The organism is Pseudomonas sp. W2Aug9 (genome assembly GCF_023127755.1).
Lineage (GTDB): Bacteria > Pseudomonadota > Gammaproteobacteria > Pseudomonadales > Pseudomonadaceae > Aquipseudomonas > Aquipseudomonas synxantha_A.
Genome location: NZ_SPKL01000010.1, coordinates 454,836 through 512,506, shown reverse-complemented (window position 1 = coordinate 512,506; position 57,671 = coordinate 454,836). Strand labels below are relative to the sequence as shown.

The window sequence follows — 57,671 nt, the reverse complement described above, 5'->3', positions numbered from 1 at the left end:
ATGCATGTACAAGGCCATCGAAATAGTCAAGCCAGGCTGCCGCCTGGGTGACATCGGTGAAGTGATCCAGAAGCACGCCGAAAAGAACGGCTTCTCGGTGGTGCGCGAATTCTGCGGCCACGGCATCGGCACCGTGTTCCACGAAGAACCACAGATCTTGCACTACGGCCGCGCCGGCACCGGCATGGAACTCAAGGCAGGCATGACCTTTACCATCGAGCCGATGATCAACCAAGGCAAGGCCGATACCAAGGTGCTGGGCGACGGCTGGACCGCTATCACCAAGGACCGCAAGCTCTCGGCCCAGTGGGAACACACGCTGCTGGTCACCGAAACCGGCTACGAGATCTTCACGTTGCGCGCAGACGACACCATTCCTCGCGTTTCGGCGTGAGGGTTGCTTCGGTTTTCCAGCTTCAACCGTGTGACTGACTCAATAGATAGATAGGAAAGCCGACCGATGCCCCAGGTGGATCCCGAACTCTTCGACCGTGGCCAGTTCCAGGCCGAGCTGGCATTGAAGGCGAGCCCCATCGCCGCCTTCAAGAAAGCCATCCGCCAGGCGCGCGAGGTGCTCGACGCGCGTTTTCGCAGTGGTCGGGACATCAGACGACTGATCGAGGACCGCGCCTGGTTCGTCGATAACATCCTGCAGAAAGCCTGGGAACAGTTCAGCTGGAGTGCAGACGCCGATATCGCCCTGGTGGCGGTCGGCGGCTACGGTCGCGGCGAACTGCACCCCTACTCCGACATCGACCTGTTGATCCTGCTGGACAGCGCCGACCACGAAACCTTTCGTGATTCCATCGAGCGTTTTCTGACATTGCTGTGGGACATCGGCCTGGAAGTCGGCCAGAGCGTGCGCTCGGTGGATGAATGCGCCGAAGAGGCCCGTGCTGACTTGACGGTGGTCACCAACCTGATGGAAAGCCGCACCATCTGCGGCCCCGAGCGCCTGCGCCAGCGCATGCTCGAAGTCACCAGCACCGCACACATGTGGCCGAGCAAGGATTTCTTCCTGGCCAAGCGCGCCGAACAGAAGGCGCGGCACCACAAGTACAACGACACCGAATACAACCTGGAACCCAACGTCAAAGGGTCCCCGGGCGGGCTGCGGGATATCCAGACGATTTTGTGGGTGGCGCGCCGCCAATACGGCACGCTGAACCTGCGCGCCCTGGCTGGCGAAGGCTTCCTGGTGGAGAGCGAAAACACCCTGCTGGCCTCGTCCCAGGAGTTCCTGTGGAAGGTGCGCTACGCCCTGCACATGCTCGCCGGGCGCTCCGAGGACCGCCTGCTGTTCGATCACCAACGCTCCATCGCCACCCTGCTGGGCTTTGAGGGCGAAGACGCGAAGACCAGCATCGAAAGCTTCATGCAACAGTACTATCGGGTGGTCATGAGCATTGCCCAGCTCAGCGACCTGATCATCCAGCACTTCGAGGAGGTGATCCTGGCCCCCGAAGACGAAGCGCCGCCGCAGCCGATCAATGCGCGCTTCCAACTGCATGACGGTTATATCGAAGCACGTAACGACAACGTGTTCCGCCGCACCCCGTTCGCCATGCTGGAAATCTTCGTGCTGATGGCCCAGCAGCCGGACATCAAAGGCGTGCGCGCCGATACTATCCGTTTGCTGCGGGAAAACCGTCACCTGATCGACGACGAATTTCGCAACGACATCCGCAATACCAGCCTGTTTATCGAACTGTTCAAGTGCCGCATCGGCATCCACCGCAACCTGCGGCGCATGAACCGCTACGGCATTCTCGGGCGCTACCTGCCGGAGTTCGGCTTTATCGTCGGGCAAATGCAGCACGACCTGTTCCACATCTACACCGTCGATGCCCACACCCTGAACCTGATCAAGCACCTGCGTAAGTTGCAGTACACCCAGGTGTCAGAGAAATTCCCACTGGCCAGTAAACTGATGGCCAAGCTGCCCAAGCCTGAGCTGATCTACCTGGCGGGCCTGTATCACGACATCGGCAAGGGTCGCCATGGCGATCACTCGGAAATCGGTGCAGTGGACGCCGAAGCCTTCTGCCAGCGTCACCAGTTACCCCTGTGGGACAGCCGTCTGATTGTCTGGCTGGTGCAAAACCACTTGGTGATGTCGACCACTGCCCAGCGCAAGGATTTGTCCGATCCACAGGTAATCCACGATTTCGCAGGCATCGTCGGCGATGAAACCCGTCTCGACTATCTTTATGTGCTGACCGTCTCCGACATCAACGCCACCAACCCCACGTTGTGGAACTCCTGGCGCGCCAGCCTGTTGCGCCAGCTGTACACCGAGACCAAGCGCGCCCTGCGCCGCGGCCTGGAGAACCCGGTGGACCGCGAAGAGCAGATCCGTCGCACCCAAAGTGCGGCCCTGGATATTCTGGTACGCGGTGGTAACGACCCGGACGACGTCGAACAGCTCTGGTCGCAACTGGGCGATGATTATTTCCTGCGCCACACCGCCGGCGACGTGGCCTGGCACAGCGATGCGATCCTGCAGCAGCCGGCCGACGGTGGCCCGCTGGTATTGATCAAGGAAACCACCCAGCGCGAATTCGAAGGCGGCACGCAGATCTTCATCTACGCGCCGGACCAGCACGACTTTTTCGCCGTGACCGTGGCCGCCATGGACCAGCTCAACCTGAACATCCATGACGCTCGGGTCATCACCTCCAGCAGCCAGTTCACCCTCGACACCTACATCGTGCTCGACACCGACGGCGACTCTATTGGCGATAACCCGGCGCGGGTGAAAAAGATCCGCGAAGGCCTGACCGAAGCCCTGCGCAACCCGGACGATTACCCGACCATCATCCAACGCCGGGTACCACGCCAGCTCAAGCATTTTGCCTTTGCGCCCCAGGTGACCATCTCCAACGATGCCCAGCGACCGGTGACGGTGCTGGAACTCAGCGCGCCGGATCGCCCGGGCCTGCTGGCGCGTATCGGCGGGATTTTCCTGGAGTTCGACCTGTCGTTGCAGAATGCCAAGATTGCGACCCTCGGCGAACGGGTGGAAGACGTGTTCTTCATCACCGACGCTGATAACCAGCCGCTGTCCGACCCTGAGCTGTGTCGCCGCCTGCAGGATGCGATCGTGGAACAATTGAGCGTGACCCAGGAACCCGGCGTTGAGCTGACCCGACTGACTATTTGAATTCTTAACTTTGTGAACACGAGTCATGTGGGAGCTGGCTTGCCTGCGATGCAGACACCTCGGTCCGTCAGGTCGACCGCAGTGATGCCATCGCAGGCAAGCCAGCTCCCACAGGGGCCGCGCTCACCGTGATAGAGGCTTATATGAACAACGCCCTTAACCAGTTGCAGCCCTACCCTTTCGAGAAACTGCGCGCCCTGCTCGGCAGCGTGACGCCGAACCCGGACAAACGCCCGATTGCACTGTCCATCGGCGAGCCCAAGCACAAGTCCCCGACCTTTGTCGCCGAAGCGCTGAGCAACAACCTCGACCAGATGGCGGTGTACCCCACCACCCTGGGCACCCCTGCTCTGCGTGAAGCCATCGGCGCCTGGTGCGAACGCCGCTTCAATGTGCCCAAGGGCTGGTTGGACCCGGCGCGTAACATCCTGCCGGTCAACGGTACCCGTGAAGCCCTGTTCGCCTTCACCCAGACCGTGGTCAACCGTGGCGACGATGCGTTGGTGGTCAGCCCCAACCCGTTTTACCAAATCTACGAAGGCGCCGCGTTCCTGGCCGGGGCCAAGCCGCATTACCTGCCGTGCCTGGATAGCAATGGCTTCAACCCGGACTTCGACGCCGTCTCCCCCGACATCTGGAAACGTTGCCAAATCCTGTTCCTGTGCTCCCCAGGCAACCCGACCGGCGCGCTGATCCCGGTCGACACACTGAAAAAACTCATCGCCCTGGCCGACGAATACGACTTCGTGATCGCCGCCGACGAATGCTACAGCGAGCTGTACTTCGACGAACAAACCCCGCCGCCGGGCCTGCTCAGTGCCTGCGTCGAGCTGGGGCGCCAGGACTTCAAGCGTTGCGTGGTATTCCACAGCCTGTCCAAGCGTTCCAATCTGCCGGGCCTGCGTTCGGGCTTCGTGGCCGGCGACGCCGACATCCTCAAGGCCTTTTTGCTGTACCGCACCTACCATGGTTGCGCGATGCCGGTGCAAACCCAGCTAGCCAGCATCGCTGCCTGGCAGGACGAGGCCCATGTACTGGCCAACCGTGATCTGTACCGCGAGAAGTTCGAGGCGGTGCTAGCCATTCTCAAGCCGGTACTGGATGTACAAAACCCGGACGGTGGCTTTTACCTTTGGCCGAATGTAAACGGAGACGACGCCGCGTTCTGCCGTGATCTATTTGTGGAGGAACACGTGACCGTAGTGCCGGGCTCTTACCTGTCGCGGGAGGTCGACGGCTTCAACCCAGGTGCAGGGCGCGTGCGCCTGGCGCTGGTCGCTCCACTGACCGAATGCGTGGAAGCGGCCGAGCGGATGCGCAATTTCATCCAGCGTCGGCGCTGACCTGCCTGGCCTGCGCGCGCCCTGGAGCGCACAGGCCTTTTCCCAGCAATATTTGCTCATACCGCTGCTAGGAACTTTTTCGTCGTTTCGAACGAATCAACAAAGACAACCACCGGAAATATGAGTCAGCCCCCTACGATCCGGACTCAATCATGCACTATGCGCCAGAATCCCGTCCCCAAGGCTTGATCACCCGATATCGCATTACCAGTGCGACAATCTTGCGAATAAAACACATGAACATAACGCCTTTCCCCTCCAACCCAGCCCCCCTCCACCCGCAGCCTCGCACCGAAGATATCCCGGCACCCGAAGCAGGGCGAATCAAAAGAGGCTTGGCAAAAATCTATAACCTCTGGAGGCCCGGCGTGGTCACCGTGGCCCTGGACCTGCGCGATCAGAAAAGCAAGACGCTGATGGTGGACGCGATCCGCGAATGGGCACACCACACACCGGCTCTGCGCTTTCACATTGTCGACGGAAAGAAGGGAGATATCCGTATTTCTGACGACGAAGGGTTAAAGGGCAACTGGTCTTATTTCGGCACAGATGCCAAGTCTGCGGATAAAGACAAGCCAACCATGCACTTGGACAGGACCGACGATTCGAAGAAGTTTCGCAGCTCCGCCCTGCACGAATTTGGCCACGCCCTCGGCTTGGTACACGAACACCAACACCCACAAAACACTGTCGACTGGAACGCCTCAGCGGCCTACGAATACTACATCCGCGACTCTTTTTCCCGAGAGCAGGTCAACGCGCAAATACTTGGCACCCTCTCCGGCCCCGGTATCCTGGCCACGCCCTACGACCCTAAATCCGTGATGCACTATAGAATCCCGATGAGTTTGAGGAACAAAGGGCAAGGCATTCCAAAAAATACCTCACTGTCCTCAGGGGACAGAAACATTGCGCAAGAAATCTACGCCGTTGCGCCCACCTAAGGCGCCTAGAGGAAAGCCCCCCGCAGCCCAACATCAGGGCTCAGTTTGGCCTCACTCATGGTCAACTCATCCACTACTACGCGCAAACCTTATTACCAGAATGGTTCAATATAAAAGCCATGGGACCGTGCGCAACTTCGGGCAGTTTTAGGAAACTTTCAGATACACTCGACGAGGAACTTTTCGTACGGTTTTGACGAATAAAGCGGTATCTCAAACCCAACCATTATAGGATCCAAAATGATTAACGGTGTTTCCTCTACCCCGTTTTATCCTAGCCCCAATACCTCGGTCAGCGACAACGCCGCAAGCGAAACCCAGACCCAGGCGCTCACAAGAAATCGACGGAGTATCGGAGTCCCATCCACCTACTGGCCACAAAACAGCACCATCAAAATCGCCATATACGACTTAGATATGGACAGTGAATACGTAAAAACGCTCAAAAAGGCAGCCAGCGCCTGGCTGCCTCATATCAATCTCAAGTTTGAATTTGTCTCAGGTTCAGTAGGCGACGTTCGCATCATGCGAAACAGTGACGGTAACGAAGGTGCGGAAAGCGAAATAGGCACGGAGGCGCGCAACGTCCCCCTTGACAAACCAACCATGAAACTCCCGCCAGACCATACAGATGACTTTTTCAAAACAGCTGTGAAACACGAGTTTGGACACATGCTGGGCGCTCACCACGACCATCAACATCCAGATTCCGGTATTCCCTGGAACCCCGACGCGGCTTATGATTACTATAAGAGGCTTGCTAACTTCACCAAAAAAGAAGTAGACGAAGACGTACTACCACTACCACGCGACAATAAAAAATACGATTTTGGGCCCTACGACCGTGACTCGATCATGCACTACCCCATCAGTCCGTATGTTACGGATGGTCAGTGGTCCCAAGGAAATAACGACTCACTAACGCCACGCGATATTGATTGGGCAAGAAAGACCTACCCGCGCAAGGATACTGATTCAGACACACTTCACGACCATCTACCCTTTTCATCTCGGATGGAAAAAAATATCGCCCACGGGGGTGATCAACAGTCAATTCGTAAATTTTCACCCAAGGGACATATAGTACCGTAAGCCGAGACTTTCACTCCAGCAGTCAGGTAGTACAAAGATGCCGAACGCTACTACCTGACCTCTCATACTTTACCAACGTCGACACTCTCGGCATCGTATATTTAATTCATAAACAGCTTACAACGTGTTTTCTGATGGCGACAAACAGATCACACACTGCCTTTACACACATACTCGTCGAATAAACTGTTAATACACGAGAATCACTTCAACACCCCAAGACTCACCTCATTCATATCCAACTCCGCCAGCACTTCGCGCAACACATCATCGCCAATTTGGTGATCGCGACTGAGGGTATACAACTCAAGGCGCTGCGCACGGAGTGCCTTGAGGCGCATTTTACGCTCCAGTTGGTCCATATGCTGCGCCAGGGCCTGGGCTTCGGCCGAGTCGTTGAACACGTCCAACTGATGCCGATACTCCGCCATGATCCGCGCCTTGAGCTCAGTGGCCAGGGCGGCCTGGGTGGCATCCTGGGATTCGGGTTCTGCGGGTTCCTCAGCTTCCAGGGCATGAATGGCGGCCACGGCGGTTTTTTTCCAGGCTTCCCGAACTTCGTTATGACGCTTTTCATCGAGGCTTTTTTCGATGCCGCGCAGCAGCAATGGCAAGGCGATGCACGCGGCAACCAGTGACAACAGAATCACGCCGGCCGCAATGAAGATCAGCAGGTCGCGCTCGGGAAAGTCCTGGCCTGGCGCAAGCAGCAACGGCACCGACATCACACCCGCCAAGGTCACTGCACCGCGCACACCGCCGACGGTCAATAACCAGCAGGACCGTGCGGTAGGTACGAGTGTCAGCTTGCTTTTCCCACGCAAGCGACGCAACAGACCTGACAGCCGCCAGATGCTCTGCACCCAGATAAAGCGCAATACCACTAGCACCAGGAAGGTCGCCACCACATCCAGGCAGCGATACATCAAGGTGGGCCACAGCGTGGTTTCATGGCTGACCACGGCCTTGATGATGTCTGGCAGTTGCAGGCCGAGCAGCAGGAAGATCAAACCGTTGAAGGCGAACTCCAGCAACGACCACACACTGCGATTGAGCAACCGCGTACTGGTCTGGCGCGGCAGCAGGTCGAGCCAGCTCTGCATCATGCCCGCCGCCACCGCCGACAAAATGCCCGAAGCGCCCAGGCGCTCAGCCAACACGTAGGCAGCAAAGGGCAACAACAGCATGAACACCACATGGGTCGCGGGGTCATCCCAGCCCCGTGCAATCATCCACGCGCGCAGACGGCCGACCAGCCAGCTCAACGCCACCCCGACCGCCAAGCCGCCCACGGCGACCAATACAAAGGTCAGGCTGGCATCCGCCAGGGAAAACACCCCGGTCAACGCCGCCGCCAGGGCAAACTTGAAGGTCACCAGGCCTGACGCGTCATTCATCAGCGCCTCGCCTTGAAGCATGTGCATCAGCGGTTTAGGCAAGCGATTCTGAGAAATGGCCGACACCGCCACGGCATCCGTCGGGGATAAAACCGCCGCAAGGGCAAAGGCCACCGGCAAGGGGATCGAGGGCAGCAACCAATGAATGAAGTAGCCGGCGCCGACCACGGTAAACAGCACCAGGCCCACCGCCAATGTCAGAATCGGGCCACGCAGGCGCCACAATTCGCGCTTGGGCATGCGCCAGCCATCGGAAAACAACAGCGGCGGCAGAAACAGAAACAGGAACAGCTCCGGGTCCAACGCCACATGCAGCCCCAATGTGGGCCAGGCCAGCAAGGCACCGGCGGCAATCTGTAGCAAGGGCAACGGTAGCGGGATGATGCGTCCGACCAGACGCGAAAAGCTGACCAGCATCAGCAGGATAAGAACGGTGTAGGCGGTTTGCATAACGCGGGTTTCCCGGACAATCGACTTGCAACGACACATCAGGCAACAACTGGCCGTTGAAGTGCCATATTACCCCGCTATGTTACTCGCCTAAGCCGCGCACCGGCTTTTGCACAAAAGTCGCAGGATGCTGACGAGCGGCGCCGAAACCGGCTGGTCGTGGCATAATCCGTGATCTTTCATTTTTCATTGGTCCAAAGGGGGGCAATTCCTTGACCGCTTCAAGCAAAACCCTGCACCTTTTCGGCATCAAAGCCTGCGACACCATGAAAAAGGCGCGCACCTGGCTCGATGAGCACGCGCTGAGCTACGAGTTCCATGACTACAAAACGGCCGGTATCGACCGTGAACACTTGACCCAATGGTGCAACGAGCACGGTTGGCAGGTGGTTTTGAACCGTGCGGGCACCACCTTTCGCAAACTCGAAGACGAACGCAAAGCCGATCTCGATCAGTCGAAAGCCATTGAATTGATGCTCGCACAACCCTCGATGATCAAGCGCCCGGTGCTTGATCTCGGTGACAGAACCCTGATTGGCTTCAAGCCAGATAGTTATTCGGCGGCCCTCAAGTAGGCCAGCCTTCCATTTTTGTAGAGGTAACAGCATGTCCAATTCCCTGTTCAGCCTGGGCTTCGGCGTCGGCACTCAGAACCGCCAAGGCGCTTGGCTGGAAGTGTTTTACGCACAACCGTTGCTCAACCCGTCGGCCGAGATCGTTGCCGCCATTGCGCCGATCCTGGGTTACACCGAGGGCAACCAGGCGATCACGTTCACCATCAGCCAAGCGCTGCAACTGGCAGATGCACTCAAGAACGTCGACGCCACTCAAGCCGCGCTGCTGAATCGCCTGGCTGAAAGCCACACCCCACTGGTTGCCACACTGCTGGCCGAAGACGCCGCGCTGACCTCCACGCCAGAGGCCTACCTCAAGCTGCACTTGCTGTCCCATCGCCTGGTCAAGCCTCACGGCCTGAACCTGGCAGGCGTGTTCCCGCAGTTGCCGAACGTGGCCTGGACCAGCCAGGGCGCCATCGACATCGCCGAACTTGCCGAGCGCCAGCTCGAAGCGCGTCTGCGTGGCGAGCTGCTGGAAGTGTTCTCGGTGGACAAGTTCCCGAAAATGACCGACTACGTGGTACCGGCCGGCGTGCGCATCGCTGACGCTGCGCGTATCCGCCTGGGCGCCTACGTGGGCGAAGGCACTACCGTGATGCACGAAGGCTTCGTCAACTTCAACGCCGGCACCGAAGGCCCGGGCATGATCGAAGGCCGTGTATCGGCAGGCGTGTTCGTCGGCAAGGGTTCGGACCTGGGCGGCGGCTGCTCTACCATGGGCACCCTGTCGGGCGGCGGCAATATCGTGATCAAGGTGGGCGAAGGCTGCCTGATTGGCGCCAACGCCGGCACCGGTATCCCGTTGGGCGACCGCAACACCGTGGAGTCGGGCCTGTACATCACCGCCGGCACCAAGGTTGCGCTGCTTGACGAGCAGAACCAGTTGGTCAAGGTGGTCAAGGCGCGCGAGTTGGCCGGTCAACCGGACCTGCTGTTCCGCCGCAATTCCGAGACCGGTGCCGTGGAGTGCAAAACCCACAAATCGGCCATCGAACTGAACGAAGCGCTGCACGCTCACAACTAAGCAGCCACTCGATGCCACTAGCGGGCCGCACCTTCGGGTGCGGCTCGCTTATACGAGTCTTGATCACCATGCTTGTGCCCTCCCCCTGGCGCGCCGATTTCCCGGCGATCGCCACCCTGCAAAGGCAAGACCAGACCTATCTGGACAGCGCCGCCACCGCCCAAAAACCCCAGGCCCTGCTGGATGCCATCAACCATTACTACGCCAATGGCGCAGCCAATGTGCACCGCGCCCAGCATTTGCCGGGGGCCCATGCGACCCAAGCCTTTGAGGACAGTCGCAGCAAGGTCGCGCAGTGGTTGAATGCAGGCGACAGCGGGCAGGTCGTATTCACCCACGGCGCAACCTCTGCGCTGAACCTCTTGGCCTATGGCCTTGAGCACCTATTCAATGCGGGCGATGAGATAGCCATCAGCGCCCTGGAACACCACGCCAACCTGTTGCCCTGGCAGCAATTGGCCAAACGGCGTGCGCTGACGCTGGTGGTATTGCCCCTGGACGATGACGGCGTGATCGACCTGCAAGCCGCCGCATCATTGATCGGCCCGCGCACGCGCCTGCTGGCGGTGAGCCAGTTGTCCAACGTGCTGGGCACCTGGCAGCCGCTGGAAGCGCTACTGGCACTGGCGCAGGCAAACGGTGCCATGACTGTTGTGGATGGCGCCCAAGGCATCGTGCATGGTCGCCACGACGTACAGGCCCTGGGCTGCGATTTCTACGTATTTTCCAGCCACAAGCTCTACGGCCCGGACGGCGTCGGCGTGCTGTTCGGTCGCAACGCTGCCCTGCATCACCTGCGCCACTGGCAGTTTGGCGGCGAGATGGTGCAGCAGGCAGATTATCAAGGCGCCAGCTTCCGCCCTGCCCCACTGGGGTTCGAAGCCGGTACGCCGCCCATTGCCGGCGTGATCGGCCTGGGTGCCACCCTGGATTACCTGAGCTCACTGGATCAGCACGCCGTGACCGCCCATGAAGCGGCACTGCACGACTATTTGCTGCGCGGGCTGAAAGCACGCAATGGCGTGCGCGTACTGGGATCACCGCAAGCAGCGCTGGTGAGCTTTGTGGTGGACGGTGTGCATAACGCCGACCTGGCTCACCTGTTGACCGAGCAAGGCATCGCCGTGCGCGCCGGGCATCACTGTGCAATGCCACTGCTCAAGGCCATGCACTTATCCGGCGCCATTCGAGTGTCCCTGGCGCTGTACAACGACTCCGATGACCTGGAGCGCTTCTTTGAAGCGTTGGACCAGGCGCTGGATATGTTGCGATGAGCTTGCCAGTGGACGCGATGGCTGCGCTGCAGGCATTCCAGGCTGTCGGCGGTTGGGAGCAGCGCGCGCGGATGCTGATGCAATGGGGCGAGCGACTGCCCGCGTTGGCGGATGATGAAAAGGTCGACGCCAACCTGGTGCAAGGCTGTGAAAGCCTGGTGTGGTTGGTGGGGCATTTGCAGGACGGCCATTGGCAGTTTGCTGCCAGCAGCGAGGCGCGAATGATTCGCGGGTTGGTGGCGCTGTTGCTGGCGCGGGTCAATGGGTTGTCGGCTGATGAACTGCAAGCGGTGGATTTGCCGGGTTGGTTTGCACAACTGGGCCTGTCCCGGCAGCTGTCACCATCGCGCACCAACGGCTTGAATGCAGTCCTGCAACGTATGCGCGAACTAAGCCATACACACAACTGAATGTGGGAGGGGGCTTGCTCCCGATGGCGGCGTATCAGCCACCAGATCTATCAATCTGACACTCCAACTTGATAGCAACCGACGGTAACCACGATGCGAAGCGAGCCGCTCTTGATCTCGATCTTAGGCGCCCCGTTAAACCACGCTGGCCCAAATCCATGGCGGATTGCGGGCACACCGAGCCTAAGCGAGGTGCCGAGTGGTGGGGCAAGAGCCCTTTTGGTTACTTTTGGCTGGGCCGGCATTCCGGGCTCTTTTCCAAAAGTGACCCGCTGTAAAAGCGGAACCAATAGCGGCCGTTACCTAAATAACGGATATGTACTCGGTCTAATCCAACATCCTGGTCGGCCCTGAGGCCGCCATCGGGAGCAAGCCCCCTCCCACATTTTGAACGGTGTGAAACTCTGAGACTCAGAGGGGCTTGACCCGCTCCGAAGGTCTGCGCACCCCAGCCACAATCTTGTCCACCGCCTTGGTCGCCGCCACCATCCCGAAGGTAGCCGTGACCATCATCACCGCGCCAAACCCGCCCGCGCAGTCCAACTTTACGCCGTCGCCAACAAAACTCTTCTGCAAACAGATGCTGCCGTCCGGCTTCGGATAGCGCAGTTGCTCGGTGGAAAACACGCACGGCACGCTGTAATGACGGGTGACGGTGCGCGAGAAACCGTAGTCGCGGCGCAGGGTGGAGCGCACCTTCGAGGCCAGCGGGTCATTGAAGGTGCGGTTCAGGTCGCACACCTGGATCAGCGTCGGGTCAATCTGCCCGCCAGCGCCGCCGGTGGTGATGATCTGGATCTTGCGGCGCTTGCACCAGGCAATCAGCGCCGCCTTGGCGTTGACGGCGTCGATGCAGTCGATCACGCAGTCGATATTCGGGGTGATGTACTCCGCCATGGTGTCGCGGGTGACGAAATCCGCCACGGCATGCACGGTGCAATCCGGGTTGATGCCTCGCAGGCGCTCGGCCATCACTTCGACCTTGGGCTTGCCCACGGTGCTGTCCAGGGCGTGCAACTGGCGGTTGCTGTTACTCACGCAGACATCGTCCAGGTCAAACAGCGAAATCTCGCCCACCCCGCAACGGGCGATCGCTTCCGCCGCCCAGGAGCCCACGCCGCCGACGCCGACAATCGCCACATGGGCCGCTTTCAAGCGTTCCAGCCCTTCGATGCCGTACAAGCGGGCGACGCCTGCAAACCGCGGATCTTCTGTACTCATGATCATTACCCCAAAAACCGGCGCGCATTATGGACTACAGCGCGACAAGTTCGAAGCTTCCAGCTACAAGTAAAGAACTTAGGTGGACTTTCGCAGACTAACGTCCGGCTTTTCTCTGTCTGCTATACGCTCAGGGAAAGGCCGGTGTAGGATGCGCGCCGTTCGGCGTAGGCCGACACCTCTTTTCGTTCCGCACCTTTTGGAACCTGACATAACCATGGCATCGCGTAAATTTGGACTCAACCTGGTGATCGTGCTGGCCATCGCCGCGCTGTTCACCGGTTTCTGGGCGCTGATCAACCGCCCGGTCACCGCTCCCAACTGGCCTGAACAGATCTCCGGGTTTTCCTACTCGCCGTTCCAGCAAGGCCAGTACCCGCAGAAGAATCAGTTTCCGACTGAAGAGCAGATGCGTCAGGACCTTGCGATCATGAGCAAGCTGACGGACAACATCCGTACCTACTCGGTCGATGGCTCCCTGGGCGAAATCCCCAAGCTGGCCGAAGAGTTCGGACTGCGCGTGACCCTGGGGATCTGGATCAGCCCGGACCTTGAACGCAACGAGCGTGAAATCCAGCGTGCCATCGAGATCGCCAATAACTCGCGCAGTGTCGTGCGCGTGGTGGTCGGCAACGAAGCCTTGTTCCGTGACGAAATCACCCCTGAAGCGCTGATTGTGTTGCTGGACCGCGTGCGCGCTGCCGTGAAAGTGCCGGTGACCACTTCCGAACAATGGCACATCTGGGAAAAGAACCCGCAACTGGCCAAGCACGTCGACCTGATCGCCGCGCACATCCTGCCGTTCTGGGAGTACATCCCGATGGACAAGGCCGGCCAGTACGTACTCGACCGTGCCAAGGATCTGAAGAAAGCCTTCCCAAAAAAGCCGCTGCTGCTGTCGGAAGTTGGCTGGCCGAGTAACGGCCGTATGCGCGGTGGTAATGAATCGTCGCCGGCTGACCAGGCCATTTACCTGCGCACGCTGGTAAACAAGCTTAACCGCCAGGGTTACAACTACTTCGTGATCGAGGCCTTCGATCAGCCGTGGAAAGTCAGTGACGAAGGCTCGGCAGGTGCTTACTGGGGCGTGTTCAACGCCGCGCGCCAGCAGAAATTCAATTTTGAAGGCCCGGTCGTTGCTATCCCGCAATGGCGGGTGCTGGCCATCGGCTCGGTGGTGCTTGCACTGCTGTCCCTGACCCTGTTGATGATCGACGGCTCGGCGCTGCGCCAGCGGGGCCGGACCTTCCTGACCTTTATTGCGTTTCTGTGCGGGTCGGTACTGGTATGGATCGGCTACGACTACAGCCAGCAATACAGCACCTGGTTCAGCCTGATCGTCGGCGTGTTGCTGGCCCTCGGTGCTCTCGGCGTATTTATCGTGTTGCTGACCGAAGCCCACGAACTGGCGGAAGCGGTATGGACCCACAAGCGCCGGCGTGAATTCCTGCCGGTAGAAGGCGATTCGGACTACCGTCCGAAAGTGTCGATCCACGTGCCGTGCTACAACGAGCCTCCGGAGATGGTCAAACAGACCCTCGACGCCCTGGCTGCCCTCGACTATCCGGACTACGAAGTCCTGATCATCGACAACAACACCAAGGACCCGGCGGTATGGGAACCGGTGCGCGACTACTGCGAAACCCTGGGCCCGCGCTTCAAGTTTTTCCACGTCGCACCCCTGGCTGGTTTCAAGGGGGGCGCGTTGAATTATCTGATCCCGCACACCGCCAAGGATGCCGAAGTGATCGCGGTGATCGACTCGGACTACTGCGTGTCACCCAACTGGCTCAAGCACATGGTGCCGCACTTCGCCGATCCGAAAATCGCCGTGGTGCAGTCGCCCCAGGATTACCGCGACCAGAACGAAAGCACCTTCAAGAAGCTCTGCTACGCCGAATACAAAGGCTTCTTCCATATCGGCATGGTTACCCGCAACGACCGTGACGCGATCATCCAGCACGGCACCATGACCATGACCCGTCGCTCGGTGCTTGAGGAACTGGGCTGGGCCGACTGGTGCATCTGTGAAGACGCCGAACTGGGCCTGCGCGTGTTCGAGAAAGGCTTGTCGGCAGCGTACTACCACGACAGCTACGGCAAGGGCCTGATGCCGGATACCTTTATCGACTTCAAGAAACAGCGTTTCCGCTGGGCCTACGGCGCGATCCAGATTATCAAGCGTCACACCGCCAGCCTGATACGTGGCAAAGACACCGAATTGACTCGCGGCCAGCGCTACCACTTCCTCGCGGGCTGGTTGCCGTGGGTAGCGGATGGCATGAACATCTTCTTTACCGTCGGCGCGCTGTTGTGGTCGGCGGCGATGATCATCGTGCCGACACGGGTCGACCCGCCGTTGCTGATTTTCGCGATCCCGCCGTTGGCGTTGTTCGTGTTCAAGGTCGGCAAGATCATCTTCCTCTACCGTCGTGCCGTAGGGGTGAACTTGAAAGATGCGTTCTGCGCGGCCCTGGCCGGGTTGGCGCTGTCCCATACCATCGCCAAGGCGGTGTTGTATGGCTTCTTCACCACCAGCATTCCGTTCTTTCGCACGCCGAAAAACGCGGACAACCATGGCTTCTGGGTAGCGATCTCTGAAGCCCGCGAAGAAATGTTCATCATGCTGCTGCTGTGGGGCGCCGCGCTGGGGATCTACCTGGTGCAGGGCCTGCCAAGCAATGACATTCGCTTCTGGGTCGTGATGTTGCTGGTGCAGTCGCTGCCCTACGTGGCTGCGCTGATCATGGCGTTCTTGTCGTCGCTGCCGAAACCGGCGCCGAAGGCTGAGCCCGCCACGGCTGTGTAAAAACTTGCGCAATGCACTAAACGGCGGCCTCTGGCCGCCGTTTTGCTATAAGATAACGGCCCTTTTGTGAGACTTGGCCTGGCCCAATTCTATGTGGGGGCTGGCTTGCCTGCGATGCAGACGCCGCGGTCTGACAGGCACACCGCAGTGATGCTATCGCAGGCAAGCCAGCTCCCACATTGGAATTGCGTCGCTCCAGGCTCGATATTTCCACATTCGTCCTGCGCCCATCACACGCTTTCCGGAGTTTCCCCATGACGGCCCATGCCGACCTTTCGCCGACCCTTCAACTGGCCATCGACCTGATCCGTCGCCCCTCGGTCACGCCGATCGATGCCGATTGCCAGAAGCTGATGATGCAGCGCCTGGGCGACGCCGGTTTTGCGCTTGAACCGATGCGTATCGAAGACGTAGACAATTTCTGGGCCACCCACGGCAAGCACGAAGGCCCGGTGCTGTGCTTCGCCGGCCATACCGACGTGGTGCCGACCGGCCCGGTGCAGGCCTGGCAGAACGACCCATTCGACGCCTTGATCGATGAAAACGGCATGCTTTGCGGCCGTGGCGCGGCAGACATGAAAGGCAGCCTGGCGGCGATGCTGGTGGCGGCGGAACGCTTTGTCACCGACTACCCGGACCACAAGGGCTCGGTCGCCTTCCTGATCACCAGCGACGAAGAAGGCCCGGCGCATCACGGCACCAAGGCCGTAATCGAACGCCTGGCTGCACGCAAGGAACGCCTGGACTGGTGCATCGTCGGCGAACCGTCGAGCACCACCCTGGTGGGCGATGTGGTCAAGAACGGCCGTCGTGGCTCCCTCGGTGCCACCTTGACCGTACGCGGCGTACAGGGCCACGTGGCTTACCCGCACCTGGCGAAGAACCCGATCCACCTGGCTGCAGCGGCTCTGGCCGAGTTGGCTGCCGAGCATTGGGATGACGGCAACGCCTTCTTCCCGCCGACCAGCTTCCAGATTTCCAACCTCAATTCCGGCACCGGCGCCACCAACGTGATCCCCGGCGACCTGACGGCGGTGTTCAACTTCCGCTTCTCGACCGAATCCACCGTCGAGGGCCTGCAACAGCGGGTCGCGGCCATCCTGGATAAACATGGCCTGGACTGGCATGTGGATTGGGCGCTGTCGGGCCTGCCGTTCCTCACCGAGCCGGGTGCGCTGCTGGATGCAGTATCTGCCAGTATCAAGGCGATCACCGGGCGTGAGACCAAGGCGTCCACCAGCGGCGGTACTTCCGATGGGCGCTTTATCGCCACGCTGGGCACCCAGGTGGTCGAGCTGGGCCCGGTCAACGCGACCATCCACCAGGTCAACGAACGCATCCTGGCCAGCGACCTCGATGTGCTGACCGAAATCTATTACCAGACCCTGATCAAGTTGCTCGCCTGATGCTTGCCTGCCCCATTTGCAGCGCACCGCTCAACGCGGTGGACAATGGCGTGGCGTGCCCGGTCGGGCACCGTTTCGACCGTGCGCGCCAGGGCTACCTGAACCTGTTGCCGGTGCAGCACAAGAACAGCCGCGACCCGGGCGACAACCTGGCCATGGTCGAGGCACGCCGTGACTTCCTCAACGCCGGGCACTACGCCCCGGTGGCCAAGCGCCTGGCCGAGCTGGCCGCCGAGCGCGCACCGCAGCGCTGGGTCGACATCGGCTGTGGCGAGGGTTACTACACCGCGCAAATTGCCGAGGCGCTGCCCGACGCTGATGGCTATGCCCTGGATATATCCAAGGAAGCGGTCAAGCGCGCGTGCAAACGCAACCCGGCGCTGACCTGGTTGATCGCCAGCATGGCCCGAGTACCCTTGGCCGATGCCAGCTGCCAGTTCCTCGCGAGCGTGTTCAGCCCGTTGGACTGGCAAGAAGCCAAGCGCCTGCTCAGCCCCGGCGGCGGCTTGATGAAGGTCGGCCCGACCAGCGGCCACTTGATGGAACTGCGCGAGCGCCTGTACGACGAAGTGCGCGAGTACACCGATGATAAACACCTGGCCCTGGTGCCGGAGGGCATGAGCCTGGCGCACAGTGAAACCCTTGAGTTCTCCCTGAGCCTGGCCGAGCCTGCCGACCGCGCCAACCTGCTGGCCATGACGCCTCATGGCTGGCGGGCCAGTGCCGAGCGCCGCGCCGAAGTGATTGAGGCGGCCGAGCCGCTGCAGGTCACGGTGTCGATGCGCTACGATTATTTCGTGCTTCAATAGCTGACTTTACAAATATCCGCGAATGGATTTTCGAATCCCGCAACGAGGAACATCCATGCGCCAACCCGATATCGAGATTTACCTGAAAGACGCCGACGTCGATCACAAGGCCATCGCCGCCTGGCTGGGCGCCGCCCTGGGCCCTTGCTCCGACTGGGTCCAGAGAGGCCAGACCTACAAGTGCAAGGCCGGCAGCGTGCCAGTTACCTGGCTACCCAAGGCTGTAGGCAAATGGAACAGCCTGTACCTGGAAAGCGACCAGACCCCGTGGGACGACGACATCGCCTGCGCCCGCGCCGCGTTTGCCGCATTGAATGTTGAAGTGCGCTGCGCACCGGGGACGTGGGTTGAGGAAGAAGGCGAGGAAAGTGCCGATACCTGGATTCGCATCAGCGTAGACGGTGAAGAGCAGATCACCTGGAAGACCACCTGATCCTGATCTGTAAACCCAATCAAAAGTGTGGGAGGGGGCTTGCTCCCTCCCACATTGGTTCAGTGCTGAACTTACAAACCGACCACATCCTCTGCCTGCAAGCCCTTCTCCCCCGTCACCACGGCGTATTCCACCTGCTGGCCTTCGGCCAACGAGCGGTGGCCTTCACCGCGAATGGCGCGGTAGTGCACAAACACGTCCTTGCCGTCTTCACGCTGGATAAAGCCGTAGCCCTTTGCATCGTTGAACCACTTCACATTGCCGGTTTCGCGCGTTGCCATCTGTTCACTCCCACTGGTTTTTTATTGTTGAGTCGCACGTATTGAACTGCCGAGTATAAGACAGGCTCAAAAACCATCAACTCAAGTTTACATCGCTGCTTTTTTGCCGATTTTCGGTGAATACGGCACACTACCTGCCCGAGCATCTGCTCGGTTTTTTCCACTTGAAGCAGTTCGCCTATGACCCGCTCCCCGTTCCGCCGTCTGGTGTTTGGCACCTTGCGCCGACTGTTGTACCTCTGGGTTCGCTCGGAGACGATCAACCAGTCGTCCCTCACCCTTAACCTGGACCGCAGCCGGCCGGTTTTCTACGTCCTGCAATCACCCTCCCTCACCGAGTTGGCGGTGGTCGATGCCGAGTGCACCAAGGCCGGCTTGCCGCGCCCGGTGCTGCCAGTGTCGGTAGGCCCATTGATGGAGCCCGCGGCGTTCTTCTATCTCACGCCGGATCCGGATTGGCTCGGCCGCCAGGACAAGCGCGGTGCACCGCCCACCCTGACACGCCTGGTCAATACCCTCACCGAGCACGCCGAAGAGAATGCACAAATCATTCCCGTCAGCGTGTTCTGGGGTCAGTCTCCTGCAAGCGAGTCCAGCCCGTGGAAACTGCTGTTTGCCGACAGTTGGGCAGTGACCGGGCGTCTGCGCCGGTTGCTGAGCATCCTGATCCTGGGGCGCAAGACCCGCGTGCAATTCTCCGCGCCAATCAACCTGCGTGAATTGATCGAGCACAATAAAGGTCACGAACGCACCGTGCGCATGGCCCAGCGCATCCTGCGCGTGCACTTTCGTAACCTGAAGACGGCAGTGATCGGTCCCGACCTGTCTCACCGCCGTAACCTGGTGAAGGGGCTGGTGAATATGCCGCTGGTGCGCCAGGCCATTTTTGATGAAGCCGAACGAGAAAAAATCTCTGCGGAAAAAGCCAAGGCCCTGGCGCTGCGCTACGGCAACGAGATTGCCTCGGACTACACCTACACCGCGATCCGTTTTCTGGAAGTGGTGCTGAGCTGGTTCTGGAACAAGATCTACGACGGTATCAAGGTCAATAACATCGAAGGCGTGCAGAAGGTGGCCCAAGGCTACGAGGTGATCTATGTGCCTTGCCACCGCAGCCACATCGACTACCTGCTGCTGTCGTACCTGCTGTTCAAGAACGGCCTGACCCCGCCGCACATCGCGGCCGGTATCAACCTCAACATGCCAGTGATCGGCAGCCTGCTGCGCCGTGGCGGTGCGTTTTTCATGCGCCGCACCTTCAAGGGCAATCCGCTGTACACCTCGGTGTTCAATGAATACCTGCACACCCTGTTCACCAAGGGGTTCCCGGTGGAGTACTTCGTCGAAGGCGGCCGCTCGCGCACGGGGCGCATGCTGCAACCGAAAACCGGGATGCTGGCGATTACCCTGCGCAGCTTCCTGCGCTCCTCGCGTATGCCGATCGTGTTCGTGCCGGTGTATATCGGCTATGAACGCGTGCTCGAAGGCCGCACCTACCTCGGCGAATTGCGTGGCGCGAGCAAGAAGAAAGAGTCGATCTTCGATATTTTCAAAGTGGTCGGCGCCCTCAAGCAGCGCTTCGGCCAGGTCGCGGTCAACTTCGGTGAGCCGATCAAGCTGGCCGAATTTCTCGACGCCGAGCAACCGGACTGGCGCGCCCAGGAACTGGGCCCGAACTACAAGCCGGCGTGGCTCAACGAAACCACCAACCGCCTTGGCGAGCAGGTGGCGCGGCACTTGAACGAAGCCGCGGCGATCAACCCGGTGAACCTGGTGGCCCTGGCCCTGCTGTCGACCACACGCCTGGCCCTGGATGAACAAGCCATGGCGCGCCAGCTCGACCTGTACCTGGCGCTGCTGCGTCGCGTGCCCTACTCGCCCCACACGACCTTGCCGGAGGGCGATGGCCTGGCGCTGATCAAGCACGTCAAGGACATGAAGCTGCTGTCGGAACAAAGCGACGCCTTGGGCAAGATTGTCTACCTGGACGAACAGAACGCCGTCCTGATGACCTACTACCGCAACAACGTGCTGCATATCTTCGCCCTGCCGGCGTTGCTGGCGAGCTTCTTCCAGAGCAGCTCGCGGATGAGCCGCGAACAGATCCTGCGCTACACCCGTGCGCTCTACCCGTACCTGCAATCGGAGCTGTTTATTCGCTGGTCGCTGGAAGAGTTGGACACCGTGGTCGACCAGTGGCTGGACGCGTTTGTCGAACAAGGCCTGCTGCGCTTCGAAAACGCTGTGTACCTACGCCCGGCGCCGAGTTCGCGACAATTTGTGCTGTTGACGCTGTTGTCCAAGAGCATCGCCCAGACCCTGCAACGGTTCTACATGGCGATATCGCTGCTGCTCAACAGCGGCCAGAACAGCATCAGCGCCGAAGAACTGGAAGACCTGTGCACGATCATGGCCCAGCGCCTATCAATCCTGCACGGTCTCAACGCCCCGGAGTTCTTCGATAAGAGTCTTTTCCGACATTTTATTCAGACGTTGCTGGAGCAAGATGTGCTGCGTCGCGATGAAGCCGGCAAGCTGGGCTATCACGACCTGCTCGGCGAACTGGCCGAAGGCGCCGCCAAACGCGTGCTGCCGGCCGATATTCGCCTGTCGATCCGCCAGGTGGCCTTGCACCGCGTAGATGGCGCAGCCGAAGCGCTGGCGCAAGCAGAAGCGGTCACACCTGAACAAAGCCGTTAGATTGACTGAGGCACCGGGCGGATTCCGGCGCCGTTGAAAAGGAGCTGCACCATGAAAAAGATCATTCTCCTGGGCCTGACCGCCCTGCTCGGAGCCTGCCAATCAATGACCCCAACCCCGAAAGCCAGCCTCGACGGCGAAGTGTTCTATCTGCAACGTATTGCCCTGCCGCCTGCTGCCACCTTGAGCGTCAGCCTGCAAGATGTGTCCCTCATGGACGCCCCGGCCGTGACCCTCGCCGAACAGAAAGGCCCGGTCAAAGGCCAGGTGCCGTTGCCGTTTCACCTGAGCTACGACCCGGCCCAGGTCAAGCCAGGCCATACTTACTCGGTCAGCGCTCGCATCGAACTGGAGGGCACGCTACTGTTCATCACTACAGAGCGGCACGCCGTGCAACTCAATGGCCAGGATCCACAGCCGCTGCGTCTGCGGGTTGATGCGGTCGCACACTGATCAATTCACGTCATAAGGAAGCGCCCATGCTCCGCAAATCTCTTCGCCTCACCGCCCTGTGTGCCGGCTTGCTGTTCGGTGCCAACGCCATGGCCCTCGACCTTGGCAGCCTGTCCCAGGGCGACGCCAGCGGCGGCCTGAAGGATGCCTTGACCCAAGGTGCGCAGATTGCCGTCAAACAACTGGGCAAGCCCGGTGGTTTCAGCAACAACCCGGAAGTAAAAATCGGCCTGCCAGGCAAGCTCGGCAAAGTCGCCGACAAGCTGAAAATGTTCGGCATGGGTGACCAGGTCACACAGCTGGAAACCAGCATGAACGCAGCGGCTGAAACCGCCGTGACCCAGGCCCAGCCGATTCTGGTCAATGCGGTGAAAAACATGAGCGTGACCGACGCCAAGGGCATTCTCAGCGGTGGTCAGGACTCTGCCACCCAATACCTGAACAAAAGCAGCCGAGAGGAAATCCGCGCCAAGTTCCTCCCCATCGTCAAGGCCGCTACCGACAAGGTCGGCGTGGCTCAGCAGTACAACGCCCTGGCCGGCAAGGCCGCGGCCTTCGGCGCCGTGGATGCCAAGAGCGCCAACGTCGAAAACTACGTGACCGAGCAAGCGCTGGATGGTTTGTTCAAGATGATTGCGCAGCAGGAAGAGACGATTCGCAAGAATCCGGCGGCGGCTGCCACCAGTTTGGCAAAGAAGGTGTTTGGAGCGCTGTAACCCCGCACTACGACCCTACTGCGCCAAGGCCGCTGGTAACGGGCCTTGGCGCAGTTGTTTCAGGTCAAGCCTGTCACGGGTTTAACGAAACAGCGGATACAAAGGTCTGCTGGGTGATTGATACCCGTTGACCGGTTGTTGATGCAGGTATGACGGGTTGTGATACCTGGTGGGTTGGGCATAGCTAAAATGCGGGCGGTGGTAATGACCTGAACTGCCATGATGAGGTCTATACGGTTGGGTAACCGCGAAATCATTTCGCGGCGCATGATTACCCAGCAAGGCCTCGAGAAAAGCCCCTTTGAAAGCCGCAATCGCATTAAAGAACGACATGTAAAACTCCATGAACTCAATGAAAAGGCCTGGCCGCCACATGGCAGTGCCAAGTCCTCTGCCTGTCCGTCAGGCATTGCCTGAGTGGAGTTACAAGGGCAAGCGTTCCATCTGAGCGACTGCGTGTTTGCATCGGTATGTAAATACTGCCCGGTGGGAATCAGGGGATGGCCAGGCACCGGCCTGGCAGAGAAACCCGCAAAAAACACATGTACGGGAAACAGCAAACACCTCGCTACGCTACCTCCTTCCTGACTCTGAACCACGCCGCGTACAACGCCGGCAAAAACAACAGCGTCAACGCCGTCGCCACAATCAACCCGCCCATGATCGCCACAGCCATGGGCCCGAAAAACACGCTGCGCGACAGTGGGATCATCGCCAGCACCGCCGCCAGGGCCGTCAGCACAATCGGACGAAAGCGTCGCACGGTCGCTTCGATAATCGCCTGCCACGGCGCCAGTCCGGCCTTGATGTCCTGCTCGATCTGGTCCACCAGAATGACCGAGTTACGCATGATCATTCCCGACAACGCGATCGTGCCAAGCATGGCGACGAAGCCAAAGGGTTGGCGGAATACCAGCAGGAACAAGGTCACACCGATCAGGCCGAGGGGGGCAGTCAGAAAAACCATCGCCGTGCGTGAGAAACTGCGCAATTGCAGCATCAGCAAAGTCAGCACCACCACGATGAACAGCGGCACGCCGGCCTTCACCGAGTTTTGCCCGCGAGCAGAGTCTTCGACGGTGCCACCCACTTCCAACAGGTAACCGTCCGGCAGTTCGGCACGCACACCTGTGAGCGTCGGCAGGATCTGCTGCACCAAGGTCGCCGGTTGTTCCTTGCCGTAGATATCGGCACGCACGGTCACGGTCGGCAGGCGGTTGCGGTGCCAGATGATGCCTTCTTCGAAACCGTATTCGAGGGTGGCGATCTGCGACAGCGCCACGCTTTTACCATTGTCAGTGGGTACGGCAAGGCTCGGCAGCAGCGACAACTCGGTGCGTTCGTGGACGGTACCGCGCAGGAGGATCTCGATCAATTCGTTGTCCTCCCGGTATTGGCTGACGCTGGAACCGGTCAGGGAACTCTGCAGGAATTTCGACAGGTTGGCAGTACTCACGCCAAGGGCGCGCGCCCGGTCCTGGTCGATATTCAGATACACAATTTTGCTCGGCTCTTCCCAGTCCAGATGCACGTTAACCACGTGGGTGTTTTCGCGCACCTTGGCCGCCACTTTGCGGGCCAGGGCGCGGACCTCTTCGATGTGTTCGCCGGTCACGCGAAACTGCACCGGATAGCCCACGGGCGGGCCATTCTCCAGACGAGTGACCCGCGAGCGCAGCTCGGGGAACTGCTCGTTGAGCGTTTCAATCAGCCAGGTGCGCAGGCTTTCACGCTCCTCGATGGTGTTGGCCAACACCACGAACTGCGCGAAGCTGGCGGCCGGCAGTTGCTGGTCCAGCGGCAGGTAGAACCGCGGCGAGCCGGTGCCCACGTAGGCCACATAGTTTTCGATACCCGCGTGCGCCTTGAGCAATACCTCCAGACGCTTGACCTGCTCGGCGGTGTTGCTCAGGGAGGCGCCTTCGGCCAGTTTCAGGTCGACCATCAGTTCCAGGCGCCCGGAAGCAGGGAAGAACTGCTGCGGTACAAAGCGGAACAACGCGACCGAGCCGATAAACAACAGCAGGGTCAACACGATGACCGTCTTGCGCCGACGTATACACCACTCCACCAAACGTCTTACACGCTGGTAGAAAGGCGTGCCGTAGGGATCCGGGCCGTCGGTGCCGTGCTTGGCCGCGTGAATTTTCGCCAGGTCCGGCAGCAGCTTTTCCCCGAGATACGGTACAAAGACCACGGCAGCCACCCAGGAGGCCAATAAGGCAATGGTCACCACTTGGAAGATCGAGCGAGTGTATTCACCGGTGCTCGACTGCGCAGTGGCAATCGGCAAAAAGCCCGCCGCCGTGATCAAGGTACCGGTGAGCATGGGGAATGCTGTGCTGGTCCAGGCGAAGCTCGCAGCCTTGAGCCGGTCGTAGCCCTGCTCCATTTTGATCGCCATCATTTCCACAGCGATGATCGCGTCATCCACCAGCAAACCCAGGGCCAGCACCAGAGCGCCAAGGGAAATCTTGTGCAGGCCGATGCCCAGGTAATACATGCAGGCAAATGTCATCGCCAGTACCAGCGGGATCGCCAGGGCGACCACCATGCCGGTGCGCACACCGAGGGAGAAAAAACTCACCAGCAATACAATGGCCAATGCCTCGGCGAGCACCTGGACGAATTCGCCGACGCTGGTCTTCACCGCTGCCGGTTGGTCGGACACCTTGCGCAGCTCCATGCCCGCAGGAAGGTTCTTTTGCAGGCGTGCGAATTCACTCTCAAGAGCTTTGCCCAGTACCAGAATATCCCCACCGTCGCGCATGGCCACGGCCAGGCCGATGGCGTCCGCGCCCATATAACGCATGCGCGGTGCCGGTGGGTCGTTGAAGCCCCGATGGATATCGGCCACGTCTCCGATACGAAAGGTGCGATCGCCCACTCGAATCGGGAAGTCGCGAATCTGCTCCACGGTTTTGAAGTTGCCCGACACGCGCAACTGCACACGCTCGCTCGGGGTTTCAAAAAAGCCGGCGGTCGATACGGCATTTTGTTCCTGCAACGCCTGCTGTACTGCGGCCAACGGCAAACCCAGGGTGGCAAGCTTGAGGTTGGACAGTTCGATCCAGATCTTCTCGTCCTGCAGGCCAAGCAACTCGACCTTGCCCACGTCCGGCACCCGTTGCAGCTGAATCTGGATGCGGTCGGCGTAATCCTTGAGCACGGCATAGTCAAAACCATCGCCGGTCAGGGCGTAGATATTGCCGAAGGTGGTGCCGAACTCGTCGTTGAAAAATGGCCCCTGGATATCCGGTGGCAAGGCTTGGCGGATGTCGCTGATTTTCTTGCGCACCTGGTACCACAACTCAGGAATTTGCGCCGAACGCATCGAGTCGCGGGCGATGAAAGTGACCTGGGATTCGCCAGGGCGCGAGAAAGACACAATGCGCTCGTACTCACCGGTCTCCATCAATTTTTTCTCGATGCGTTCGGTAACTTGGCGCGACACCTCCTGGGCCGTGGCGCCGGGCCAGTTGGTCTTGATCACCATGGCCTTGAAGGTAAAGGGCGGGTCCTCGCTTTGCCCCAGCTTGGTGTAGGACAAGGTGCCGACCACGGCCAGCAGGATCATCAAAAACAGTACGATCTGGCGATTACGCAGCGCCCATTCGGAAAGATTGAAACCCATCGGGATTACTCCTTGGCCGCCAGATTCACGACACGGTTGGAGCGATCCACAGGGCGCACTTGCTGGCCCTCATGCAGCACATGCACGCCTGCGGCAACCACCCAGTCGGTGGGAGCCAAGCCTTCGAGCACCGGCACATTTTTTTCACCGAACGCACCAATGCGCACCGTCGTACGCTCAAGGGTGTTGTCCGGCTTTACCCGCCAGACGAAGGACGCGCCGTTCTCTGCGCTGAGGGCAGACAGCGGTACCGAGAGCGCAATGACGCCGTCGGTTTGTATGAATACGCGCGCGCTCTGGCCCAGTTCGGCAGGGACTTTACCGCCGGTGAAGGCTACACGGGCGGCGAAGGTGCGGGATTTCGGGTCGGCTGCGGGTGACAGTTCACGGATGCGTCCGGCGAAGCGCTGTTCGGGCTGGCTCCACAACTCTACCGACACCGGCTGGCCGACCTTGAAGCGGCCGAAGCCTTGCTCGGGCAGGCTGATCAGCACTTCGCGCTCACCATCGGTGGCCAGGGTGAACACGGTCTGCCCCGCCGAGACCACTTGGCCGACTTCGACAGCACGCTTGGCGACCACGCCGTCCTGGGGCGCGCGCAGCACGGCATATCCGGCCTGGTTGCTCGACACGTCGAACTCGGCCTTGATCTGCTTCAGGCGCGCTTCACCTGCTCGGTAGAGGTTTTCGGCGTTGTCGTACTGCGAGCGGCTGACCATCTGACGGTCCATCAGGGTCTTGTAGCGATCGCGCTCAGCGCGCACCAGGTTCAGATTGGCCTCAGCGCCGGCCACTTGGGCACGACTGGCTTCCAGTTGCAGGCGCACATCCTGGGGGTCAAGTTCAGCCAGTGGCTGGTTGGCCTTGACCCGCTCGCCCTCTTCCACCAGCCGCTTGCTGACTTTGCCGCCGATGCGAAAGGCCAGGTCCGGCTCATAACGGGCACGAACTTCACCGGGGTAGCTGTCCATTGCCTGTGCCGAGGGCTGCGGCTGCACCACCATGGCGGGGCGGACGGTGGCCTGGGTCGCTTCTTCATGGCCGCAGGCGGCCAATAAAAAGACCAGGCTGACAGGCAAAGCAAGGGGCAGGAACGCGCTGCGCATGCTGAAGGACCTTTCGCAAATGGAGCTTGGAATAATTATACTGGCCGGTATGTTATTAATACCAAACTCGCCAGTCCAGTATTAAAGGTGAAAATGTCCGACAATCCTGTGAACACCGCCAGCCCCGGGCGTCCCAAGGACATGGCAAAACGCCAGGCAATCCTCGAAGCCGCGAAATCCCTGTTCCTGGGCAATGGCTACGCGAACACCAGCATGGATGCCGTCGCGCTTGCGGCGGGCGTCTCGAAACTCACCGTCTACAGCCACTTCACCGATAAAGAGACGTTGTTCACCGCGGCGGTAGTGGCCAAATGTGAAGAGCAATTGCCGGTGATGTATTTCGAACTCCCCACAGGCATGCCCGTAGAGACGGTATTGCTGAACATCGCACGGGGCTTTCATCGGCTGATCAACAGCGAGGAGTCGGTGAACCTGCATCGCCTGATGATGACCACCGGCAATCAGGACGTGAAGCTCTCGCGGATCTTCTTCGAAGCCGGCCCCATGCGCATGTTGCAAGGCATGGAGCGCCTGCTCGGCAAGATCGACCAGAGCGGTGCCTTACACATCGACAACCCCTTCAAAGCGGCGGAGCACTTCTTTTGCCTGCTCAAGGGCACGGCGAACTTTCGCCTGTTGTACGGCTGCGGCGGGCAACTGAGCGCAGAAGAGGCAGAAGAACATGTGCAGGACGTGGTGAAGTTGTTTATGCGGGCCTATCGCAGCCCGGTCTCGACAACAGCGTAGGGTGCAGCAACCGACCGTAACCATCGGGAGCAAGCCCCCTCCCACATTTGGATCTCGCAGCATCACGAATATGAGTGCTGTTGCTTGCAGCTTATGGCTTGAGCGCTTTCTTGGGATAAATATCGTAGCGGCTGGACTTGCCATCCAACGCATGACTCGGCTTGGGCCCGTCAATGCACGGCGCCTTGCGCGGGCGCTTGACCACCACACGGTGGCTGGCCAAAGCCAGGGCGGCAGCGAGCAAGGCCGGTGCATCCGGATCATCGCCCACCAACGGTCGAAACAGGCGCATTTCCTTCTTCACCAGGGCGGTTTTCTCACGGTGTGGAAACATCGGGTCCAGGTAGATCACCTGGGGCGGCTCGCCCTCCCAATTGAGCATCACATCGATGGAGTTGCCCTTGAGCAGCTTCATGCGCGCCACAATCGGTGCCACTTCAAAATCCTGCGCAGCGCGTGCCAGGCCGTCTTCGAGCAAGGCACCGATCAACGGCTGGCGTTCGATCAGGCTCATCTCGCACCCCAGGCTGGCCAATACGAACGCGTCCTTGCCCAACCCGGCCGTGGCGTCCAGCACCTTGGGCCGTACGCCTTGGGCGATGCCCACGGCCTTGGCGATCATTTGCCCACTGCCACCGCCATATAAACGCCGATGTGCCGCGCCGCCTTCGACAAAGTCGACCCGCACCGGCCCCGGCGCATCGGGCCCAAGCTGCTGCAATTGCAGGCCCTGCTCGCCCACTTGCAGGGAAAAATCCGCATCCGCCACCTGTAAAGGCAAGCCCAGCAGCGAAGCCCACTGCTCGGCGCAGGCCTGGAAACTGTCGGCCAACGCCTCGACCTGGATGCGGCTGGCCGCTGGTTGTTCGTTCATCAATCGCTACGCTCAAAAATATTAAGGATCGGCAAACAGCGGCCGATAAAAACAGCAGTCAGGTATTTTGCCAGAGCTGAGCGTCGACCGAGAAAAATGTCAGACATTCTTCCCCTAACCATCGGTGTACTGCCGACCCACAACCACTACGGCCTGCGCAATACTCAAGCGCTGGCCGGGGTGAGTCATGTGTGGCAGGACTTCTTCGCCCGGGCGCTGGCCGAACAGCTCGGTGAAACGCCGCAGGCACTGGCCGCCAAGGCGCCTGCACCTGCCGACCCTTCGGTCGAACCCGGCGAAGGCGCCGACATGCTCTCGCAGATCCTCACCCAGCGTGAGTGTGACGTGAAAGACACCGAGATCGCCCCGCCTGAGCCGCTGTTCCTGCCGATTGCCGAATTCGAAACCGAGTTGCTGCCACCGGCGCCGATACCCTTCCCGGAAGAAGAACTCGTCGCCCAGCAGCGCCAGCAGGACTTCGACAGCGGTTGGGTCCGCCCGATTGTGCTGAACGCCGGCCAACCACTACCAGAGCCCGGCCCGGCCCCCGAGCCACGCACACTGCACTTGCCGATTGCCGAGTTCGAACTGGACCTGTTGCCACCGGCTGCCGAGCCATACCCCGAAGAAGAATTGATGGCGCAACAGAAGGCGCTGGATTTCGACTACTACTGGGCGCGCCCACTGGTGACCCACAACCTGCGCCTGGCCGCTTAAGCCTCAGCGACACACCCACCATCGCCCCATATCCAGGTGAAAATGGTTGCGGTGAGCAGCGTTGTAATCCGGGCTCAGCACCACGTTGAAATCATCACAGGCACCATCGCGCACCAAGCGCAGGAAACGCGCACTGTCGCCCTCCCCCGGCCAATCCTTCAACACGCTGATGCTGCGCCCGTCCGCCAGACGAAAACCGGAGATATCCAAGGCATTGGCCGAGGCATGTTGGCTCAGGCGCCCGTCGGCACGGTTGTAAACATTACGGCAGGCAAAGCTGCCCAAATGCTCGACCCGACTCACCGCCTGGCCGAACACTGCCTGGGCCGCCGGTTGCAGGCTGTGACGCTCGAACAACGCGAACGCCACAGCCAGGGGGCAACTGGCCAGAAAGCTGCTGCTCAGAGCCACCTCAGCGCCCTGCACACGCAGGACATTGCGCAACGGGCACGCCGCATCGGCAGCGGTATCCGCCTGACGGCTGACCCGCAGGCCGGAGGTTTTCAAGACTTGGTCACACAGCGCCGGATCATCCTGCAAACGGCTGAGCTTGTAGCGCGTGAGCAGGTTGGGACTGGCGCGCACATCCAGGGGTGCCCAGGGGTTCCACTCAGCCGGCATCGGCACCCAGCCACGCCAGACGCCCAGCGCGAAAGCGCCCGCCAGCAGCAACAGCAGGCCCAGCACTTTTATCGAACCCACGGCTCAATCCTTGAAAAATCGGATGTCTAGGGGGCGTTCTCAATTAGTTTCCCCGCCGGGGAAACTAATTGAGAACGCCCCCTAGAGTAACCCCAGTTGCTGCGCAACGGGCTCTCGATGCAGGGTGGGCAGCGGCGGCAGGCCGGGCAGGCGCGCCATCAGCTGTGCATGAAAGCGCAACGCCAGTTGTGCCGCGAGGCGGTTGTCCGAGGTGTGCAGGAATATGTACGGCGTGCGTCCCTCTTCGATCCAACTGGCGATCTTTTCCACCCATGGGATCAGGAACGGGTCATTGGCCTCCAGCTCCGGATGCCCGATGAAGCGCACCTGGGGAAACTGGGTCAGCGCCGCCGGTCGCGGTGGCACCTTGGGCTTTTTGGATTGGGCGTGCAGCACTGCCGCCGAGGTTGACGTACAACTGAACAGGGCGCGAGGGTCGAGGCAGATGCGCTCGACGCCACGATCGCGCAACAGGCGGTTGAGCATACGCTCGGCGTCTCCCTTGGCGAAGAACTGCTCGTGCCGGACTTCCACGGCCAATGGACGATCAATGCCATCGAGGAAACCGGCCAGTTCGGCCAGGCGCTGCGGGGTAAACGCTTTTGAGAGCTGCAGCCACAGCGGTGAAACGCGCTCACCCAAAGGGCTCATCAAACTGACAAAACTCTCTGCCGCGGGCAATTGCTCACGCAAGTCACCCGCATGGCTGATATCCCCTGGGAATTTGGCGGTGAAGCGAAAGTCAGCCGGCATGATCTCGGCCCAGCGCTGCACGGTAGCGGCCGAAGGTCGAGCATAAAACGTGGTATTGCCTTCAACCGCATTGAAGACTTGAGAATAGAGCCCGAGGTAATCGCTGGAACGCGCCTCCACCGGGTACAGGTACTCACGCCAGGCGTTTTCACTCCAGGACGGGCAACCAATGTAATAAGGCAAACCCATCAGATATGAATGTCGAGACCCAGCACTTCCATATCCCATTCGACAAAGCCGGCGGTGGTCAGGTAACTGGCCAGGGCGGTGGCAACGCTTTTGCTCATGGAGCGGGGGAAGACCATGTCTTGCTGGCGGGCAGGAACGCCGCTGATACGTGCGCTCCCGGCCCCCTTGGCGCTGGAGGGCGAATCAGCGTGGACTTCAATGAAGTCCGGCGAATCCTCTACGGACTCGTCTACCGTCACGTTCGCCTTGCGTGGCTTACGCTTGAGAGGGTAGGACTGTGAGGAGAAGCCGTCTATACGCATACATGCAGACTCGGTATCAATGATGGCAATTTAGCGGCACTTTCCGTAGTGCGCAAATGCTCTGGTGATAACTAGAACACATAATTTGTAAAAGGTTTAAAAACCGCGGCAAATTCTGACGATTGGCGAAATTTGCCACCGAATGCCCACATTTTTGGCGTCAAATAATTCCGCGCTCGGCCTTTGTCTGCGCCACTTTATCGCGCAGGTAAACCGGTGCCGCTTGATCCGCCGGGACCGCCTCACCGCGTTCGAATGCAAAACGTGCCAACGCCAGCAGATCTTCGGCATGGGGCAACATCGCAGCGTCCTGCCCTACCAAATGCACGTCGATGCGTTCGCCATAACCCCAGCCGGTGCCGGCACCGAACCACTCACCGCTGGCATCAGCCGGCAACCCTGCCGCTTCTGGCGGCTGCACTGCCTCCACGCCCACCAGACGCATTTCACCGGCAGTTTCGCGGTAGCAGCCCCAATAGACTTCATCCATCCGCGCATCAATCGCCGCGGCCACTTGCGTGGCGCCGCGTTCACGCAGTGCGCGCTGGGCCAGCACGGCAAGGTTGGACACCGGTAACACCGGGCGCTCCAACGCAAACGCCAGGCCCTGCACCACGCCAATGGCAATGCGCACACCAGTAAAGGCACCGGGGCCGCGACCAAAGGCGATGGCATCCACGGCAGCCAGGGTGATACCGGCGTCTTCGAGCAACTGCTTGATCATCGGCAGCAACTTCTGCGCGTGCAGGCGCGGGATCACCTCGTAGTGGCTCGTTACCTTGCCATCGTGCAGCAAGGCAACGGAGCAAGCTTCAGTCGCGGTGTCCAGGGCCAGCAGGGTGCTCATCGGTGTGGGTGTCCAAATCGGGAAAAAGTGCGCCAGTATAAACAACAACGGCCCGCAAGCGGGCCGTTGTACGCAAAGCTGATGGCGGGATCAGCTCAGTGCTTGCATCACCTTGGCGGTAATGGCTTCTACCGAACCCACGCCAGGGATATGGCTGTACTTCGGCTTGCCTTGGGCCGCGGACAACTTCTGGTAGAAGTCCACCAGTGGCTTGGTCTGGGAGTGATAGACCGACAGGCGATGACGCACGGTTTCTTCGGTGTCGTCTTTACGCTGCACCAGGTCTTCACCGGTGACATCGTCCTTGCCCGCCACTTTTGGCGGGTTGTAGACGATGTGGTAAACGCGGCCCGAGCCTTCGTGAACGCGACGACCGGCAATACGCTGGACGATTTCTTCGTCTTCTACGGCGATTTCAACCACCGCATCCAACTCAACACCCGCCTTCACCAAGGCTTCAGCCTGGGGAATGGTGCGAGGGAAACCGTCGAACAGGAAGCCGTTCTTGCAATCTTCCTGGCTGATGCGTTCCTTGACCAGGTTGATGATCAGATCATCGGAGACCAGGCCGCCGCTGTCCATCACGCTCTTGGCGATCAGGCCCAGCTCGGTGCCGGCTTTGACAGCAGCACGCAGCATGTCGCCGGTGGAGATTTGTGGAATGCCGAATTTTTCAGTGATGAACTTTGCCTGAGTACCTTTACCGGCCCCGGGAGCTCCCAGCAGAATGACGCGCATCGATGTGCTCCTCAATTTTTTATAGAGATGACGCTCGGATTCGCCGCGTGGGGCCAATCTCGTAAAAATATGGTTCCAGGCCGATCAAACGGCCAAAGGCTGATCAAGATACACAGCGGGCCCTCACCATACAAGCCGCCAAAAGTAGGAGAAACCCGCACCCGGCATACGTCAGCGACAGGGTGTGCCTGAGCGCAACCCGCCTCCTCAAACAACGACCGCCCTTTTCAGGACGGTCGTCGTGGTTGATCCGCAAGCCGTTGAGAACACGCAAGAAACCTCAACCGGTGTTGCGCAAACCGGCGGCAATACCGGCCACGGACACCAGCAGCGCCTGTTCCAGAGGGCTGTCTTGCGCCGCCTCTTGCCGACGGGACCGCGCCAGCAACTCGGCCTGCAACAGGTGCAACGGGTCGAGGTAGGTGTTGCGCAGGCGGATGAACTCCAAGGTGTCAGGGCTATGGGCCAGCAACTGCGACTGGCCGGTCAAGCCAAGCACCACATTACAGGCCTGCGACAATAGGTCGCGTAAATGCGCACCCAATGGCAGCAGGTCTGGCTGCACCAGGCGCTCATCATAAAGACGGGCGATATCGGCATCGGCCTTGGCCAGCACCATTTCCAGCATGTCGATGCGCGTGCGGAAAAACGGCCACTGTTCACGCATCTGCGCCAGCAACTCACCTTCCCCCCGCTCCAGCGCCTTGCTCAATGCCGCCTCCCAGCCGAGCCAGGCAGGCAGCATCAGGCGCGTCTGGGTCCAGCCGAAGATCCACGGGATCGCGCGCAAGCTTTCAATCCCACCTGCGCGACGCTTGGCCGGGCGGCTGCCCAGGGGCAAACGGCCCAACTCCTGCTCCGGCGTGGACTGGCGAAAATACTCGACGAACTGCGGATTTTCCCGCACCACGGCGCGGTAAGCGCTGACACCGTCTGCCGCCAATTCGTCCATCAAGTGACGCCAGGCAGGCTCCGGTGGTGGCGGCGGCAGCAGTGTCGCTTCCAGCACGGCGGCCAGGTAGAGGTTGAGGTTCTGCTCGGCGATATCCGGCAGGCCGAATTTGAAGCGGATCATCTCGCCTTGTTCCGTGGTGCGGAAACGCCCTGCCACCGAGCCCGGTGGCTGCGACAGGATCGCCGCGTGGGCCGGGCCGCCGCCACGACCAACGGTGCCACCACGACCATGGAACAACAGCAGTTCCACCTGCTGTTCGCGGCAGATATCGACCAGACGCTCCTGCGCCCGGTATTGCGCCCAGGCGGCGGCGGTAGTGCCTGCGTCCTTGGCCGAGTCGGAGTAGCCGATCATCACTTCCTGAGGCCCCTGCAACCGCGCGCGATAACCCGGCAGTTGCAACAGCCGCTCCATCACCGGCCCGGCGTTATCCAGGTCAGCCAGCGTTTCGAACAACGGCACCACACGCATCGGTCGTTGTACGCCCGACTCTTTCAACAGCAACTGCACCGCCAGCACATCCGAGGCGGCACCCGCCATGGAGATAACATACGAGCCCAATGAGGCAGCCGGTGCGGCGGCGATTTCCTTGCAGGTATTGAGCACCTCGGCGGTGTCTGCCGACGCTTTGAAATACCCCGGCAGCAACGGCCGACGACTGGCCAGTTCCTGGGTCAGGAAGCTGATGCGTGCGTCTTCGTCCCAATCCTCATAACGCCCAAGGCCCAGGTAGTCAGTGATTTCAGTCATGGCCGCCGAGTGACGGCTGGAGTCCTGACGCACATCCAGGCGCACCAGGAACAGCCCGAAGGTCACCGCACGGCGCAAGCAGTCGAGCAGCGGCCCATCGGCGATCACGCCCATACCGCATTCATGCAGGGACTGGTAGCACAACTCCAGCGGGTCCAGCAGGTCGCGGTTGTTCTGCAACACTTCGGCAGGCGCCGGGGTGCTGGCCGTCAACGAAGCGTGAGCCCACTGGCGCGTGGCACGCAGGCGTTCGCGCAGTTGCTTGAGCAAGGCGCGATAGGGTTCGACGCTGTCGCCGACCTTGGCTTGCAACGCCGGGCTGGCCTGTTGCATCGACAGCTCGGAGGCCAGCTGATCGATGTCGCGCAAGTACAAATCCGCTGCCATCCAGCGCGCCAACAACAGCACCTCGCGGGTAACCGGCGCGGTGACATTGGGGTTGCCGTCACGATCGCCGCCCATCCACGAGGCAAAGCGAATCGGCGCAGCCTCCAGGGGCAGGCGCAAACCGGTAGCAGCGTGCAGGGCCTGGTCAGCCTTGCGCAGGTAATTGGGAATGGCGTGCCACAGCGAATGTTCGATCACCGCAAAGCCCCACTTGGCTTCGTCCACCGGGGTGGGCCGGATGCGGCGAATTTCTTCGGTGTGCCAGGCTTCGGCGATCAGCCGTTGCAAGCGTTCGCGGATCTGCTCGCGTTCGGCGCTGGTGAGGTCACGGTGGTCCTGGAGGGCCAGTTGCGCGGCGATGGCATCGTATTTCTGGATCAGGGTACGGCGAGCCACTTCGGTGGGGTGGGCGGTGAGCACCAGCTCGATCTCCAACCGTGCCAACTGCCGGGCCAGGGATTCATGGCTGTGCCCTTCGCTTTTCAGGCGCGCCAGCAACTCCGGCAACACCCGGGACTCAAAAGGCGCTGGTTGCGATTCATCGCGCCGATGAATCAGTTGATATTGTTCGGCAATGTTGGCCAGGTTGAGGAACTGGTTAAAGGCCCGGGCAACAGGCAGCAACTCGTCCTCTTGCAACTGATTCAAGCTGGCACTCAGTTCGTCGCCGGCCGCCTTGTCCGAGACGGCGCCGCGGCGGTCAGCCTTGGCGCCTTTGCGGATTTGCTCGATCTTGTCGAGAAAGTCATCGCCGTACTGCTCTCGAATGGTGTTGCCCAACAGTTCACCCAGCAGGTGAACATCCTCACGCAAGCGTGCATCGATATCACTCATCAGCCAATCTCCAGCCAGAAATCCGGGACGCGCAGGTGTTCCAGAGTGCCGTCGGCGTCGGTTTCTGACAAGGCCGAACGCAAACGACTTTAAACCTTGTGGCTTAAAGCTAGTCTCAAGCATGAGCCGTCGCGTTATTCACGCAGGCGGCTGGTCACTCATCACCGCCTGCCAACGCAGGCTTATTGAGGTAGCCATGAAAATTCGAGAACTGGCCCAGCATTGGGAAGAAACCGCCAAGGGTCGCCTGACCAAGACTGAGTACGCGATTCATCTGGATGTGGAATCTGCCGCAAGGCTGGCCGCCATTGCCGAGATGTACCCCAAGCGCCACGTCGAAGAACTGCTCGGCGAGCTGATCGGCGCCGCCCTTGAAGAGCTGGAAGAAAGCTTTCCCTATATCAAGGGCGACCAAGTGATTGCCACCGATGAAGAGGGGGACCCGCTGTATGAAGACGTGGGTCTCACACCCAGGTTTCTGACATTGTCGCGCCGCTATTTGCATGATTTGTCCGCCAGCGCTGACGAACAGAAACACTGAAAAACATTTTATTGACGTCAATCTAACCCAGGTATTCCGGGCTTTTTACAGGCTCGGAGTACCGTTGCGGGCTGCGAAAGTTCCATCTTTTGAACACTGACCACTCAGTCAGATATTTTTTCAGGCAATTCGCCATATCCGCTGAACTTTTGAAAAAAGCCTCAGGTCACAGCCAGTAGCCATCACTTGTGGAACGGTCGTTTGAACTGGCCTCATGAGCTTTACCGCCGGGCCCGCAACCGATACGCCACGATGGATTTTGATGTTTTTCAGGAGTTATCCAATGGAGTTGAAGACGATGAACACCAGCACCGCCAAATCCTCGTTTAACCACCTGCGCGGGCTCAAATTGGCCGCGCTGGCAATCGGCACCAGCTTCGTTCTGGCAGGCTGCGCCGGCAACCCTCCAACCGAGCAGTACGCCGTGACCCAATCGGCCGTTAACAGCGCCGTGAGCGCTGGCGGTACCGAGTTTGCAGCCGTGGAAATGAAGTCGGCTCAGGACAAGCTCAAAGAAGCTGAAATCGCGATGCACGACAAGAACTACGAGAAAGCTCGTCAGCTGGCTGAACAAGCCGAATGGGACGCCCGCGTCGCCGAGCGTAAAGCACAGGCTGCCAAGGCTCAACAGGCTGTGAAGGATTCCCAGAAGGCTGTTGAAGAACTGCGTAAGGAAGGCATGCGCCCAGCTGCAATCATGCAGAAGTAAGCCACTGCCCCTTGATTGCATCGCACCTGATATCGAATTGAAAGGACGACACGACTATGCGTAAACAATTGATGATCCCTGCCCTGCTAGCGATGAGCGTTGCCTTGGCGGCCTGCTCCACCCCGCCGAACGCGAACCTGGAAAATGCACGGACTAACTTCTCGGCCCTGCAAACCAACCCGCAAGCCACCAAACTGGCAGCCCTGGAAACCAAAGACGCCAGCGAATGGCTGGACAAGGCTGACAAGGCATACCGCGACAACGAAGACGAGAAGAAAGTCGACCAACTCGCTTACCTGACCAACCAGCGTGTTGAAGTTGCCAAGGACACCATCGTCCTGCGCGAATCCGAAGCCAAGCTGAAAAATGCCGGCGACGAACGTGCCCGCGCCCTGCTGGACGCCCGCGACGCGCAAATCAAGCAACTGCAAAACAGCTTGAACGCCAAGCAAACCGATCGCGGCACCCTGGTGACTTTCGGTGACGTACTGTTCGCCACCAACAAGTCCGACCTGAAATCCAGCGGCCTGGTGAACATCACCAAGCTGGCGCAGTTCCTGCGCGATAACCCGGATCGTAAAGTGATCGTTGAAGGCTACACCGACAGCACGGGTTCCGACTCGTACAACCAGAGCCTGTCGGAGCGTCGCGCAGCTTCCGTGCAACGTGCACTGGCTCAACAAGGCGTGGATATCTCGCGCATCGTGACCCAGGGCTACGGCAAGGAATATCCAGTTGCCGACAACGGCAGCGTTTCGGGCCGTGCCATGAACCGTCGCGTTGAAGTGACCATCTCCAACGACAACCAGCCAGTCAAGCCACGGTCTTCCGTTGCTAACTGATTGATTGTTGCCGGATAAAAAAACCCACCTCGCGGTGGGTTTTTTTTGGCTAGGAAAAATTGATTGGGCGATCTGTGTCTTCATCAGGCGGTTTTATCATGCCGGGGTCTTTGCAGCCCTGCGTCGAACTGCCTGCCGACTTGTTACGCGCCTGCTCCAGCGCATCTTGTCGTTCTAACGCCTGATGCGCCCTGACCATCGCCAGCATATTGCGTATCGCATCAATATTTATCACCACCGTCCCAGCCCCGCTGTAAAGAACTCACACCACCGTTTGTGGCGGTTTACGCAATTCAGTTCCAGGCGACTTCTTGAGGAGATACTGTGGTGGCACCGGCACGCCGTGGGCCGGCCACACTCATGCCCCCCCAAATCACTGGCAGGCTTTCAAAGGCAGGGGATTAAAACGCGATAGAGCCCGGGCTGTCGCCGCCGCCCACCTGAATCTGGCCTTGGCCAGATGTGCCACCTGGGTCTTTTGCCTCCAGGGCGGCTCTTTCTTCCAACAACTTCTTCAGCTTTTCGAGCAGTTCTTCAAGGCCCTCCCCGCCTCCAGCCCCCTGGGCCCCGCCCGAACCCTGCGAACCTTCGCCGCGCTTGGCTTGAATTTTATCCCGGATGTCCTGAATTAGCTGATCCAGGCCCTGCGAGGGTGCCTCGGAGCCAACTGAATAGCCCGCGCCAACTGAAAGTGAACCGCCGATACCGTCCATAAACTCGTACTCCAGATTAGTTAATACAATGCACTGATCAGACAAGCTGATCAGTCCACGATCTGTGGCAAGCGAGTACAGATGGTTCCAGGCTATATAGATTCGGACAGACCTCGCCTGACTAATCAGGAGACTTTAAGGACGTTTTCATACAACGGCGGTGTTAGGACTCACTGCTCCAGTTGCGGAGTTTCCTGCCCCATGCAACGCACGGCCTGCTTCTTGTTGTTCACCAGCACGCCGCTCAAGCCTTTTTGCTCGGTATCAAACATCACCAACACGCCGTCAACGCACTGCGCCACCTGCGCGGCAGGGGTCAGGGAAATTTTGTAATCCTCCCCCGGCACGGTTTTGAGCATGGTGAAGTCGCTGAGCAGCAACGCGTCTTGCGGCTTGGCGAAGTGCAGGTAGCCGTAATACCACAAGCACCCAACGGTACCGATGATAGTGCCGATGCCGGTGAGGATCAGCGGGATCATGTTGCGTTCTTCACTCATTGCGGGCTCTCTGATGAATCAACTTTAGGAATTGGATAATTCGGAATCTCGCCCAGCCGGCGCAGGCCGTTGAAGTGCTGCGGGTCGTCCAGGTAACGCAGCATGACGGTTTGCCAGGTCTTGTCGGCAAACGTCTGCACATGGCCGCCACGGGTCAGTTGCAACACCCTTGGCGCAGGGGCCACTTGATACAGGCGGATGCCATTGGCCACTGGCACGATGGGATCATCCAGGCTGTGGAACAACAGTTTTGGCACACCGGTCAGTTGGGGCATGGCATTGATTGCACTGTCGGCGTCGGGCACCAGCCACGACAGGGGCACCTGCAACGGCCAGGTTAACCAGGACGTGCTCAGGGCGAATTGTCCTACGTCACGATAACTGGCGGGTACGCCATCCAGTATCAGCGCCTTGAGCTGGGGTTGACGCGCCGGATGGGCCGCCAGGTAATGCACCGCCAGCGCGCCGCCCAGGCTTTGGCCGAGCACAATCAACGGTTGCCCCTGGGTTTCAGGAGCTTTGTCGAGCCAGCTGAATGCTGCGTCTATATCCTGATAGATCGCCGGCAAGGACGGTTTGCCTTGCGAAAGCCCATAGCCGCGATAATCGAGCAACAGCACTTGATAGCCTTGCTCCGGCAACCACCAACTGCCGCCCAGGTGCCAGGCGAGATTACCGCCGTTGCCGTGCAGGTGCAGCACCGTTCCCTTCAGAGGTACGCCGGGTTTAGCCGGCAACCACCAGGCGTGGAGCTTGAGGCCGTCAGCAGTGGTGATAGTGACGTCGCGGTATTGCAGGCGGGCTTTTTCCGGCGTGAAGGGCAGGCCAGGCTCGGGATAGAACAGCAAGGAGCTGCAGCCGTTCAATGTGAGTAGAAGGCATAAAATGCCGAGGATTCTCATCCGTTGAAACCTCGTAGGTGAGTTGAAACCTGAAGTCTTGTGAAGATCCAATGGTGGGAGGGGGCAAGCCCCCTCCCACACGGTGACCCGGTTGCTTCAATGAAATACCTAAAGGATATTGGAGTAATCCGCCTCGATCCGATCCAGGCTCAAGTGGTTGAGGAAGTTGGAAAAACACATCCACGCCGCCAGCGCGTTCATATCGCGAAACTGCTCCGGCAGGTACTTGGGCGGTACCACCAGCCCCTCGTCTACCAGTTGGCGCAGGGTGCGCATGTCTTCCAGGGTGGTCTTGCCACAGAACAGCAGCGGCACTTGTTCCAACTTGCCTTTGCGCACGGCGAGCTGGATGTAGTTGTAGACCATGATAAAGCCCTTGAGGTAGGACAAATCCTTGGTAAACGGCAGACCGGTCGGCACTGAACCACGGAACACCCGGCTGGCGTTGCCATAGCTTTCGGCCATTTCAAAGCCTTGCTCACGGAAGAACTCGAACACCTGCAGGAAGTCGGCGCCCTCCTCCACCATATGGATGGCGCGGGTACGGTTGGTCAATTTACGCAAGCGGCTGGGATAGGAGGCAAACGTGATGATTTCCATCAGGATCGCCAGGCCCTCCTGGGTCACGGTGGACGACGGCGGACCCTTGGACAGGAACGTGCAGATTGGCTGGTTCTGGCCATTGAGCGTGGTGCCCACATGCACCAGCCCTTCATGCACTTCCAGGGCGCGCACGTCGCGGTCGTTGAACATCGCGTCGGCGCGGATCTTGATATAGTCGGCGCCCGCCGCCGCATCCGCGACGATACCGTCGGACTCGAACACGCGGATGGTCTCTTCTGCCTCGCCAAACACCTTGTTCAGACGCGTTTGCAGCAGGCTCACCGCATCCTTGGCGGTGAGGGTCTTGGCTTCGTCCTTCAGATCGCCCCGGCCATCGATATTGTTCAGGTAGTCCGACAGCATCAGCCCCAGGTCTGCCAGGGTCGGGTCGCCGGCGTGGAACGCATCGGAGGCAGCGCCGTACAGTTCCTGGGATATCAGGCCAAAGTCCTCGGTACCGCGCGCTTCAAGCATACGCACCACCATGCGGTATTCGCGGCACATGCGCCGCATGATCTGCCCCACCGGGCTGAACTGGCCCAGGCGGCGGGTGATGTCGCGCTCGATGTTCTGGAACTCCAGCTTCACCGCACTGGAATCGAAAGACAGGGGCCGGTTCAGGTAGTAATCGCGGTCCACGGCAGGCATGGCTTTGCCCTTGGCCTTGAGGAATCCCTGGCGGATGTTCTCGTCCCACTTTACTGCGTCGAGAACCCGGATCGGTGTCTGCGCCAGCACAATGCGATCGGACAAGCTGCGTATCGTCTGCTGGTAATCGTCCACCCGGTGTTTTCCTCTTTAAACGTTGAGCGTTGTCAGGCTTTGCTCGAATGCTGTCAGACCGAGGCCAATACCAGGTGCATGTAACGCTTGAGGATTTCAAGCATCTCTTCACCGGTCAGAGGCTCTGCGCCGCCCAACAGGCCCTGATATTCCATCCGACTGATGATAGCCGTCAACACCTTGGCATCCTGCTGCGGCTCACGGGAGCCCAACACTTGAAAAAACTGCCCGGTGCCCTGCAACAGAATCTGTTGATGGGAGCGCACCAGTTCAGCCAGTCGCGGGTTCAGCAGGGCCTCCTGTCGAAACGCCTGCTCGGCCATCAGGTATTCGCGGCGGTTGGTCAGTTGGCGCAGCACGTAATCGGCGGTCAGCCGGGCAATGTCATCGGCCAGTTGCGCGCGCGACTGCGGGCTGCCATCGCCATAGGCAACCATCTCGCGCAACAAGCCCTCGTTACGCACCCACAGTTTGCCCATGAAGGCCGCGCTGCGCTCGACGTATTGGGCGAAGGTGTCGGTGAGCAGGTCATCGATATCCTTGAAATAGTAGGTGGTGGCCGACAACGGCACACCCGCCTCCGCCGCGACGGCTCGATGGCGTACGGCACGCACCCCTTCGCGCACCACGATGCGCATGGCCGCATCGAGAATGTCCTGGCGGCGTTGTTCGCTGCCGCGGCGGCTGGCCTTGCGGCCCTGGTACTGAACGCTTTCAGCCACGGCAGCAGCAATGCCGGCGGCACCTTCTTGAGCCATTACGCGGTTCACCACACTTCTTCCTTTAAAAGTGACACTGGAATACGCCACATAAAAAAGCCGCCTTATAAAAGGCGGCTTCGGATTTCGCAACGGTTACGCTTGTGGCCGCATGTGCGGGAACAGGATCACATCGCGGATCGATGGCGAGTTGGTCAACAACATCACCAGCCGGTCGATGCCGATGCCTTCACCGGCAGTCGGCGGCATGCCGTACTCCAGGGCACGTACGAAGTCGGCGTCGTAGTGCATGGCTTCGTCATCGCCGGCGTCCTTGTCGGCCACCTGAGCCATGAAGCGCTCGGCCTGATCTTCCGCGTCGTTAAGCTCGGAGTAGGCGTTGGCGATTTCGCGGCCGCCGATGAACAGTTCGAAACGGTCAGTGACGTTCGGGTTGTCGTCGTTGCGACGCGCCAGCGGCGACACTTCGAACGGGTACTGGGTAATGAAGTGCGGCTGTTCCAGCTTGTGCTCGACCAGTTCTTCGAAAATCATCACCTGCAATTTGCCCAGGCCTTCAAAGCCCAACACCTTGGCGCCGGCTTTCTTGGCGATGGCGCGAGCCTTGTCGATGTCGTTCAGATCGTCAGCGGTCAGCTCAGGGTTATACTTGAGGATCGAGTCGAACACCGACAGACGCACGAACGGCTCGCCGAAGTGGAACACCTTGTCGCCGTACGGCACGTCGGTAGTCCCCAGAACAAGCTGCGCCAGTTCACGGAACAGTTCTTCGGTCAGGTCCATGTTGTCTTCGTAGTCGGCGTAGGCCTGGTAGAACTCCAACATGGTGAATTCAGGGTTGTGACGGGTCGAGACGCCTTCGTTACGGAAGTTGCGGTTGATCTCGAACACCTTCTCAAACCCGCCGACCACCAGACGCTTGAGGTACAGCTCCGGCGCGATACGCAGGAACATTTCCATGTCCAGCGCGTTGTGGTGGGTTTCAAATGGCTTGGCTGCGGCACCACCGGGGATGGTTTGCAGCATCGGCGTTTCCACTTCCAGGAAGTCACGCTGCATCAGGAAGCTGCGGATGTGGGCAATGACTTGCGAACGCACACGGAAGGTCTGGCGCACGTCTTCGTTGACGATCAGGTCAACGTAACGCTGGCGATAGCGCTGCTCGGTGTCGGTCAGGCCGTGGTGCTTGTCCGGCAGAGGGCGCAAGGACTTGGTCAGCAGGCGCACGCTGGTCATTTCGACGTACAGGTCGCCCTTGCCGGAACGGGCCAGGGTGCCTTCTGCGGCGATGATGTCACCCATGTCCCAGGTTTTCACCGAGGCCAGGGTTTCTTCCGAGAGGGTTTTACGGTTGACGTAAACCTGGATACGCCCGGTCATGTCCTGAATCACCATGAACGAGCCACGGTTGAGCATGATGCGACCTGCCACCTTGACCGGGATCGCCGCTTCTGCCAGCTCTTCCTTGGTCTTGTCCGCGTACTGTTTCTGCAAGGCATCGCAGTAGTTGTCGCGGCGGAAGTCGTTGGGGAAGGCGTTACCCTTGGCGCGCTCGGCAGCAAGCTTTTCCTTGCGCAGGGCGATCAGGGAGTTTTCTTCCTGTTGCAGGGCTTGCGGGTCGAGTTGTTGGTCGCTCATGTCTTTTGAAATTCCATCACAGGTACGTTTTCCCCAGCCTTCGGCTGGGGATCGCGAGCAAGCTCGCTCCTACAGGGGTGTTACAGGCCGGATTTCAGGCTGGCTTCCAGGTATTCGTCGATATCACCGTCGAGTACCTTGTCGCAGTCGCTGCGTTCGATGTTGGTGCGCAGATCCTTGATCCGCGACGCATCGAGTACATACGAACGGATCTGGTGACCCCAGCCGATATCCGACTTGGTGTCTTCCAGCGCCTGGGAAGCGGCGTTGCGCTTCTGCATTTCCTGCTCGTACAACTTGGCCCGCAGCATTTTCATGGCGGTATCCTTGTTGGCGTGCTGGGAACGTTCGTTCTGGCAACTGACCACGGTGTTGGTCGGTACGTGGGTAATACGTACGGCCGAGTCAGTGGTGTTTACGTGCTGACCACCGGCACCGGAGGAACGGTAGGTGTCGATGCGCAGGTCGGCTGGGTTGATCTCGATTTCCACCTTGTCGTCGATCTCTGGCGAGACGAAAACGGCGGAGAACGAAGTGTGACGACGGTTGCCGGAGTCGAACGGGCTCTTGCGCACCAGGCGGTGCACACCGATTTCGGTACGCAGCCAGCCAAAGGCGTATTCACCCTTGATATGCACGGTCGCGCCCTTGATACCGGCGACTTCACCGGCGGACAGTTCCATGATGGTCGCGTCGAAACCGCGCTTGTCGGCCCAGCGCAGGTACATGCGCAGCAGGATGTTGGCCCAGTCCTGGGCCTCGGTGCCGCCGGAACCGGCCTGGATGTCCAGGTAGGCGTTGTTCGGGTCCATTTCATGGCTGAACATGCGGCGGAATTCGAGCTTGGCGAGGTTTTCCTCGAGACGGGCCAGCTCGGCGACGACATCGCCCACTGCGCCTTCATCATTTTCTTCGACAGCCATGTCCAGCAGGTCACGGCAATCGGCCAGACCGGTGTTCAGCTCGTCGAGGGTGTCGACGATCTGCGCCAGCGCAGCGCGCTCGCGCCCCAGTTCCTGGGCGTATTCAGGTTTGTTCCAGACACTCGGATCTTCAAGCTCGCGGTTGACCTCGGTCAGACGCTCATGCTTTTGATCGTAGTCAAAGATACCCCCGAATAGTTTCGGAGCGCTCGGACAGGTCCTTGATGGTGTTAAGGATCGGGTTGATTTCCATGGCGGGCAGCACTCGTTGGCGAACTTTTGAAAGCCGGCGAGTATAACGGCAAACGGCTGGGAACGGCAGCCCGCTTGGCCGATTCTGCCAAGGCGGCGCTTCCTCTCCTCACGCTAGCTTCGCTAACAGATGCGCGACCACCAAAGCGTTTCCTGCGGGAGGGCGATACCCCGCGTTAGAAAAACCACACCTACTACTCGCTCAAAAATGACCGTTCATCTGTTTATACAAATAATCTGAACATCAAAACCAGAGCCCGCCTAAAAGAGCACAATCCAACCCACCCTAACAAAAACAAACAATTAGGTTTCTAGCCAAATCGCCCCAAGACTCAAGTCACAAATATACAAGAATATAAATACATCAATTTCAGACCCGTCTTACAAATACTCCTACAGACATAAAATCAAATCAAAACGCCATCAGTTTTTTATTCCTTCCCGCTCAAATAAGTTCGATCAAAGCGACTGAGCTTTTTCTTCAGGACGTACAAACTTTCAAACTCGATCACTCTCACAAAAAACGGAGAGACCCTATGGCCCAGCAAGGGTGGCAACCAGGACAACCTTTAGAACTCAAGCCCACGATAATTACCGCCGGGAGACGAAACACTTATTGGGGTGGCGAAGGCGGAGGCTACGCAGGAAGTGGAGATGGCTGGGGCCTTCAAGAAGGGCCTCGTCGAGGTGAAGGAGACCGTAGCCGCTTCAAGCAGTTTGACTTCCCTAGCACCACCGCTGATTTCATTGGAGAGCAAAAGTACAACCAATCCTTGATTGACGCAGAGTACAGCGCACGGTTCGCAACGCTAACGACTGAAACTGAACGCGAACTCGCAGAGAAACAGCAAGCCGCGAAAGCTCCACAGCCACTCACAGAGACAGCCTCAGCCATTCTCGATCAAAAAATCGCACTTGAAATCATCGACGCGAAGAAAACCAAATACGCCAATACTGCGCCACTCATCTATGGGCTCTATGATCAAAGCCCTTTTTATCTGATGGAAAACTTAACCTATACAAAACTACGTGAAACGCTTGCATCCTCTGACCCGATAAAAAATTTGGGCGATACGTACACACTTTACGACAACGTTTGAAGAGCCGCGCAAGAACTCAAGGCTCTCTCGCTCTCCATAGACATTCTGGCTGTAAAACTTTCAGGGTTGGCAAAGGCCCGGCAAACGCTGGAGGCCAATTTAGCCGAACATGATCCTGGCTGGGCAAATTTACACAATGAGTATCTGAAGGCCATTGCCGATGAGTTGGAAATTCAGGTGCAGTTGCTGCCGGAATATTTGCAGGTGGAACTCGCCTCTCGTGCAGGTTCTGTCGTTGGATTGACACCCGACCAGACCCTCATGCTTTACAAACACACGCTGGACAAAATGATCGAAGAAACGATGGCTGCGATCAAACCTATTGACCCACCGTTAGCCATAAACCGGAACGGGTTGATGATTTACTATCCCGCAGCCAACCCACGGGTTACACCGCCACTGAGCAAACCCGAGCTTGAGGGACTGAAACAGCTTATTTATCTGCAGCAGAACACCGCTCGTGGGGTGAGATGGCTCAGCCACCATGATTTTGTGCTGAAGTCAGAGTCCGCGCGGTTTCTTGCCAACGCCTCCAATGCAATCAGCGACCTCGCAGGACGTGCGCAGCAGGTAGCCACGGCCCAGGCGCGTATTGAAGCGGTACGAGTAACCAATACCTATCGACTGTCGGGCACTGCTGCTGCGACTCAAGCGATAGTCATGACCTCAGTCGGGACTATCGCTACAGCAGAAGGGATTACCATCACGCTGCAAGCTGCTATTCGGTCAGCAGTGGCCGCATTGACGGAGTTGGTCGCAAGTACCGCGAGTGGCTTAATGGTCGGTGTTTCAGCGTTGGTCTATTCCCCCAAACTCGCAAATGGAGAACTTCCAGAGCGTTATGCGCTTGGTACACCGATCTCAACCTTGGTACCAGACCTCAACGAGTCGACGATAACCACGGCAGTCAACGGCACAATCGACCTGCCGGTTCGAATGAGTTCGAAGACGGCTACCGATGGGCGGTCAGAAGTATTCGTGGTCACTGCCGACGGTACAAGCGTGCCTTCCAAGGTCAAGGTGGTTGCTGCGACCTATGATCCTGGGCAGAAGGTATACACCGTCACGACAAGTGACATTCCACCAAGAACGTTGATCTGGACACCTATCGTTGCCCCTGGGGATAGCTCAACAACGCTGCCCGTTGATCAACCTGAACCGCCTGTCTATGCGGGAGCTACCGTAACTCCCGTTGAAGGAAGGATTGACAGTTTTCCAGCCGCTGCTGAGGCGGGATTTGACGACTTCATCACTGTCTTCCCGGTCAACTCTGGCTTACCTCCCATCTATGTGTTTTTCAGGGATCGACGGGAAGACCCAGGAATTGTGACAGGCAACGGGCAATCTATAACCGGTTCCTGGCTAGGAGCGGCCTCACAAGGGGAAGGCTCCCCTATACCTTCGCAAATTGCCGACAAGCTTAAAGGTCAGGAGTTTAAAAACTTCAGAGCATTTCGCGAAGCCTTCTGGAAATCTATTGCGAACGACTCGGAACTGGCGAATCAGTTCAACCGTCAAAACCTACAAAGAATACTTAACGGCAAAGCCCCATATACAAGCGAATTAGAGCATGCAGGAAAACCTGGTAAATTCGAGCTCCACCATAAGATATTCATCTCCAAAGGCGGAGACGTTTTCGACATAGACAACATCTACATAGTCACGCCAAAACTCCACAAACAAATTCATGGTAAAGGTAATTAGGATGAAAACTTCAATTTCCGAGTACACAGAAACCGAATTTTTAAACTTCGTAATCTCTCTTTGTGACGCGAGTGCTCGTACTGAGGAAGAAGATGACGAAATGCTATTAGAGTTCACGCGCCTTACAGAACATCCTGACGGATCAGATCTCGTCTATTATCCGAGAGATGACAGAGAAGACAGCCCTGAAGGCATCGTAAAAGAAGTCAAAGAATGGCGCGCCGCTAATGGTAAGCCTGGCTTTAAAGAGGGGTAACGCCCCGGCAAACTCCGTCATCGGCTAGGCATTGATGGCGGAGTTCTTGTTTCAACCTTTCTTCATTCGCACTCAACTCACAAGCTTTGAAATTCCAGGTGTAGGATGGGCATAAATTCCTCACCTGGAGTTACGCTGGTCCCAACTCACTCAATCCCCACCTGATTGCGCCCATTATGCTTGGCCGTATACAGCCCCTTGTCCGCCGCCATGATCAACTGCCGGCAGTCCGTACCCTAGATCGGCGTCAACGTCGACAGCCCAATACTGATGGTCAGGCTGGCACCTTCAGCCGGGGCTGATGCTCCAAAACTTCACAAGCGTATTCACGGCAAAGGTAATTAAGATGAAAACCTCAATTTCCGAGTACACAGAAAGCGAATTTTTAAGCTTTGTAATCTCTCTTTGTGACAGCAGCGTTCGCACCGAAGAAGAAGACATTGAAATGGTTTTCGAGTTTGAACGCCTGACGGAGCACCCGGACGGAGCAGATCTAATCTACTACCCAAGAGATGGCAGAGAGGACAGCCCAGAAGGCATTGTAAAAGAGGTCAAAGAGTGGCGGGCGAATAATGGCAAGCCTGGATTCAGAATAGAATAACGCCGTCCTGCCCCCTGCCATCGGCTCTACAACGATGGCAGATTTCTTAGCTCAAAAACTTTCATATGTAATCAATTCGGATGAGTACGAAACTCATGAGTGCAAGGGGGAAGTCCCCCTCTCACATTGGAATTGGCCTCTAATTACTCGATACCAACCTGATTACGCCCATTATGCTTGGCCGTATACAGCCCCTTGTCCGCCGCCATGATCAACTGCCGGCAGTCCGTGCCCTGCACCGGCGTCAAGGTCGACAGGCCAATGCTGATGGTCAGGCTCGCCCCTTCTGCCGGGGCAATGTGCGGGATTTTCAGGGCAGCCACCGCCATACGCAGTTTTTCTGCCACCAGGCGCGCACCGCCCGGCGAGGTGTTGGGCAGGACCAGGGCAAATTCTTCTCCGCCGTAGCGCGCCGGCAAGTCCGAAGGGCGGCTGCTGGCGTCGCGGATAGCGGCGGCGACTTTGCGCAAGGCTTCATCGCCTTCGACATGGCCGAAGCTGTCGTTGTAGGTCTTGAAGAAATCCACGTCGATCATCAGCAGCGACAGTTGGGTCTGGTCGCGCATGGCACGGCGCCACTCCAATTCCAGGTATTCGTCGAAGTGGCGGCGGTTGGACAGCCCGGTCAGGCCGTCGGAGTTCATCAGGCGTTGCAGCACCAGGTTGGTATCCAGCAACTGTTGCTGGCTGACCCGTAGCGCACGGTAGGCCGCGTCACGCTGCAACAGGGTCATGTAGGACCGCGAGTGATAGCGGATACGCGCCACCAGCTCGATGTTGTCGGGCAGCTTGACCAGGTAATCGTTGGCGCCGGCCGCAAAGGCCGCACTCTTGATCAGCGGGTCTTCCTTGGTGGACAGCACGATGATCGGGATATTCGCGGTCGCCGGGTGATTGCGGTATTCACGCACCAAGGTCAGGCCGTCGAGGCCGGGCATTACCAGGTCCTGCAGGATCACCGTCGGCTTGATGCGGATCGCCTGGGCAATCGCCTGGTGCGGGTCGGCGCAAAAGTGGAAGTCGATGTTTTCTTCATGGGCCAGGCCGCGCCGCACGGCTTCGCCGATCATGGCCTGATCGTCGACCAGCAGCACCATGGCGGCGTTCTCATCGGTCTTGAAGTCGTCGAGTTGTAAATCATTCATGTGCAGTCACCTGAATTACTACCTGCAAGCCAGCACGGCGGGAGATTTTCGATCATTTTGCAAAGACCTCCAGCAATCGGGGCGCAATTCTATCCAGTGGGCGAATTTCAACAGCAGCATCAATCGCCGCCGCCGCTTTGGGCATGCCGTACACCGCCGAGCTCTGCTGATCCTGGGCGATGGTCAAATATCCTTGTTCGCGCATCAGCTTGAGGCCCTGGGCCCCGTCGCGCCCCATGCCGGTCAGTAGTACGCCGACGGCGTCACCGGTCCAGTAACTGGCGACGCTTTCGAAAAACACATCGATGGAGGGCCGGTAAATCTCGTTCACCGGCTCTGCGGTATAGGCTAGCGTGCCATTTTTCAACAAGCGAATATGGTGGTTGGTGCCGGCCAGCAATACCACGCCGGCCTGGGGCGGCTCGCCCTCACAGGCCAGGCGCACGGGCAGGCCGGAGGCGCTGCTCAGCCACTCGGCCATGCCGGCGGCGAAGACCTGGTCCACATGCTGCACCAGCACGATGGCGGCGGGAAAATCCCGCGGCAAGCCCTTGAGCAGAACCTCGAGGGCCGCCGGCCCACCCGCTGAAGAACCAATGGCCACTAGCCGTTGACGCTTGCCGGTGACCCGTTGCGGTGGGGGTTCGGCACGCACGCGCGTGCCGCGCTGGCCGATCAACCAACCGATATTGAGGATCTTGCGCAATAGCGGTGCCGCCGCATCCTTGGGGTTGCCTACGCCCAGCGCCGGGGTATCCACCACATCCAGCGCTCCGTGGCCCATGGCTTCGAATACGCGGCTGACGTTGGCCTGGCGGTCGACAGTAACGATCACGATAGGGCAAGGCGTGTCGGCCATGATCTGCCGGGTAGCCTCCACCCCATCCATTACCGGCATTATCAGGTCCATCAGGATCAGGTCCGGGGTCAGCTCGGCACAGCGCCGCACCGCTTCCAGGCCATTGCTGGCCACCCACACCACCTCGTGGGCGGGCTCAAAGCTCAAGGCGCGGCGCAAGGCCTCTATCGCCAGGGGCATGTCATTGACGATCGCAATCCTCATGCCCGGGCGCCTCCAATCAGTTCAACCACGGCGTCGAGCAAGGCGTCGTCATGGAAACTGGCTTTGGCTAAATAATAGTCGGCGCCCGCGTCGAGTCCACGACGTCGGTCTTCTTCACGATCCTTGTAGGAAACCACCATCACCGGCAACGATTGCAGGCGACTGTCACGACGCAAAAGTGTGACCAATTCAATACCGTCCATGCGAGGCATATCAATATCAGTGATAAGCAGGTCGAAGTCCTCGGAGCGCAATGCGTTCCAGCCATCCATGCCATCGACCGCAACAGCGACTTCATAACCACGATTGAGTAATAATTTGCGTTGCAGCTCGCGTACGGTCAGCGAGTCGTCTACCACCAGCACGCGCTTGCGCGGTGCTTCGGTGGCCTGCTGGCTGCGCCGGGCGATACGTTCCAGGCGGCCGGTGTTGAGCAATTTATCCACCGAACGCAACATGTCTTCGACATCGACGATCAACACCACCGAGCCGTCATCGAGCAAGGCCCCTGCGGAAATATCCTGGACCTTGCCCAGACGATCATCCAGCGGCAACACCACCAGGGTGCGTTCACCGATAAAGCGCTCCACGGCAATCCCGTACACGGCATCGCGCTCGCGGATCACCACGACTTTCAGGGTCTGCGAAGGACTCTGCCCCGGTGGGCGCTGCAGCAACTGGCTGGCGGCAACCAGGCCCACATGCCGGCCCTCGTGCCAGAAATGCTGGCGGCCTTCCAGTTGCACAATTTCGTCGGGAGCCAGGTCACACATGCGTTCAATGTGGGCCAGGGGGAAGGCATAGGCTTCTTCGCCCACGTCCACCACCAGGCTGCGCACCACCGACAAGGTCAACGGCACTTCCAGATGGAAGCGACTGCCCTGCCCCGCCGTCTGCTCCAGTACCACCGCGCCACGCAGTTGGCGAACCATGTGCTGCACCGCATCCAGGCCAACGCCACGACCGGACACCTCGGTGACCTTGTCGCGCAAGCTGAACCCCGGCAGGAACAGGAACGTCAGCAATTCCTCTTCGCTCAGGCGCAGGGCAGTTTCCACCGGCGACAGATTACGTTCGACAATGGTGCCGCGCAGCCGCTCCAGGTCGACACCGTTGCCGTCGTCGCTCAATTCCAGTACCAGCAACCCGGCTTGATGGGACGCACGCAGGCGGATCAGGCCTTCCGCCGGTTTGCCTGCCAGCAGCCGCTGCTCGGGCGTTTCGATGCCGTGGTCGACAGCATTGCGCAGTAAATGAGTGAGCGGTGCTTCAAGTTTTTCCAGGACGTCTCGATCGACCTGGGTCTTTTCGCCTTCGATTTCCAGGCGCACTTGCTTGCCCAGGCTGCGACCGAGGTCACGCACCATGCGCACCTGCCCCGCCAGCACGTCGGCAAACGGTCGCATGCGGCAGGCCAGCGCGGTGTCGTATAGCACCTGGGCGCGCTGGCCTGCCTGCCAGGCGTACTCGTCAAGTTCCGCGTTTTTATCCGCCAGCAGTGCCTGAGCTTCGCTCAACAAGCGGCGGGTATCGGCCAGGGCTTCCTGAGTCTCAAGATTCAAATCCAGGTGCTTGAGGTGACCGTCCAGGGTATCGAGGGCGCGCAGGCTGTTGCTTTGAATGCGCTTGAGGCGTTGCATACTGGCCAGGTGAGGCTTGAGCCGCTGGGTTTCCACCAGGGACTTGCTCGACAGGTCCAACAGGCTGTTCAAGCGCTCGGCGGTGACCCGCAGCACGCGCTCGCCACCCTCGGTGATGCGCTTGTTCTGACGCGGTGGCTCACTGCTGACGGGCGGTGCAACCTCTGGCTCTTGCGGCAATGCTTCAACGATAGGCGCCGGAGCAGGCTCGGGCTCAGCTTTTGGCGCAGGCGTAGCGGGTGGCTGCGCCGGGTCAAGCAGACGCTCCATCAACGCCACGTACGCCTGGATATCCAACGGCCCCACGCTGTTGCCTGGCGTGGCGATACGCATCAGCAGGTCAGTGCCTTGCAACAACGCATCGATATGTTCCGGTTGCAGGTACAGACGACCTTCCTGGGCGCTGACCAGGCAGTCCTCCATGACGTGGGCCACGCTGACCCCGGCATCCACGCCAACAATCCGCGCCGCTCCCTTGAGCGAATGTGCGGCGCGCATACAGGCTTCAAGTTGATCCGCCTGGGTTGGGTTGCGCTCCAGGGCCAGCAGGCCGGCGCTCAAGACCTGGGTTTGCGCATCGGCCTCCAGGCTGAACAGCTCCAACAGCGAGGCATCACGCATCTGATCGGGGGTCATGCGAGGCTCCGGGTCACGGCGGACAACAATTGCGTTTCGTCCAGCCAGCGCAGGCCGCGGCCTTTGAACTGCAACACACCTTGGGTATAGCGTGCGCTGGCCTGGGTACCGGAGGCCGAAGCCGCGTTCAAGGTGCGCTCATCGATGGCATGAATGCCATCCACCTCATCCACCGGCACGACGATCGGACCGTCCTGGGCGGCAATGATCAACATGCGCGGCATGATCCGCCCGCCACTGGGCACGCTGCTGGTGCTGTCCAGGCCCAGCAGTTCCACCAGCGACAGGCATGCCACCAGCGCACCCCGCACGTTGGCCACTCCCAGCAGCGCACGGGAACGCTGGTGCGGCAAGGAGTGGATCGGTTGCAATGGCGCCACTTCCACCAGGCAGCGGGTGGCGATACCGAGCCATTCTTCACCGAGGCGGAACATCAACAGCGAACGGGTGACCACCTCGCTACCCGCTTCGGCGGCGGCCTGCGGGCGCTGATCATCCTGCTGCAGGGCGTAGCGGTCGAGCAGGCGCGTGGCGGCGGCGGAATACACCGAGCAGTTGCGGCAGTGAATATGCTCGTCCAGCAGTGGGCAGGACCTGTCGCCATGAATGCCGATACGGTTCCAGCAGTCATCGATGGCTTGGGTATCGGTCAGCGTCAGGTCCAGGCCTGCGGTGTCGAGCGCGTCAGGGCTGTTCATCGTTCGGACTCACTGTGTGCTCGCTCGCTACGGGCGGCGCGGGCCTGTAGCCGGCGCGCTCCCGCACTGTCGCCCTGGGATTCGAGCAACGCGGCCAGATGCATCAAGGCCTGCGAATGCTGCGGTTCCAGGTACAAGGCTTTTCGGTAATACCCCTGGGCTTCCAAGGCGCTGCCGGCAACATCGCTGAGCAACCCCAACCAGTAGAACACCTGGGCAACCGGCGGGTGGCTGCTTAAATAACGCTCACAGGCGGCCCGGGCCTCGGCACTTTTGCCTTCATTGGCCAGGGTCGCGATCTGGCCGAGCAAATCCCCTGCGTCGGTGTGGGGCACCTTGACCGGCGGCACCTGAGTGCTGACCGTGCTGAACGGACGCGGCTTGAGTGGTATCGGTGCTGCACTGCGCTGCGGTGCTGGCGCAGGCATCGGCACGAATACCGGCGGCGGGGTCTGCTCTATGTGTCGACTGAAGGCAAAGGATTGCGGCACGCCAATCGAACGCATGCCATGGCGCCCCAGCAGGCTGCCCTCGGCCGGGCCGATAAACAGCACACCGTCCACATGAGTCAGTTCCTTGAGCACATCAAAGACTTGCTTCTGGGTCGGCTGGTCGAAGTAGATCAATAGGTTGCGGCAGAACACAAAATCGTAGGTCGGCTCGTTGGCCAGCAGTGTCGGGTCGAGCAAGTTGCCCACTTGCAGACGCACTTGCTCGCGCACCCGGTCGGCGATGCGGTAACCGCCCGTTTCTTCTGTGAAGTGGCGGTCGCGAAATTCGAGATCGGCCCCGCGAAACGAGTTCTTGCCGTACACACCGCGCCGGGCACGTTCCACCGACAGCGGGCTGACGTCCATCCCCTGAACCTTGAACTGATGGGGCGCCAGGCCCGCATCCAACAAGGCCATGGCAATCGAATAGGGCTCTTCGCCAGTCGAACACGGCAGGCTGAGGATGCGCAGCGCGCGCATCTGCTTGATCTCGGCCAGGCGCAGCAGGGCCAGGCGAGCCAAGGTCGCGAAGGATTCGGGATAGCGGAAAAACCAGGTCTCGGGAACGATCACCGCTTCGATCAGTGCCTGCTGCTCGTCGTGGGAATGTTGCAGGAGCTGCCAGTAGGCCTCCGTCGACTGCGCCTGGGAGGCTTGGCAGCGCTGGCGCACCGCACGCTCGATGATCGCCTCGCCCACCGAGGCAACGTCCAGGCCGATGCGTTCTTTCAAGAACGCCGAAAAACGCGGGTCACTGCTCATAGGCTTAACTCGGCGCAAAACAGCAAGGCGCGTACTTCAGCGCTCAGCAGTTCGGCAATGCCAATCCACTGCATCAAGCCCTGTGCATCCTCGCGTACCGGCCCCAGGTAGGGCGCCTGCTGGTTGTCCACGCCATAAGGCTGGAACTCGGCGGGGTCGCAACGCAGGGTGTCGGTGGCCTGCTCCAGGATCAGCCCCAGCCCACGCGCTTCACTCCAGGGTTGCGGCTGGTAGTTGACCAGCACCAGCCGCGTGCTGGTGCGAGCCTGGGCCGGGGTGCCGAACGTCAGGGCACTGACATCGATTACCGGCACCAGCGTACCGCGATGCGCAAAAATACCCGCCACCCACAGTGGCGCATGGGCGATGGGTTTGAGCGGCAGGCGCGGCAGCACCTCCGCCACTTCGGTGGCCTTGAGGGCAAAGCGTTCGTTGCCGATGCGAAACACCAGGAACAACGCCGTTTTCGCTGCCGGGACGGCGACGCGTTTAGCCGCGAGATCGCTCATCAGACTTTGAAACGCGACACGCCACTGCGCAGACCCACCGCGACCTGGCTCAGCTCATCAATGGCAAAGCTGGCCTGACGCAGGGATTCGACGGTCTGGCTGCTGGCATCGCCCAATTGCACCAGCGCGTGGTTGATCTGTTCGGCGCCGGTGGCCTGGGCCTGCATGCCTTCGTTGACCATCAACACCCGCGGCGCCAGGGCCTGTACCTGGTGGATGATCTGCGACAGTTGCTCGCCCACTTGCTGCACTTCGAACATACCCCGGCGGACTTCCTCGGAGAACTTGTCCATGCCCATCACGCCCGCCGACACCGCTGACTGGATCTCACGCACCATTTGCTCGATGTCGTAGGTTGCCACGGCAGTCTGGTCGGCCAGGCGGCGCACTTCGGTGGCCACCACGGCAAAGCCGCGACCGTACTCACCAGCTTTCTCCGCCTCGATGGCGGCATTGAGAGACAACAGATTGGTCTGGTCAGCCACCTTGACGATGGTCACCACCACCTGGTTGATGTTGCCGGCCTTCTCATTGAGGATCGCCAGCTTGGCGTTGACCAGGTCGGCGGCGCCCATCACCGAGTGCATGGTCTCTTCCATGCGTGCCAGGCCCTGCTGGCCGGAACCGGCGGCCACCGAGGCCTGGTCGGCGGCGGTGGACACTTCGGTCATGGTACGCACCAGGTCCTTGGACGTGGCCGCAATCTCGCGGGAGGTGGCGCCGATTTCCGTGGTGGTGGCTGCGGTTTCCGTGGCGGTGGCCTGTTGCTGCTTGGAGGTCGCGGCGATCTCGGTGACCGAGGTGGTGACCTGCACCGACGAACGCTGCGCCTGGGACACCAGGGCAGTCAGCTCGGTCATCATGTCGTTGAAGCCGGTTTCGACCGCGTTGAATTCGTCCTTGCGCTCCAGGTTCAGGCGCTTGCTCAGGTCGCCGGTACGCATGACTTCGAGGATCTGCACGATACGCTGCATCGGCGCCATGATCGCGCGCATCAGCAACAGGCCGCACAGCGCCGCGGCGAGAATCGCCAGCAGCAGCGAGACGCCCATGCTGACCTTTGCCGCTGCTACGGCATCATCGATGGCAGCGGTGGCATTGTCGGCGACCTGTTTGTTCTCATTGATGATGTCGTTGAGCTTCATGCGGCCTGCGGTCCAGGCGGGGGTCAGTTGCTCGTTGAACAGCCTCAGCGCCTCGGCCGGGTTGTTGCTCTGATGAGCCGCCAGGACCTGGGCAAGAATGGCGTTGTAGTTCTGGTGCAGTTTTTCGAAGGCATCGAATTCGGTGCGATCCTGGGTGATATTGATCGTGCCCGCGTAACTGGCCATGTGCTGCTCAAGCCGCGCTTCGAATGACTTGTAGTCCTGCTTGTCTTCATCGGAAATGCCCTGGTTTTCGTGGATCCCGACCAGTTCCTGGGTTTGCAGGTAGCTGTCGACCCAGGCACTGCGGATCATCGAACTGAAAAACACGCCGGGCACGGCGTCGTCGCGCACGGAGTTTTCGCTGGCTTCGATCTTGAGCAAGCGCGAATAGGAGAGCACCACCATCAGCAGCATGATGGCGATAATTACCGCAAAGCTCGCCAAAATCCTTTGGCGCAGGGTCCAGTTCTTCACAGTAATTCCTCGCAGGGGCATTCAAATGGAGGGGAGTATAGCTGAGCGGATGCTCGGGTTTATCAACGCTTTTGAGGGGGGATCCACAGAATGCGTAAGTGGGATGGGTGGTACGTGTGCCTAGGGAGATCCAACTGATGGGCCGCAGTTCAAATGTGGGAGGGGGGCTTGCTCCCGATGGCGGTCTTGTAGTCGACCGGGATCTTGGATCAGACCGAGTACATATCCATTGCTGCGGTAACGGT

General features: G+C 59.6%; 51 protein-coding genes and 1 pseudogene (1 of these 52 only partly in view). 25 read left to right on the top strand and 27 right to left on the bottom strand.

From position 1 onward, the window contains the following. From map to E3O56_RS09160, 5 genes are all read left to right on the top strand, one after another. Positions 1-394, top strand: the 3' portion of a protein-coding gene (map, locus tag E3O56_RS09180; protein ID WP_032877377.1) for a type I methionyl aminopeptidase. 389 nt of this gene lie to the left of the window's left edge; only the last 394 of its 783 coding nucleotides appear in the window; the start codon falls outside the window, past its left edge; its stop codon occupies positions 392-394. Positions 395-460: 66 nt separating this feature from the next. Beyond that, the gene (locus E3O56_RS09175; RefSeq protein ID WP_032877378.1) at positions 461-3,163 is read left to right on the top strand and encodes a [protein-PII] uridylyltransferase; all 2,703 of its coding nucleotides are present in this window, start codon (positions 461-463) and stop codon (positions 3,161-3,163) included. 143 nt (positions 3,164-3,306) lie between these two features. After that, positions 3,307-4,506, top strand: a complete 1,200-nt coding sequence (gene dapC / locus E3O56_RS09170; protein ID WP_248128117.1) for a succinyldiaminopimelate transaminase — start codon at positions 3,307-3,309, stop codon at positions 4,504-4,506. Between the two features lie 368 nt (positions 4,507-4,874). Beyond that, a complete protein-coding gene (locus E3O56_RS09165; protein ID WP_248128116.1) occupies positions 4,875-5,450 on the top strand; it encodes a M12 family metallopeptidase in 576 nt (191 codons plus the stop codon). 240 nt (positions 5,451-5,690) lie between these two features. After that, positions 5,691-6,542 carry a peptidase M12 gene (locus E3O56_RS09160; protein WP_248128115.1) on the top strand — a complete coding sequence of 284 codons (852 nt, stop codon included), beginning with the start codon at positions 5,691-5,693 and terminating at the stop codon, positions 6,540-6,542. A gap of 203 nt (positions 6,543-6,745) precedes the next feature. On the opposite strand, the gene E3O56_RS09155 is transcribed toward E3O56_RS09160, so the two are convergent. After that, the gene (locus E3O56_RS09155) at positions 6,746-8,389 is read right to left on the bottom strand and encodes a Na+/H+ antiporter (protein WP_248128114.1); all 1,644 of its coding nucleotides are present in this window, start codon (positions 8,387-8,389) and stop codon (positions 6,746-6,748) included. A gap of 266 nt (positions 8,390-8,655) precedes the next feature. Here E3O56_RS09155 and E3O56_RS09150 point away from each other — a divergent pair, with 266 nt between their 5' ends. From E3O56_RS09150 to E3O56_RS09135, 4 genes are all read left to right on the top strand, one after another. Then, positions 8,656-8,964, top strand: a complete 309-nt coding sequence (locus E3O56_RS09150) for an arsenate reductase (RefSeq protein WP_241092152.1) — start codon at positions 8,656-8,658, stop codon at positions 8,962-8,964. Between the two features lie 31 nt (positions 8,965-8,995). Next, on the top strand, positions 8,996-10,030 hold the full coding sequence (gene dapD, locus E3O56_RS09145) for a 2,3,4,5-tetrahydropyridine-2,6-dicarboxylate N-succinyltransferase (RefSeq protein WP_032877456.1): 1,035 nt from the start codon (positions 8,996-8,998) through the stop codon (positions 10,028-10,030). A 68-nt stretch (positions 10,031-10,098) separates the two neighbouring features. After that, entirely contained in the window at positions 10,099-11,304 is a 1,206-nt protein-coding gene (locus E3O56_RS09140; protein WP_248128113.1) for a cysteine desulfurase, read from the top strand. Then, on the top strand, positions 11,301-11,714 hold the full coding sequence (locus tag E3O56_RS09135; RefSeq protein WP_103733446.1) for a SufE family protein: 414 nt from the start codon (positions 11,301-11,303) through the stop codon (positions 11,712-11,714). Before E3O56_RS09140 ends, E3O56_RS09135 begins: the two co-directional genes overlap by 4 nt. A 411-nt stretch (positions 11,715-12,125) precedes the next feature. On the opposite strand, the gene tcdA is transcribed toward E3O56_RS09135, so the two are convergent. After that, positions 12,126-12,941 (bottom strand): tRNA cyclic N6-threonylcarbamoyladenosine(37) synthase TcdA, encoded by an 816-nt coding sequence (tcdA, locus tag E3O56_RS09130; RefSeq protein WP_032877460.1) that lies wholly within the window; start codon positions 12,939-12,941, stop codon positions 12,126-12,128. Between the two features lie 211 nt (positions 12,942-13,152). Here tcdA and E3O56_RS09125 point away from each other — a divergent pair, with 211 nt between their 5' ends. From E3O56_RS09125 to E3O56_RS09110, 4 genes are all read left to right on the top strand, one after another. Further along, a complete protein-coding gene (locus E3O56_RS09125) occupies positions 13,153-15,744 on the top strand; it encodes a glycosyltransferase (RefSeq protein WP_005785555.1) in 2,592 nt (863 codons plus the stop codon). Positions 15,745-15,998: 254 nt separating this feature from the next. Beyond that, on the top strand, positions 15,999-17,150 hold the full coding sequence (dapE, locus tag E3O56_RS09120; protein WP_005785553.1) for a succinyl-diaminopimelate desuccinylase: 1,152 nt from the start codon (positions 15,999-16,001) through the stop codon (positions 17,148-17,150). Beyond that, positions 17,150-17,959, top strand: a complete 810-nt coding sequence (locus E3O56_RS09115; RefSeq protein ID WP_248128112.1) for a putative RNA methyltransferase — start codon at positions 17,150-17,152, stop codon at positions 17,957-17,959. The genes dapE and E3O56_RS09115 overlap by 1 nt, the downstream gene beginning before the upstream one ends. Positions 17,960-18,014: 55 nt before the next feature. Beyond that, complete coding sequence (locus tag E3O56_RS09110; RefSeq protein ID WP_032877463.1) at positions 18,015-18,392, top strand: hypothetical protein; 378 nt, start codon at positions 18,015-18,017, stop codon at positions 18,390-18,392. A 71-nt stretch (positions 18,393-18,463) separates the two neighbouring features. On the opposite strand, the gene E3O56_RS09105 is transcribed toward E3O56_RS09110, so the two are convergent. Next, positions 18,464-18,673 (bottom strand): cold-shock protein, encoded by a 210-nt coding sequence (locus tag E3O56_RS09105; protein ID WP_003219353.1) that lies wholly within the window; start codon positions 18,671-18,673, stop codon positions 18,464-18,466. Positions 18,674-18,853: 180 nt separating this feature from the next. Here E3O56_RS09105 and plsB point away from each other — a divergent pair, with 180 nt between their 5' ends. From plsB to E3O56_RS09090, 3 genes are read left to right on the top strand one after another with little or no spacing between them, the layout of a single operon-like run. Further along, positions 18,854-21,373, top strand: a complete 2,520-nt coding sequence (plsB, locus tag E3O56_RS09100; RefSeq protein ID WP_032877465.1) for a glycerol-3-phosphate 1-O-acyltransferase PlsB — start codon at positions 18,854-18,856, stop codon at positions 21,371-21,373. 51 nt (positions 21,374-21,424) lie between these two features. After that, entirely contained in the window at positions 21,425-21,826 is a 402-nt protein-coding gene (locus tag E3O56_RS09095) for a YbaY family lipoprotein (protein ID WP_248128111.1), read from the top strand. 26 nt (positions 21,827-21,852) lie between these two features. Beyond that, positions 21,853-22,542 (top strand): DUF4197 domain-containing protein, encoded by a 690-nt coding sequence (locus tag E3O56_RS09090; RefSeq protein ID WP_005785540.1) that lies wholly within the window; start codon positions 21,853-21,855, stop codon positions 22,540-22,542. Between the two features lie 568 nt (positions 22,543-23,110). Here E3O56_RS09090 and E3O56_RS09085 read toward each other — a convergent pair. Together E3O56_RS09085 and E3O56_RS09080 are read right to left on the bottom strand one after the other, a co-directional pair. Further along, a complete protein-coding gene (locus E3O56_RS09085; protein ID WP_248128110.1) occupies positions 23,111-26,176 on the bottom strand; it encodes an efflux RND transporter permease subunit in 3,066 nt (1,021 codons plus the stop codon). A gap of 5 nt (positions 26,177-26,181) precedes the next feature. After that, a complete protein-coding gene (locus tag E3O56_RS09080; RefSeq protein ID WP_032877470.1) occupies positions 26,182-27,282 on the bottom strand; it encodes an efflux RND transporter periplasmic adaptor subunit in 1,101 nt (366 codons plus the stop codon). A gap of 93 nt (positions 27,283-27,375) precedes the next feature. Between E3O56_RS09080 and E3O56_RS09075 the strand changes: the two genes are divergently transcribed. Further along, positions 27,376-28,029 (top strand): TetR/AcrR family transcriptional regulator, encoded by a 654-nt coding sequence (locus E3O56_RS09075; protein WP_078820459.1) that lies wholly within the window; start codon positions 27,376-27,378, stop codon positions 28,027-28,029. Positions 28,030-28,120: 91 nt separating this feature from the next. On the opposite strand, the gene E3O56_RS09070 is transcribed toward E3O56_RS09075, so the two are convergent. Continuing rightward, entirely contained in the window at positions 28,121-28,903 is a 783-nt protein-coding gene (locus tag E3O56_RS09070; protein WP_032877472.1) for a class I SAM-dependent methyltransferase, read from the bottom strand. A gap of 96 nt (positions 28,904-28,999) precedes the next feature. On the opposite strand from E3O56_RS09070, the gene E3O56_RS09065 reads away from it, so the two are divergent. Continuing rightward, positions 29,000-29,620, top strand: a complete 621-nt coding sequence (locus tag E3O56_RS09065) for a hypothetical protein (RefSeq protein ID WP_032877474.1) — start codon at positions 29,000-29,002, stop codon at positions 29,618-29,620. Positions 29,621-29,623: 3 nt separating this feature from the next. Here E3O56_RS09065 and E3O56_RS09060 read toward each other — a convergent pair whose 3' ends face one another. From E3O56_RS09060 to ppc, 6 genes are all read right to left on the bottom strand, one after another. Further along, entirely contained in the window at positions 29,624-30,322 is a 699-nt protein-coding gene (locus E3O56_RS09060) for an extensin family protein (protein ID WP_032877475.1), read from the bottom strand. Between the two features lie 81 nt (positions 30,323-30,403). After that, positions 30,404-31,264: a DUF72 domain-containing protein gene (locus E3O56_RS09055; protein WP_216090827.1), complete on the bottom strand. Its 861-nt coding sequence runs from the start codon at positions 31,262-31,264 to the stop codon at positions 30,404-30,406. Next, positions 31,264-31,566: a hypothetical protein gene (locus E3O56_RS09050; RefSeq protein WP_032877477.1), complete on the bottom strand. Its 303-nt coding sequence runs from the start codon at positions 31,564-31,566 to the stop codon at positions 31,264-31,266. Before E3O56_RS09050 ends, E3O56_RS09055 begins: the two co-directional genes overlap by 1 nt. 160 nt (positions 31,567-31,726) lie before the next feature. Further along, positions 31,727-32,413 (bottom strand): tRNA (adenosine(37)-N6)-threonylcarbamoyltransferase complex dimerization subunit type 1 TsaB, encoded by a 687-nt coding sequence (gene tsaB, locus E3O56_RS09045; RefSeq protein WP_216090826.1) that lies wholly within the window; start codon positions 32,411-32,413, stop codon positions 31,727-31,729. Positions 32,414-32,503: 90 nt separating this feature from the next. Further along, positions 32,504-33,151: an adenylate kinase gene (gene adk / locus E3O56_RS09040; RefSeq protein WP_005785523.1), complete on the bottom strand. Its 648-nt coding sequence runs from the start codon at positions 33,149-33,151 to the stop codon at positions 32,504-32,506. A gap of 280 nt (positions 33,152-33,431) precedes the next feature. Beyond that, positions 33,432-36,077: a phosphoenolpyruvate carboxylase gene (gene ppc / locus E3O56_RS09035; protein WP_216090825.1), complete on the bottom strand. Its 2,646-nt coding sequence runs from the start codon at positions 36,075-36,077 to the stop codon at positions 33,432-33,434. Positions 36,078-36,273: 196 nt separating this feature from the next. Between ppc and E3O56_RS09030 the strand changes: the two genes are divergently transcribed. The 3 genes from E3O56_RS09030 (at position 36,274) to E3O56_RS09020 (ending at position 38,169) form a co-directional block, all read left to right on the top strand. Then, positions 36,274-36,618, top strand: coding sequence for a hypothetical protein (locus E3O56_RS09030; protein WP_005785520.1), 345 nt, complete (start codon positions 36,274-36,276; stop codon positions 36,616-36,618). A gap of 283 nt (positions 36,619-36,901) precedes the next feature. Next, complete coding sequence (locus tag E3O56_RS09025; protein WP_005785519.1) at positions 36,902-37,327, top strand: DUF4398 domain-containing protein; 426 nt, start codon at positions 36,902-36,904, stop codon at positions 37,325-37,327. 56 nt (positions 37,328-37,383) lie between these two features. Next, entirely contained in the window at positions 37,384-38,169 is a 786-nt protein-coding gene (locus E3O56_RS09020) for an OmpA family protein (protein ID WP_005785517.1), read from the top strand. Between the two features lie 401 nt (positions 38,170-38,570). On the opposite strand, the gene E3O56_RS09015 is transcribed toward E3O56_RS09020, so the two are convergent. The 7 genes from E3O56_RS09015 to prfB form a co-directional block, all read right to left on the bottom strand. After that, a complete protein-coding gene (locus E3O56_RS09015) occupies positions 38,571-38,927 on the bottom strand; it encodes a hypothetical protein (RefSeq protein ID WP_248128109.1) in 357 nt (118 codons plus the stop codon). 125 nt (positions 38,928-39,052) lie between these two features. Continuing rightward, positions 39,053-39,379, bottom strand: a complete 327-nt coding sequence (locus E3O56_RS09010; protein ID WP_228309417.1) for a hypothetical protein — start codon at positions 39,377-39,379, stop codon at positions 39,053-39,055. Continuing rightward, positions 39,376-40,281, bottom strand: a complete 906-nt coding sequence (locus E3O56_RS09005; protein WP_032877483.1) for an alpha/beta hydrolase — start codon at positions 40,279-40,281, stop codon at positions 39,376-39,378. The genes E3O56_RS09010 and E3O56_RS09005 overlap by 4 nt, the downstream gene beginning before the upstream one ends. Positions 40,282-40,389: 108 nt before the next feature. After that, positions 40,390-41,667 carry a flavohemoglobin expression-modulating QEGLA motif protein gene (locus E3O56_RS09000; protein ID WP_005785511.1) on the bottom strand — a complete coding sequence of 426 codons (1,278 nt, stop codon included), beginning with the start codon at positions 41,665-41,667 and terminating at the stop codon, positions 40,390-40,392. Positions 41,668-41,720: 53 nt separating this feature from the next. Next, on the bottom strand, positions 41,721-42,437 hold the full coding sequence (locus E3O56_RS08995) for a TetR family transcriptional regulator (RefSeq protein ID WP_078820451.1): 717 nt from the start codon (positions 42,435-42,437) through the stop codon (positions 41,721-41,723). 84 nt (positions 42,438-42,521) lie between these two features. Then, the gene (lysS, locus tag E3O56_RS08990; protein ID WP_005785507.1) at positions 42,522-44,024 is read right to left on the bottom strand and encodes a lysine--tRNA ligase; all 1,503 of its coding nucleotides are present in this window, start codon (positions 44,022-44,024) and stop codon (positions 42,522-42,524) included. Positions 44,025-44,104: 80 nt separating this feature from the next. Next, positions 44,105-45,200 (bottom strand): peptide chain release factor 2 gene (gene prfB / locus E3O56_RS08985; RefSeq protein ID WP_098465888.1). Its coding sequence is split into 2 segments (ribosomal slippage): positions 44,105-45,127 and positions 45,129-45,200, totalling 1,095 coding nucleotides; the frame shifts between segments, so codons are not numbered across the junction. 535 nt (positions 45,201-45,735) lie between these two features. Here prfB and E3O56_RS08980 point away from each other — a divergent pair. From E3O56_RS08980 to E3O56_RS08970, 3 genes are all read left to right on the top strand, one after another. Next, entirely contained in the window at positions 45,736-46,299 is a 564-nt protein-coding gene (locus tag E3O56_RS08980; protein WP_248128108.1) for a hypothetical protein, read from the top strand. Between the two features lie 66 nt (positions 46,300-46,365). Then, positions 46,366-48,003: an S-type pyocin domain-containing protein gene (locus E3O56_RS08975; protein ID WP_248128107.1), complete on the top strand. Its 1,638-nt coding sequence runs from the start codon at positions 46,366-46,368 to the stop codon at positions 48,001-48,003. 1 nt (position 48,004) lies between these two features. After that, positions 48,005-48,259 carry a bacteriocin immunity protein gene (locus E3O56_RS08970; protein WP_078820448.1) on the top strand — a complete coding sequence of 85 codons (255 nt, stop codon included), beginning with the start codon at positions 48,005-48,007 and terminating at the stop codon, positions 48,257-48,259. A 146-nt stretch (positions 48,260-48,405) separates the two neighbouring features. On the opposite strand, the pseudogene E3O56_RS08965 reads toward E3O56_RS08970, so the two are convergent. Next, positions 48,406-48,561: pseudogene (locus tag E3O56_RS08965) on the bottom strand (diguanylate cyclase); the annotation flags it as partial. 44 nt (positions 48,562-48,605) lie between these two features. On the opposite strand from E3O56_RS08965, the gene E3O56_RS08960 reads away from it, so the two are divergent. Continuing rightward, positions 48,606-48,860, top strand: coding sequence for a bacteriocin immunity protein (locus tag E3O56_RS08960; protein ID WP_103733596.1), 255 nt, complete (start codon positions 48,606-48,608; stop codon positions 48,858-48,860). 143 nt (positions 48,861-49,003) lie between these two features. On the opposite strand, the gene E3O56_RS08955 is transcribed toward E3O56_RS08960, so the two are convergent. From E3O56_RS08955 to E3O56_RS08925, 7 genes are read right to left on the bottom strand one after another with little or no spacing between them, the layout of a single operon-like run. Then, positions 49,004-50,005: a PleD family two-component system response regulator gene (locus E3O56_RS08955; RefSeq protein WP_032877485.1), complete on the bottom strand. Its 1,002-nt coding sequence runs from the start codon at positions 50,003-50,005 to the stop codon at positions 49,004-49,006. Positions 50,006-50,057: 52 nt separating this feature from the next. Continuing rightward, positions 50,058-51,068 carry a chemotaxis response regulator protein-glutamate methylesterase gene (locus tag E3O56_RS08950; RefSeq protein ID WP_078820447.1) on the bottom strand — a complete coding sequence of 337 codons (1,011 nt, stop codon included), beginning with the start codon at positions 51,066-51,068 and terminating at the stop codon, positions 50,058-50,060. Then, entirely contained in the window at positions 51,065-53,344 is a 2,280-nt protein-coding gene (locus E3O56_RS08945; protein WP_103733436.1) for a hybrid sensor histidine kinase/response regulator, read from the bottom strand. The genes E3O56_RS08950 and E3O56_RS08945 overlap by 4 nt, the downstream gene beginning before the upstream one ends. Next, positions 53,341-54,042 (bottom strand): chemotaxis protein CheW, encoded by a 702-nt coding sequence (locus tag E3O56_RS08940; RefSeq protein WP_248128106.1) that lies wholly within the window; start codon positions 54,040-54,042, stop codon positions 53,341-53,343. Before E3O56_RS08940 ends, E3O56_RS08945 begins: the two co-directional genes overlap by 4 nt. Beyond that, the gene (locus E3O56_RS08935; RefSeq protein WP_032877489.1) at positions 54,039-55,295 is read right to left on the bottom strand and encodes a protein-glutamate O-methyltransferase CheR; all 1,257 of its coding nucleotides are present in this window, start codon (positions 55,293-55,295) and stop codon (positions 54,039-54,041) included. The genes E3O56_RS08940 and E3O56_RS08935 overlap by 4 nt, the downstream gene beginning before the upstream one ends. Continuing rightward, positions 55,292-55,804, bottom strand: a complete 513-nt coding sequence (locus E3O56_RS08930; RefSeq protein WP_248091045.1) for a chemotaxis protein CheW — start codon at positions 55,802-55,804, stop codon at positions 55,292-55,294. The genes E3O56_RS08935 and E3O56_RS08930 overlap by 4 nt, the downstream gene beginning before the upstream one ends. After that, the gene (locus tag E3O56_RS08925) at positions 55,804-57,426 is read right to left on the bottom strand and encodes a methyl-accepting chemotaxis protein (RefSeq protein ID WP_032877491.1); all 1,623 of its coding nucleotides are present in this window, start codon (positions 57,424-57,426) and stop codon (positions 55,804-55,806) included. Before E3O56_RS08925 ends, E3O56_RS08930 begins: the two co-directional genes overlap by 1 nt. Positions 57,427-57,671: the final 245 nt, after the last annotated feature.

Excerpts from the sequence above, each read along its gene's own strand:
- E3O56_RS09175 (WP_032877378.1), top strand. The coding sequence starts at position 461 with ATGCCCCAGGTGGATCCCGAACTCTTCGACCGTGGCCAGTTCCAGGCC.
- dapC (WP_248128117.1), top strand. The coding sequence starts at position 3,307 with ATGAACAACGCCCTTAACCAGTTGCAGCCCTACCCTTTCGAGAAACTG.
- E3O56_RS09160 (WP_248128115.1), top strand. The coding sequence starts at position 5,691 with ATGATTAACGGTGTTTCCTCTACCCCGTTTTATCCTAGCCCCAATACC.
- E3O56_RS09155 (WP_248128114.1), bottom strand. The coding sequence starts at position 8,389 with ATGCAAACCGCCTACACCGTTCTTATCCTGCTGATGCTGGTCAGCTTT.
- E3O56_RS09150 (WP_241092152.1), top strand. The coding sequence starts at position 8,656 with ATGAAAAAGGCGCGCACCTGGCTCGATGAGCACGCGCTGAGCTACGAG.
- dapD (WP_032877456.1), top strand. The coding sequence starts at position 8,996 with ATGTCCAATTCCCTGTTCAGCCTGGGCTTCGGCGTCGGCACTCAGAAC.
- E3O56_RS09140 (WP_248128113.1), top strand. The coding sequence starts at position 10,099 with ATGCTTGTGCCCTCCCCCTGGCGCGCCGATTTCCCGGCGATCGCCACC.
- E3O56_RS09135 (WP_103733446.1), top strand. The coding sequence starts at position 11,301 with ATGAGCTTGCCAGTGGACGCGATGGCTGCGCTGCAGGCATTCCAGGCT.
- tcdA (WP_032877460.1), bottom strand. The coding sequence starts at position 12,941 with ATGATCATGAGTACAGAAGATCCGCGGTTTGCAGGCGTCGCCCGCTTG.
- E3O56_RS09125 (WP_005785555.1), top strand. The coding sequence starts at position 13,153 with ATGGCATCGCGTAAATTTGGACTCAACCTGGTGATCGTGCTGGCCATC.
- dapE (WP_005785553.1), top strand. The coding sequence starts at position 15,999 with ATGACGGCCCATGCCGACCTTTCGCCGACCCTTCAACTGGCCATCGAC.
- E3O56_RS09115 (WP_248128112.1), top strand. The coding sequence starts at position 17,150 with ATGCTTGCCTGCCCCATTTGCAGCGCACCGCTCAACGCGGTGGACAAT.
- E3O56_RS09110 (WP_032877463.1), top strand. The coding sequence starts at position 18,015 with ATGCGCCAACCCGATATCGAGATTTACCTGAAAGACGCCGACGTCGAT.
- E3O56_RS09105 (WP_003219353.1), bottom strand. The coding sequence starts at position 18,673 with ATGGCAACGCGCGAAACCGGCAATGTGAAGTGGTTCAACGATGCAAAG.
- plsB (WP_032877465.1), top strand. The coding sequence starts at position 18,854 with ATGACCCGCTCCCCGTTCCGCCGTCTGGTGTTTGGCACCTTGCGCCGA.
- E3O56_RS09095 (WP_248128111.1), top strand. The coding sequence starts at position 21,425 with ATGAAAAAGATCATTCTCCTGGGCCTGACCGCCCTGCTCGGAGCCTGC.
- E3O56_RS09090 (WP_005785540.1), top strand. The coding sequence starts at position 21,853 with ATGCTCCGCAAATCTCTTCGCCTCACCGCCCTGTGTGCCGGCTTGCTG.
- E3O56_RS09085 (WP_248128110.1), bottom strand. The coding sequence starts at position 26,176 with ATGGGTTTCAATCTTTCCGAATGGGCGCTGCGTAATCGCCAGATCGTA.
- E3O56_RS09080 (WP_032877470.1), bottom strand. The coding sequence starts at position 27,282 with ATGCGCAGCGCGTTCCTGCCCCTTGCTTTGCCTGTCAGCCTGGTCTTT.
- E3O56_RS09075 (WP_078820459.1), top strand. The coding sequence starts at position 27,376 with ATGTCCGACAATCCTGTGAACACCGCCAGCCCCGGGCGTCCCAAGGAC.
- E3O56_RS09070 (WP_032877472.1), bottom strand. The coding sequence starts at position 28,903 with ATGAACGAACAACCAGCGGCCAGCCGCATCCAGGTCGAGGCGTTGGCC.
- E3O56_RS09065 (WP_032877474.1), top strand. The coding sequence starts at position 29,000 with ATGTCAGACATTCTTCCCCTAACCATCGGTGTACTGCCGACCCACAAC.
- E3O56_RS09055 (WP_216090827.1), bottom strand. The coding sequence starts at position 31,264 with ATGGGTTTGCCTTATTACATTGGTTGCCCGTCCTGGAGTGAAAACGCC.
- E3O56_RS09050 (WP_032877477.1), bottom strand. The coding sequence starts at position 31,566 with ATGCGTATAGACGGCTTCTCCTCACAGTCCTACCCTCTCAAGCGTAAG.
- tsaB (WP_216090826.1), bottom strand. The coding sequence starts at position 32,413 with ATGAGCACCCTGCTGGCCCTGGACACCGCGACTGAAGCTTGCTCCGTT.
- adk (WP_005785523.1), bottom strand. The coding sequence starts at position 33,151 with ATGCGCGTCATTCTGCTGGGAGCTCCCGGGGCCGGTAAAGGTACTCAG.
- ppc (WP_216090825.1), bottom strand. The coding sequence starts at position 36,077 with ATGAGTGATATCGATGCACGCTTGCGTGAGGATGTTCACCTGCTGGGT.
- E3O56_RS09030 (WP_005785520.1), top strand. The coding sequence starts at position 36,274 with ATGAAAATTCGAGAACTGGCCCAGCATTGGGAAGAAACCGCCAAGGGT.
- E3O56_RS09025 (WP_005785519.1), top strand. The coding sequence starts at position 36,902 with ATGGAGTTGAAGACGATGAACACCAGCACCGCCAAATCCTCGTTTAAC.
- E3O56_RS09020 (WP_005785517.1), top strand. The coding sequence starts at position 37,384 with ATGCGTAAACAATTGATGATCCCTGCCCTGCTAGCGATGAGCGTTGCC.
- E3O56_RS09010 (WP_228309417.1), bottom strand. The coding sequence starts at position 39,379 with ATGAGTGAAGAACGCAACATGATCCCGCTGATCCTCACCGGCATCGGC.
- E3O56_RS09005 (WP_032877483.1), bottom strand. The coding sequence starts at position 40,281 with ATGAGAATCCTCGGCATTTTATGCCTTCTACTCACATTGAACGGCTGC.
- lysS (WP_005785507.1), bottom strand. The coding sequence starts at position 44,024 with ATGAGCGACCAACAACTCGACCCGCAAGCCCTGCAACAGGAAGAAAAC.
- E3O56_RS08980 (WP_248128108.1), top strand. The coding sequence starts at position 45,736 with ATGGCCCAGCAAGGGTGGCAACCAGGACAACCTTTAGAACTCAAGCCC.
- E3O56_RS08970 (WP_078820448.1), top strand. The coding sequence starts at position 48,005 with ATGAAAACTTCAATTTCCGAGTACACAGAAACCGAATTTTTAAACTTC.
- E3O56_RS08960 (WP_103733596.1), top strand. The coding sequence starts at position 48,606 with ATGAAAACCTCAATTTCCGAGTACACAGAAAGCGAATTTTTAAGCTTT.
- E3O56_RS08955 (WP_032877485.1), bottom strand. The coding sequence starts at position 50,005 with ATGAATGATTTACAACTCGACGACTTCAAGACCGATGAGAACGCCGCC.
- E3O56_RS08950 (WP_078820447.1), bottom strand. The coding sequence starts at position 51,068 with ATGAGGATTGCGATCGTCAATGACATGCCCCTGGCGATAGAGGCCTTG.
- E3O56_RS08945 (WP_103733436.1), bottom strand. The coding sequence starts at position 53,344 with ATGACCCCCGATCAGATGCGTGATGCCTCGCTGTTGGAGCTGTTCAGC.
- E3O56_RS08940 (WP_248128106.1), bottom strand. The coding sequence starts at position 54,042 with ATGAACAGCCCTGACGCGCTCGACACCGCAGGCCTGGACCTGACGCTG.
- E3O56_RS08935 (WP_032877489.1), bottom strand. The coding sequence starts at position 55,295 with ATGAGCAGTGACCCGCGTTTTTCGGCGTTCTTGAAAGAACGCATCGGC.
- E3O56_RS08930 (WP_248091045.1), bottom strand. The coding sequence starts at position 55,804 with ATGAGCGATCTCGCGGCTAAACGCGTCGCCGTCCCGGCAGCGAAAACG.